We start from the raw sequence: 53,523 nt of genomic DNA, 5'->3' as shown, positions 1-53,523 counted from the left end.
TTCGAATTCGAGCGCCACGATGCCCTGGAGAAGGCTCTTGTAGTCGTTGTCGCGCGTCGTCATGCGAACGATGTCAAAGGCTCCCCGAGTGGACGGGAGTGCCTCGTGTGACAGGAACTTACCCATCGGCCAGGCGGGGTCGTCCGCATAGTCGGATTCGTAGTCCGCCGCTCCGCGCAAGATGTTCTCACGACCCACGAGTTCCATGTCCAGGCGTCGTTGGGTCTGCGCACGCAGATGGTTGAGTGTGCCGCCCAGGACGATGACCAGCCGATAACCGGCGTCGATCGCCTTGGCGATGACCGCCGTGAAGTTCGCGGTCTTACCGGACTGTACGTATCCGACGACGAGACCTTTGGCCTGGTAGGCGGCTTCATCGATCGGGTTCGCGAGTCTTTCGACGACTCGGTCCGAAGCTTGGTCGAGAGCGGCGACTGCGGTTTCGGGCCATTCCTTGCCCTCGCTCAGCGTTCGTCGGTAGGCGGGCCAGTACCACGCCCGGCCCTGCTGCGACTGAGGGGTGTACCACGGAGTGAACTCGTCGCTGATTACGACCGTTCCGTCTGCCCGGGGGACGGGAATCAGCGTGGTCAAAAGTTCTCGGGTGTCGTCCTGGAGGGCCAGCAGATCGTAGACGGCGACTCGACGCTCGACGGACCTGGGTGTCGTATCGGACCAGGCGGGACCTTCCACGTAGTCCCACTGCGTGAGTTGCTTGCGCCAGAGGTCCACCAACTGGTCCGTGGAGTGCGACAAGTCGAGCGTCCGCTGAAAGTCCGTCTCGCGAGCGAGATTCTCTGCCTCGGGGCCTTCATCCTCCGCCTGGTATTGCAGGGCGCGTTCCAAGTTCTTCGGTCGGCCGGCCTGCATACCGCCGAGTGCCGACCGGTGCAACGTGAGTCGTAGGATTTCTGCGTTGTTCATGGACAGCGTTCCTCGGTATCTCAGGGAAGTCGGAAGTGACTCAGGAAAGGCGGCGGAATGAGCGTAGGCGTCAGCCCTGTGACGTCTATGACGTATTGGACGCCGGATATTCTTTCCCGGACGAAGTTGGTGAGTTCCGACGCGTTCAGCCGCGGCAGTGCGGAGGAGTCGAGGAGTGCCGGGGCGGAGCGGACTGACCACTGCTCGTCGTCCTGGGCGTCCGTCCAGCCGGCCGAGGCCAGTTTGCGGTCGAGGTGGTCGAGTACGGCCGGTGCGCGCTCGCCGACTGCGGAGCGTACCGATCGGACGCATTGCGAGAGCGTACGTCCGGCCGTGCCGCCCCGAGTGAGCTGTATCGACATGAGCCACAGAGGGCGTCCGAGCTTGGCATCCAGTTGACCGAGCCCGTGGATCGTGTGCCGGCGGGTCTCCGTCGCCGTCGTCTTCACTTCGAGGTCGAGTTCGGGCAGACCGAAATCGTGTTCTTCACCCTTCGGCCCGGTCCAGGACCGCACGGCGGTACTCCAGTCATATGCTGCGGCGACTGAGCACATGGCACCGAGTTCACCCATCAAGCCGAGACGTTTCTGCATGTCCAGGCCGTGGGGCCGGCTCAGCAGTGAGCTCCAGCCCCGAATGGTTTCCGCGTACGCCTGTTCCAGTGTGCGCCCGTGGGCCACGATGCGATCCGCTACCGCCGTCAGCAGGTCGTGGAAGTCGCGCATCAGAGCGACCTCGGTGGTGCTGATGCGCGCCAGCCGCATTCCCCGCTCCGCTATCTGATCGATGCGGATCGTCGGCAGGTTCGACCGGGGCGGGCGGTCTCCACGATCCAGCTCCACGTGGAGGGCTATGTCCCGGCCTCCATGGCCGACGACGTACGAGACCTGTGGGTGCGTGGAGCGCGCTGAGAGAGGGAAGGTCGTTGCCTGCTTCCTGCCGAGGAAGTACTCGACCTCGGACCAGGGCACGTGGGGGCCGTCATTCATCGTCGCCGCCGCGCTGGGCCTCGGCTCTGGCTGCCGCGACCAGGATCGACTGCCACAGTTGGAGATTGTCCTTCTCTCGACTTCCGCTGTACTCCTTCTCGAAGACCTGGTGCAGCACGAGCCACATCAAGGCCTTGAGGAGCGGAACGTCGTTGAGACCCCCTCGACGCCCACCCAGGATCGCCGTTCGGTACTGTTGGTTGAGGACCATTGTCCGGTTCTCGCGGTCGATGTCGAAGAAGAGGCCGTTGTCGAGCTTCTGCCAGCGGACCGCGATCGGCTCCTCGTGAGGTATGAGGGGCAGCTCTTCGGCGATCGCCTCGCGAAGTCCCGGGTCGAAGCCGCGCCCCGGTGGAATCACTGCCCTTCGCGTGGTGCTGGTGCGTCTGCGAGCCTCCCGGTGGACGGCGTCCGCAGCCGCCAAGTAGTCGAGGAACGTGCGGCCCTCCGCGTCGGTGGCCTTCTCCAACGCCGAGGTGAACTCGGAAGAGGCCTGGACTTCCGACTTCTTCACGGTCAGACCGAAGACGTCATTCGCCACGTCCGGCAGATCGACTGACACGCGTGCGAGGGACAGGCGCTGCTCGGGCTGCCGGAAGTTGTTCCAGCCGCCCGCCTGCACCAGGCGATCGTGCCGGTAGAAGTAGAAGCCCTGTCGTTCGATGACCGAGCCGACAGCCTTGTACTCGTCGACCGTGGATCTGGGAGTCCAGATGTGTGCCTCCAACCGCACGTCTCCGACGGACGGGACGGGAGCCAGGAATGTCCGCGGGTATTCGGGATCGCCACTCACCGGGTATCCGAACGGATCGAGAGGCTCCACGCCGAAGGCCAGATAGACAGTGCTGGTGCGTACGTCTTCGACCGCGATGGTGATGTTGAAGTCGTCCTGTGACAGGAAGCGGTGCAGGTGCAGTCCCAGGTGCAGTCCCAGTTTGTTGATGGTTCGCTGCACATAGCGATCGGTCTGGCCGCCGCCACCGTGCTTGGGAAAGTCTTTTACTCCGTCCCACCGAACCACGGTGCCCTGCCACGTGATGGGCCGCCCCGCGTAGCGGTCGAGGAGGGCCTGAGCGTACGACGGGTCAACGATGTCGCACTGGAAGCCCGAGACAGCTCGTTCCATCAACCAACGCCGTCCCGTCGCGCGGGTCCGCTTGGTCGTGCTGACGACCGTGACCGCCGATGCATGACTCAAGGACGCCGACTTCAGACCGGTACCGAACATCCCCAACGCGTCGTCCGCGTAGTCGCGGCGACCACCGACGGTCATGGCGACGTCCAGGCCATCGTCGGTCATGCCCTTGCCGTCGTCCACGACCAGCAGGCTGACCAGTTGGTCGCCGTCCCGAAGAAAGTGGATCACGACATCCTTGGCGCCGGCATCGATCGAGTTGTCGACCAGGTCGGCGATGGCCACTTCGAAGGCGTACCCCTGACTGCTGAGAGCTTCCATGTAGCGTGCATCGGGGGGTAGGAACTTGCTTCCGGCCGTGGGGACGTCGAATTGCCAATCCGTCTTCATCTACTCGCCTCGGGGTCAACGGTTTGATGCGATCAATGGTGACCGTAGCGCCAGGCTCGGACATTGGGCGATGAGCCCGCGCGTCTGCATGAGCGGCGCTCAGGCGTGCTCCCTCGGGCGGGCATCCGGACCGTTCACGGCCCTCCTTGCCTCTTGTACGGCCAGAGCGATGGCGTCGGGGGCCTCGTGCTCCCAGAACCGCAAGACGGTCCACCCCTCCTTGTGCAGGTGTTCTGAGGTTTCACGGTCGCGCGCCATGTTCTTGTCCAACTTGGTCCGCCACCACGCGGCATTCGCCTTCGGGTGCGTTGCGTGCTGGGGGCAGCCGTGCCAGAAGCAGCCGTCCAGGAAGATTGCGACGCGTGCCTTGGTGAAGGCGATGTCGATCGTGCGACGCGGCATCCCGGGCACGGGCATGTTGACCCGGTACCGCAGGCCGGCGGCGTGCAGCAGACGACGTACGGCGATCTCGGGAGCAGTGTCGCGGGAGCCCTGTCGGCTCATGCGGGCGGACACGGCGGCGGAGGAGGGCACAACACCGGACACGGCATCCATTGTGCCGGCCGGAGGGTCGGCACAGACGCTCAGCGCGGAGGGAGCCCGGGAAGGGATGGCCGGACGTCACCTCCTGTGACACCCCTGGTCAGTGTTGTACGACCCACGCCGACCCTCAGCCCTTGCTGTGGCCGCGGCGCCGTTGAGCCATCGCATGCCCTCGTGCCGCCGGCATCGCTACGCACTGCGGCAGAACGCAGGAGTGTGTCTTTTGGGCCGCGGCGAGCCATATCCCGTAGAACTGGAGCGATGCCCTCTCAGCGGTGAGGGGCGTTCGGACACGATTATCGTCCCTCTCCACCCCGCAGCGACGACAACACCAGGCGCCCGTACCGAGTGGTCAGCACCCCGGCCGTCGCGGCCACCGACAGAGTCAGGGCGATGAGCAGGTGAGACAGGGAGTCGTCGTCGAGGACCTGCAGGATGCCAAGGGCCGTACCAAGGGGGAGACCGAGGATGGTCAGGACGCCCAGGGCGCCGCTGATCTGCTGGCTTTCCTGGGTTTGGACCAACCGGCTGTAGTCGGCGGCCTCGGTGAGGATCTCGGCGAAGCGGACCGGTAGCCGGTGCTGGTTCTGAAAGGCGAGCAGGAGTTCGTTCGCGGGGCCGTGGGCCGTGAGGTGTTGCCGCCAGTAGCCGCTCCGGAAGAGCGCGATGTTCCTCTCCAGACCGGCGACGCGACGGGCCAGGTGCTGGGGAGAGGCGAAAACCTCCGAGAGCTCGTCAGTGAGTTCGTCGATATGGTCGCGCTGGAGCGAACCGAGCAGCAGGGCGTCGAGGTAGATGGTGCGGGAGTGCAGCGCACCGAAGCCGTAGAAGTCGCTCTCGCCGATGTCGGGCCGGTGACCGAGGAAGGCGGCACCCTGCCGCAGTACCAAAGCGCTCCAGTCGGCGGAGATACGTACGGTGTCCCTGAGGTGCTCCGCTGTTGTCTCTGGAGCCAGGGGGAAGTCCTGTGGGTTCGAACGGGAGGCCAGTTGCCACAGCCAGCGGCCGGCGCTGGTCGGCAGGTCCCCTTCGGGCCCGTCGCGGAGCGCGGGAGTGTGGTGTGACGTCGGGGTGAGGAAGGCGATCGTGTACGGCCTGGCGATGGCGAAGGGCGCGGCGGGGTCGTGGACATCGGCGATTCCGCTCAGGAGCAGGACGGGGTCGAACGGTCCGGTGAGTCCAGTGAAGCGTTCGTCAGAGGGAGCATGACCGCGGCCGGCGATGGTCCGAAGCACCGGCAGGAGCGGTCGCTCCACGCTGAAATGCAGGACTGCCAAGGCGTGTTCCGGATCGCGAGCGGTGCCTGCGCGGAGCAGCTCCACACCGAGCAGGCTCATGCCCTCGTGCTTCACGTCCTGGGGTAGATGCCAGCGGCGGGGCCGCCCCGGCGCGCCGTAGAGAGCTCGGGCGGAGGCCGGGGCGAAGTAGGTGGACCGCGTCTGCGTGTCCGTACGGCGGCTGCCGAGTTCGAACGGAAACGGGCCCTCGGCCCAGTTGGGTGCACGGTGCAACCGGGCGGGCAGGACGACGGTCAGCTCCTGCCGAGCACCGGTGATGCCGTCGAGAGGTGGTGCGGCGTCGGCTGTCGTCACCGGTAGTACTCGGCAGGGTCGGGCTGGTCGAGACGGATGACGAACTCCGCCTGGTCGGGACTCGTGGCACTGATGTGGAACCGGACGTGCTCACCGGTACGGATGGTGCGAAAGCCCTCGGTCACGATCTGCCGGTAGTCGAAGTTGTAGTACCGCTCGTCCTCGTCGTCCCGAACGATGTAGGAGCCGAGCGCGCCACTCGCTCCGCCGCCGCTGGGCCGCCGGGTGACGATGGTCCCGTGCCGTGGCTCGCCACTGCCGGCGAAACGTCCGCCCTCGCCGCCACCACTCATGCCGTCGCCTCCCTCACTTCGGTCGCGCCGACGCTCCCGGCCGTGGCGGGGCCGTCCGCCGTGTCCACGTCCTTGACACAGCGGAAGCCGACCGCGTTGCTTCCCCCACGCTTGCGGTAGATGCCCTTGGTGCTGGTCTGTACCGCGCGCATCGGGTTGTCGTAGCTTCCACCGCAGATGACGGCCTCGGCGGCGTCGTCCACCGACGTGGAGGTCCACTCCCAGCAGTTGCCCACCATGTCCAGGACTCCGAACGGAGAGCGGTTCCCGGGGCGCTCGTCAGCGGGAGTGGCGCCGGCCCGGCGCACGGCGTCACCCGCGAAGTCGCGGTACCACGCCTGATAGGTCACGACGGGGCGGCCGACCCAGGCGTCGGCGCAGTTGACACGACTGCTGTCCGGGGCATCACCCCAGGGGAAGAGCCGTCCGTCGGTGCCGCGTGCGGCTGCTTCCCATTCGAGCGAGGTCGGCAGCCGCTTGCCCTCGAACGCGGCGAATGCGTAGGCGCTCCACCAGTTGACGCAGACCGCCGGATGGTCGTTGTAGCGCGGGTTCTCGTAGTAGTCGGGGTGCCGCAACCGGTCGGTCCAGGGGCGGTGGGAGACGTGGGGCGGCTGGTCCGGGTGGTCCCACCGCGAGGTGCCGTCCGTGTCGAGCGAGTCAAGGAAGCGCCTGTAACGGGCGACGGTTACAGCTCGGCGATCGAAGCGTACGGAGTGCTTGACGCGGTGGATCAGCAGCCGCTCGGCTGGGCCGACGAGATACGCCCCGGCGGGCAGCACGCAGTCGTCGCGCGCCGTTCCGTCACCATCGCCGTCGCTCCCGGCATCGGACAGTTCTGCGAGGAACGCGCGTACCTGCTCCGTCAGGAAGGCTCCGGCGGGGAGGTCTGCCACGGCCTCCCGATGAGCCGGGTCGGCGAGATACCGGGCAGCCAGGAGCTCCTGGTACGCGGTGTGCACGAAGGCGACGTGATCGGGCCCCGCTGGGCGCAGTAGCGGGGCGAGGACACAAGCAGCGGGGTCGATGCGGCCGTCAGCGAAGGCGTCGGCGCCCAGATCGCGATGCAGGTCGAGGAGAGAGAACAGGGTCCGGTCGGTGAGGAACGCCCGACCGAGTGTGGCGGGCAGGCGCTGTTCCAGCTCGGGACGCCCACGCTCGGTCAGCGTCTGCGTGAGGTGGGCGCTGAGGATGTCTGCGAGAGGCCGGCCCGGAAGAAGGCCGAGCCGTGCGGTGAGGTGTCGCTCGAGCGGGGTTTCCTCCGGCTCGGTCAGGCGTACGACGTGGAAGTGCGGCACGCGGGACGGGTCCACGCCGTTCGCGTACATCTGCTCCACCAGCTGCTCGGAGCGTCCGGCGCCGCTGTCCAGTAGCTGACGTACCTGGGGCGAGTCCGCGAGGAAGGAGACCCGGGAGCTGATCACGACTGCGGACTCGGCGGAGAGAACTGCCGAGAGGTCCGTGAACAGGCGCAGAAACCCGGTTGGGCTCGGCTCCACGACTCCCTCGTCGAAGGCGTCCAGGACACACAGCGCGGTCCCGGAGCGGATGAGGTAGAGGAAGAGATCGTATGCGCGGGACCGGTCCGAGGCCATGGCCGGTGCCAGAATGCGGGCCGCGTACTCGGAGAAGGGTTCGTCCTTAGGCTTGAGGCCGAGGTCGAAGTAGAAGCGGAAGCGGCGGACCTCCGGGTCGGCGGCCAGGGCGCGCAAGAGAGTGCTTTTCCCGCTGCCGGGTCGGCCGGTGACCAGGACATTGGCGCTACCGCTTGCGAGACGTGCCAGGAGTTCCGCCGCGTCACCGGACTCCGTCACCGCCGATTCGCCGGTGCGCGGATCGGTGCTCAGGGCCGTCGCGGCGACGGCGGCACGCGCCTCGGGTGGGGCCCCAGCGTTCTCGGGGGCCGTGGCGCCGGTGAGTCCTGCGAGGTGGGTGTCGAGATTGACGACGGTGTCGACGAACCCGTCGTACCGCACGATCCGGAAGTCCGTGCCCAGTAACTGGTGAAGTGCGCCGGGGGCCGCACCGCCGTCATTGTCGACGACCACGAACCGAGTGAGCTTGGGGAGTCGAGTGCGGAGCAACTCACCTCCGCGAGAGGTGAGGACGGTTCCCAGGTCGTCTGCGTCCCGGGAGAGCATCAGTTCCACGTACTCCAGCCGCATCCCTGATTCCCGGCAGAACAACAGGTACACCGTGTCCGGGCTGAGCACGAAGCGCTTGGCCTGCCGGTAGCCGAGAGTGACATGAAGCCCCGCAAGGAACTCGCAGCGCCGTGCGACCTCGGGAGCCACGTCCGGTTCCCCGCCGAGCAGGGCCGCGCTCCCGGTATCCGTGAACCAGACGAGGACGTCGACGAGCCTGCGCACGGCGAGCAGCCCGTCCTCGTCGCTGATGTCGTACCCGTCGTGCGTGGAGCGGTTACGTAGACGCCGGATGTCGTCGAGCGCGTCCAGCACAGTGCTGCTGCGGATGTACGGGCGACAGCGCTTGACCAGGTCGTTGAGTGCCTTGGTGGACGGGTCACCCTCGACGGCGTGGTGCCTCCACAACTCCTTGAGGAGCTTTTCGGTCAGCTTTCCGACCAGCGCGACCGCGTTCTCCGGGTAGCCGTCGTCGAGCGACCGTAACGGGCGCTCCAGGTCGAGTCCGAGACGGTCCGCGATCCGGGTGTGGTCGTCCAGTTCCCTCCGCAGGCGTCGCAGCCGCTCGTCGACGACGGTACTCACGCGCTCTCCTCAAGCCGGCGGCCGAGAACGAACGCGAATCGGTCCGGGAAGACCAGTACGGGTTCAGGATGGGCGGCGCGCATCTCCTCGACACCTTCCTCGATCTCGCTGCCACTGAAGGTGGAGAGCAGAGACATGTAGCGGGCCCGGACCATGCCGAGGTACCTGTCCCGGTCGATGCGGAGCTCATGCTCGACATGGCCGATGTGGGTTTCCAGGCCAGCCTGTCGCAGATGGCCTTGGATCACGGTTGGGTCCGGTTGCAGTTCCTCGAAACGGGCGAGGGCCGCTTTGAACAAGGGGTACCGGATGGTGGCCGGAAGCATGACGATCAGCAGCCGACCGCCCGGGGCCAGCCGGTCGGCGAGGCCGCGCAGCGTGCGGGCCTGGTCGGTCACATGGTGCACCGACTCCTTCAGCCAGATCGCGTCCAGCTCTTCGTACGGCAGCCTGGTGCGGCGTTCGGCGAAGTCTTCCGCAGACGCCACAACCGGAGTCAGCCCCGCTGGGGGAGGGGCGCCGAGCTCGCGGAGCATCGCTTCCGAGGGGTCGACGCACAGAATCGGATGGCTCGGGCGCAGTTGCCTGGCCACCTCCCTGGTGAACAGGCCTGTCCCTGAGCCGATGTCGGCGATCCGGTCGGCCGGGCCGAGGCGCAACGCTTCGGAAATCCGGCCGGACATCCACGGAACGTACTCCGGTCCGTAGACCCAGTGCTCGTCGTATTCGGCTGCGAGGCCGTCGTAATGCCCTCGCACATCGCGCCGTCCCACGGTCCCCCCGCCCAGCCCAAGCTATGCCGCCAACAGTCACCAGGCAGGCTATCGGGAGTGGCGATGCAGCAACAGTGTGTAACTCGACAGCTGATGGCCGACGTACGCGGGTGGCTGCCGGCCATCGAACCCGCTCGTCCGTGGCCTCGGACGGGCCGTGATCCATCAGTGAGCCTGCGCCAACGACCTGGGCGGGCATCGTGGGAGACCGCCTCGTCGGGGCCGGTGGGCTATGAGGGGCCGGTGGTCGGGAGGAGGATCTCGAAGCGGCATCCCACCGCGGTGTTGCGGACCGTGGCGTGGCCGGTGTGGGCCTCCACGATGCCGCGGACGATGGCGAGTCCCAGGCCCGCTCCGCTGTCTCCGTGCCGTTGCCCCGGGGCGGCGGAGGCATGCGTGCCGTGGCCGGCCGCCTGCTCGGCGGCCGTGCCGGAATCCGCCGCCGGGCCCGAATCCGCGGCCGTGAGGCTGGGAGGTGTGCGGGCCTGGCCGCCGCGCCAGCCCGTGTCGAAGACACGTGGCAGGTCCTGCTCCGCGATACCGCCGCACCCGTCCTCCACGCCGAGCACCACCTGGTCGTCCTCGACGCGCGTGCTCACCGCGACGGTTCCGTCGGCAGGTGTCGCCCGGATGGCGTTGACCAGGAGGTTGCCGAGTACCCGTGTGATGGCCTGGGGATCTACCCGGACCGGGAACGCGGCGACTCCGCCGTCCACCAGACGAACGCCCCGCTCGTCGGCCAGCGGCCGGGCCGTGGCGAGGGCGTCGTCCACCAGGTCGTAGATCGAGACCCGGGTCAGGGCCAGCTCCAGGGAGCGGGCCTGGATGCGGGAGAGCTCGAAGAGGTCGTCGACCATGCCGGAGAGCCGGTCGACCTCGACGCGGATGCGGGTGTGGAAGCGGCCGGGATCGGAGACGACGCCGTCCTCCAGCGCCTCCGCCATCGCTCGCAGTCCCGCGAGCGGGGTGCGCAGATCGTGAGAGATCCAGGCGATCAGCTCCCTTCGCGAGGTGTCCAGCGACCTCTCGCGGTCCTGTGCGGCCCGCAGACGGGATCCGGCCGTCTCCAGCGCCGCGGCGAGCGCGGCGAGTTCACTGGTGGGCGGGTCCGCCGGAGCCGTGAAACCGGGTTCGCCGCCGACGGTGGTCGCGGCGCGCGCCAGGTCCCGGCTGCCCGCGGCGATCCGGCGTCCGAACAGCAGCGCGGCTCCGAGGGAGAACGCCCCCGCGACCGCGACCACGATGAGGACCACCCTGAAGTCGTGTCCCGACAGGAACATCTCCAGCGCCACGGCGACCGTGCCCGCCGCCATCGCCACCACGGCGAGCGCGGCGACCGCGAACATCGACAGGACGACGGAGCGACCGCGGAGCAACGTGACGGCGGGGGCGCCGAGCAGCCCGGCGAACAGGGCGCCCAGAGCTGCCAGGGCAACGATGATCAGCATGTCGATCACGTGCGGAAATCCTCTCGGCCGGTCTCGCTCTCGTCGAGCGGGTCGAAACGGTATCCGGCACTCCACACGGTGGTGATGAGCTTCGGAACGGCAGGATCGTCCTCGACCTTCTCGCGCAGCCTTCGGACGTGCACGGTCACGGTGGACATGTCGCCGAACTCCCATCCCCATACGTGGCGCAGCAGCTCGGCACGGGAGAAGACGCGGCGGGGGTTGCGCAGGAGGAAGGCCAGTAGATCGAACTCTCGGGCGGTCAGGGGCAGTTCTCGATCACCGCGTCGCGCACGTCGTGCGCCCGGACTGACGGCGATGTCACCGGCCCGCAGGACGGCCGAGGCGGCGGAGGGCGGCGGGGCCTCGGCGCGGCGGAGCACGGAGGTCACGCGCAGTACGAGTTCCCGGGGGCTGAACGGCTTGGTCAGGTAGTCGTCCGCGCCCAGCTCCAGCCCCAGGATCCGGTCCGCTTCCTCACCGCGGGCTGTCAGCATCACCACCGGTACCGGGGGGCCACCGCCCGCACGCAGTCTGCGGCACACCTCCAGCCCGTCCAGGCCGGGCAGCATCAGGTCCAGGACGACCAGCTGCGGGCGCAGGACCGCGACCGCCTCCAGGGCCGCGAGGCCGTCGGCGGCGTGCTCGACTTCGTAGCCCGCGCGGGCCAGGTAGCCGGTGACGACCTCGGCGACGGTGGGATCGTCCTCGACGACGAGGACTCGGCGGGCCGGGGCCGGGTGGGTGCTCAAGGGATCACCCCTTGACCGGAGCGAGGCCGGCGGCGCCGAAGGAGACCGAGAACCGTTCGCACCAGATGACGGCACTCCGGAAGCGGGACAGGTCGGTACCGGCCGGGACCGGGTAGTTCTGGTTCCCCAGGTTGCCCTTGAGCTTGCCGAGCGCGACGGCCCCGTCTCCGAGCCCCGCCTCCGCCGCTTCGGGGCCCCGCGTCGAGAGGTATACCCGTACGTCCGGCCCTTCCGAGGAACTGAGGTCCTCGAACCGCAGCACCTGGCTTCCGTCCGCGAGCCGGAGCGTACGGGCGGTGCCGCTGGTGTCGTGATCGTGGCTCACGAAGGAGCCCCCGGACAGTTCTTTCGGCCGTGTGTCCTCCACCGGCGGCTCGGCGTCGCTCGTGCGGGCCGTGTCCTTCGTCGACGGTCCGCCGTTCGCCGCGGGAGCCGAGACGCCGGGCAGGGCCTCGTCCACAGTGGTGTCGGTGAACGTCTTCCAGGGCTGGAAGTAGAAGAGCCCGGCACCGGCGACGACCGCCAGGACGAGCAGGACGGGCACCACGGTACGGCGCGACGGACGAGACACCAGGAACCTCCGGAAGGGGAACGAGCGAGCGGGCCGGCCACGGCCGGGCGGCCCCATCATGCGTCCACCGAAGCCGCAGCCACCCCGCCGAAGCAGTGACGCGGCCCCTTCGTAAGACTCCGGTAACCACGCCACGGCTCGTCGACGTCGACGCCGGGGCACACGAAGCGGCAGTCCTCTCGATGCGGTTGCTCGTAGCCTCCTCATCCCGGCGGCCGAGGCCTTACGCGTCGATGACGGAGGGACTGGAGGCGCTGACGGGTGTCACCGGAGCCATTTGACTGCCGATCACCAAGCGCGCCACAGCGAACGGACAGGCCCGCCGAACCAGGAGTACGAGAGGTGACTTCCTGGAGGCGGGGACCACTGGCATGATCCAGGGTGACCGACCACTCGCGTCCACCACGTGCGGCCCATGGCCACCAACACCTCTATGACGCAGTCGGGTTGAAAGAGGCCTATCTTCTCGGGCATGGGTTATCAGGGAGAGTTTCGTCGGGCGGCGCTTGAGTCGGGCATCCCGGACGACGAGATCAGCAGGTTCGGCCGACACCTTCGTTTGGTGATCGGATTGCCCGGGTACGGCGATGGTTCTCCGGTCGGGCACATCGGTGGGTTGCCCCGGCTGCCGTTGGGCATGAAGTGGCCGTCCGCCGGGGACACGCCGTTGCCGTTGCTCCTTTCCGTCGACTGCGGGGCGTTGCCGAGGGTCGACGGCATCGACCTGCCGGCGGACGGGACGCTGCTCTTCTTCGTGGATCAGGAGATGGACCATGAGGACAGTTCCGGGAGGTACGCGCGAGTCGTGTACGTACCGGGCGGCACCGAGACTGCGATCGCGGAGGCCCCCGACTCCGCGTGTGTCCGCGAGCGGGTCGACGTCAGAGCCGAGCTCAGAGCCGAACTGCCCCTTTGGCTCGAGGAGGGCGAGGACGAGGACTGGCACGAGTTCTAAAAGATCTCGACTGGGAGGACATGTCGCCCTTCCAGCAGCAGTTGGCCCGGTACATGGAGCGTGAACTGCCGCACCTGGACGAACTTCGCGCTCTGGCCCACGGTCTCTGGTCGTCCGGCGCCTACCTCGTCATCGGCGGGTATGCCGATGACACGGTGATCAACAGCATTGCGGAGCAGACCCTCGCGGGACGCGAGAAGGCAGGCGGGATCCCGGCCATCCCGACCGCGGAATGGTATTCCCGTCTGGAGAAGGAAAAGCACCGGCTGACGAGCGAGTGGATATCGCTGGTCAGTGAAGGCGAGATCTACGAGGAGTACTACACGAGTTTTGTGATCCGTCGCGACGACTTGGCCGCCGCCCGGTGGCACAAGGCGCTGGCCGTGACCAATTTCGAGGCGCCGTGACCAGGTTCGACGCACCTTCATCGAAGCGATGGAGGGGCGGCTGGAGCAGCAGCAGGACTCGCGGACTCCCCCGCAGTCGTGCTCATCTGAGCGGTGCGTGAACTTTCTGGCGGGAAAGTTCACGCTTTCGTGACCAGGGGGACAGAGGCCGCCGCGAGGGCTCAGGCCTTCGCCCCGTGTGCGGGAGCTGATCGGCGGCCGGTGTCCATGGTGGAGACCGTTTCGACTGGTTGGGCGCGCCGGGCCGTGTCGTGGGCCGAGGGCGCGCCTGCGGCGCGAAAGGGCAGCGAGGGCTGCCCTGCCGTCCCTTGTCCGCCGCACCGAGCGGCGGCTATCCGTAAGGCAGGACCATCGTGACCGTAGGCGAAAGGTGAAAGAGGCCGCTCCATGCCCGCACAAGACATCGGCAGGAAGCCTGAGCCCCGCGGACGTCAGGTTCCGGTTCAGCGCCCGACGCAGCGCTCGCCGCTCGCACCCCATGCCGTGCGCGTCCCGTCCCCCGACGGTCTCGACCACGAGGCGATGGCCCCGCAGCAGATGCTGACCCTGCAACGCAGTGCCGGCAACGCGGCGTCGGCCCTGGTGCTGCAACGTGCGAAGAAGCTCACGCAGAAGCAGAAGAGGGACCTGGAAGCGAAGGAGAAGAAGGAGCGGGAGGCAGCGGCGCCCGCGCGCGACCCGGAGATGCAGGCCCTCCTGGGCGCCAGTCACTGGCGAGAGAAAGCGCAGAAAGCCGGAGCGGGACCCAACTCGATGAAGGGAAACAATCCGCCCGCCGGAGCCCCGAGAAGCCTCGACGAGATCCTGGTGAAAACAGGTCCCGCTCTCCTGGAGAAACTAGCCAAAACGGAGGAGACCGGGCGGCTGAAGCTCTACCGGACCATGGACAGGGACGAAGCCGACGCGATTCTCGCCTGGCGTGGCAAGAGAGAAGCGACGGAGAAGTGGGTGGGGGAGCAGCGAGGCCGTACGAAAGGGAACGGGACGCCGGACCCGGCCGTGTCGAAGGACTACCACGCCGAGACGGGGAAGGACGACGCGACCATCGGCACCATGCCCATGAGGAATCATGTCGGTGACTGGGAACAGGCCGACATTTACCACAAGATGAAGAGCTCGAAGCCAAAGACGACGCTTGAGTTCACGCTCAAGGAAGGCGCCCACGCGTACCTGTTCAGCCCGGAACACGCGGCCGTGCACGGGGACAGCGGCGTTGTCGGCGACATGCGCGGATATTTCGAGAATCAGGGCAGAGAGCTCCCGGCGTCAGCCGGCGGCGAAGGAGGGCTCGGCGGGTACATCGGCGTGAAGCAGGAGAAGAAGGGGCCCTTCAGCCTGGGCGTGGGAAAGGTCGAGGCGTCGCAGCTGCTGTTCCAGCTGTTCGTCGAAGAGGTCAGGGATCTGTACCCGCAGCCCTGACGACGCGACGGTGCCGTGCGTCACGCGGACCGTGCCACCCGGGCGCGTACGTCCGCACCCAGCCCACCTCGAGGACGACCGGACGTACGCCCCTGGTGCCGGTGAAGTTGTCGAGCCGGACACAGAGGTTGCCCAGCGGCATGTCCTGGTTGTCGCCGAGGTCGTCGTCGGGCGCCGCCGGCCGTGCGGAGGTCCTCCTCGCCGCCGATGGGGTCGGTGGGAGGGGATGATGGGTGATCCGCTCGCGGACTCCCCCGCCATTGCGCTCATCTGAGCGGTGCGTGAACTTTCTGGCGGGAAAGTTCACGCTTTTCGTGACCGGGGGGCCGGGCCGCCGCCGTGAGGGATCAGGCCTTCGCTCCGTCGGACAGGAAGGCCGTCAGGCCGTCCAGGAGCATGCCGCTGCCCTGTTCCGCCATGTCGCGTTCCTCCGCCGTGTCGCAGGTCTGGCGGAGGGTGATCACGGTGTTGCGGGGGCCCTCCTCGGTGAGTTCCATGGTCATCGTCGCGGGGTCGGGGCGGCCGGGGACGTCCATGCCGATGGTCAGGTGGCGGTTCTCGGTGACCTGCTGGTAGGTGCCGGTCAGGGGGACCTCGGTGCCGTCGGGGGTGAGCATCGTGGACTTCCAGGAGCCGCCCGGCCGTACGTCCAGCTCCACGGTGCCGGGGGCGGCGTGGGCCCACTGGGCGTACTGGTCGGGGGTGGTCCAGGCCTGCCAGATGCGGGCCGCGGAGGCGTCCAGGGTGCGGGTCAGGGTGTAGGAGAAGCCGTTCTCCGCCGCGGTGGTCTGCTCGGTGCTCATGTCGTCCTGTCTCCTCGGGTCGGTCGACTTGGCTCGATGCCCTGCGTTCCTCGTGGTTCGTAAGGCTGTCGCACCTGTAGACGGCCGCCGGGGCGGAAACTCATCGGTCCGTCGTGGCGCTTCCCTCCGGGCCGTGGCACCGCGCGTACGGCTGGTCCGAGCCGCACCAGCAGGCCGCCCCCCGCTGGGGCGGCCACGCCACCGCGCGACCCCGCGCCGCGAGCGTCGTCGCGTACTGGGGGAGAAGGGCGGGATCGGCCGGGGACGCGCTCTCCGAAGCCGCGAACGCCTCGTACGACGGGACCGTGCCCCGGACCACGCCCAGATTCGGGGTGCCGGACGAGGCCAGTTCCCGCAGGGCCGCCTCTATCGACGCCAGGTGCTCCTCGTACGAGGGGTACTCGGCGACGAGGGGCGGGTACGCCTCGAGGAGTTCCGTCAGCTCGCCGGCCGGCCAGTGGAGCATGGCCACCGGGAAGGGGCGGGAGAGAGCCTCGCGGTAGGCGCCCAGTTCGGCGCGCAGGCGGGAGATCTCCGCCTCCAGGTCCGCCGGATCGTCCGAGCCCAGGGACCAGACACGCTTCGGGTCGTGCAGCTCGTCCAGCGTGATGGGCATGGAGTGCAGGGTGTCGGCCAGGGCGTCCCAGTCGTCGTGCGGCAGACCCAGCATCCTGCGGACGCGGTGACGGCCGTAGAGAAGGGGGTGCGTCGAGTACGGGGGTTCCGCCACGTCCGTCAGGAGCAGGCGGGCGCCCTCCGTGAACGCCTCGTGCGCCGCCTCCAGCTCGTCGTGGGCCTCCAGGGCCTCCGCCACGATCACCCAGGGGGCCGGGTCGCGCGGAGACGCCGCACGGACACCGTCGATGATCGCCCTGGCCTCCGCCTCGTGGTCGTACTCCCACAGGTTCGAGGCCTTGAGAGCACGGACCAGGGACGGGTTCTCCAGACCGGAGGGGCCGGTGTCGGAAGGCGACAGCAGACGGTCGTAGAACTTGGTCGCGGCGGGGCGGTCGCCGGACAGTTCCAGATGAGCGGCGGCGCGCAGCAGCAGGGCCTCGGCGTCCTCCGGATAGAGACCGGCGGTTCGCTCCAGGCGGGCCGCCTCGGCGGCGTGGTCGACGTTTTCGGCAGGCGTGTCGGGGCGCATGGGTGACACCGTACTGCCGACAGGTGGCGAAGGTCAGGTACCCGCAGGCCAGAGGCCTTGCCCTTCCGTCGCCGTCCGTCAGCCGGAGCCGGGACCACTCAAGGGTCGACGGTGACGAAGGGAACCTTCCGGTTCGCCCGCGGGCACGCGGACACCGATGGCAGGTGGGAGCAGGGTGGCGGACGCGGTAGGCGTGTGGCGGGGCCGAGCCCAGGCGGACATGCCTGGCTACGGTCCAGTACACGCCCGGCTACGGTCCAGTACGTGAACGGGGTCTTGCGGAGTGGAACCCGACCTTGGACGATCGACCAGTCCTCCGATGGCTGCGCACTGCCGCATCCAGGTCGCACCTCATCGGGCGGGCTGCCCGAGACCGAGGAGTTGGGGATCATGAAGCTGTTGCGAGTCGGTACGGCGGGGTCGGAGCGTCCCGCGCTGCTCGACGCCGACGGGACCCTGCGAGACCTGTCGGCCCTGGTGTCGGACATCGACGGAGCGCTGCTCGCCGACGAGGCCGCGCTCGGCCGGATACGGGCCGCCGCCGGGGCCGGTGAGCTGCCCGCCCTGGACGGCACCGGGCTGCGCGTCGGACCGCCGGTGGGGCGCATCGGCAAGATCGTGTGCATCGGGCTGAACTATTACGACCACGCCCGCGAGACCGGGGCCGAGCCGCCCGCCGAGCCCGTCGTCTTCTTCAAGGCGCCGGACACGGTCGTCGGGCCGGACGACACGGTCCTCGTACCGCGCGGCTCCGCCAAGACCGACTGGGAGGTGGAGCTGGCGGTCGTGATCGGGCGTACGGCCCGCTATCTGGAGTCCGCCGAGGAAGGCCTCGCGTGCGTCGCCGGGTACGCGGTCGCGCACGACGTGTCCGAGCGGGAGTTCCAGATCGAGCGGGGCGGGACCTGGGACAAGGGCAAGAACTGCGAGACGTTCAACCCGCTCGGGCCGTGGCTGGTGACCGCCGACGAGGTACCCGACCCGCAGCGGCTGTCGCTGCGGCTGTGGGTGAACGGCGAGCTGAAGCAGGACGGGACGACCGCGGAACAGATCTTCCCGGTGGGGGAGGTCGTGCGGTACGTCAGTCGGTTCATGGTGCTGCGTCCCGGTGACGTCATCAACACCGGGACACCGGCGGGGGTGGCCATGGGGCAGCCCGAGCCCAAGCCGTATCTGCGGGCGGGGGATGTCGTCGAGCTGGAGATCGAGGGGCTCGGGCGGCAGCGGCAGGAACTCAAGGACGCGTAGGCGCTCCGCTGGGGCGGGGGACTGCGGTGCGTTTTCAGCCGCGGGTTGTTTGTGGCTGGTCGCGCAGTTCCCCGCGCCCCTTTCGGGGCGCTTTCCTCAGGTCAGGAGCGAAGCGAGGCGGTGCCAGCCCTCCCTGGGGAGGCGCGCCAAGTCGTCCTCCACCAGTTGGACAGCCACGTGGTCCGCGCCCGCGTCGTGGAAGGCGTCGACGCGGGTGCGGATCGTGTCCTCGTCGCCCCAGGCGAAGACCGCGTCGATCAGGCGGTCGCTGCCGCCGTCGGCGACGTCGGCGTCGGTGAAGCCGAGATTGAGGAAGTTCTTGGTGTAGTTCGGGAGCTTCAGATACGCGGAGAGGTAGGCGCGGGCCGTCGCGCGGGCCCGGGCCGGGTCGGAGTCGAGGACGACCTTGAACTCCGGGGCCAGCAGCGGGCCCTCGCCGAGCCGCTCGCGGGCCTGCGCTGTGTGCTCCGGGGTGACCAGGTACGGGATCGCGCCCGCCGCCCGGTCCCGGGACAGCTCCAGCATCTTCGGGCCGAGCGCGGCCAGAACCCGGCGGTCGGCCCGCATCCCCGCCCTGTCGAGGTCGTCGAGGTAGCCGACCATCGTCGAGTACGGGCGCTCGTACCCGCCCACCATCGGACCGTGGCTCACGCCGAGGCCGAGCACGAAGCGGCCGGGGTGGGCCACCTCCAGCTCGGCGAAGGCCGCGGCGGTGGCGGCGGCCTCGTGCTCCCAGATGCTCTGGATGCTGGTGCCGACCACGATGCGCGAGGTCGCCTCGATCAGCGGGGCGGCGTGCTGGGCGGACGTGTTGCCGCCCAGCCACACGGCGCCGAAGCCGAGCCGCTCCAACTCGGCGACGGCCTCGGCCCGTTCGCCGGCCTGGTCCGGGTCCCCGGAGCGCAACTGCGCGCTCCAGACGCCGTACCGTCCGACCGATTCCTTCAGAGAAGCCGTCGCGTCGTTCATCGGTTGCGATCCCTCCGGTGGGCGTCGTGATCATGCCGCGTACCTGCCTGCCAACCACAGGTACCCACGAGTGATTCCCCGATCACGCGGCCCGGGGCCAGTCGGGCTATTCGCCCAGGAACCGCTCCAGGGCCTCCACCACGAGCCGGTGGTCCTCCACCTGCGGCAGCCCGGACACCGTCACCGAGCCGATCACGCCGACGTCCGCGACGGTGACCGGAAACGAGCCGCCGTGCGCCGCATACGTGTCGGCGTCGAGCCGCGAGGACTCCTCGAACGTCGTGCCCTTGGCCCGGAAACGCGAGCCCACCAGGTACGACGCGGAGCCGTACCGCTCCACCACCCGGCGCTTGCGGGCGATCCAGGCGTCGTTGTCGGGAGTCGAGCCGGGCAGGGCCGCGTGGAAGAGCTGCCGGCCCGCGCGGTGGATGCCGATGGCGACCGGCGCCCCGCGCTCCCGGGCCAGCTCGACCAGGAGGGAGCCGAGCGCCCACGCGTCGTCGTTCGTGAACCGGCGGAAGACCAAGCGGCGCTCCTGCGCCTCCAGTTCCTCCACGGTCGGGGCGGCCGTGTCGGGAGAGGGACTCACAGGGTGACCACCATTCCGTCGCGGGCGGACCGGCGGGCCGCCTCCAGCACGTCCAGGGCGTCGGCCGCCTCCCGGGCGCCGACCGGGTTCGGGCCGGACTCCAGCAGGGCCTTGGCCACCGCCGCGTAGTAGGCGGGATAGTCGCCCGCCACGGTCGCCGCCACGTGTCCGCCGCCGGTCGGCGGGGACTGGCCGGAGCCCACGCGGCCCCACAGCGACTCGTCCTCCTCGCCCCAGCCGGGGCCCGGCCGCTTGCCCTCGCGCAGTGCCGCCTCCTGCGGGTCCAGACCGTGCTTGACGTACCCGGCCTTCGAGCCGAGCACCCGGAAGCGGGGGCCGAGCTGGGCGGCGGTGGAGGAGACGTAGAGGTGGGAGCGGACGCCGTTCGCGTGCGTGATCGCGACGAACGTGTCGTCGTCCGCCTCCGCGCCCGCGCGCCGGACGACCGACTCGGCGTACACCTGCGTGGCCGGGCCGAAGAGGACGAGCGCCTGGTCGACGACGTGGCTCCCGAGATCGTAGAGGAGACCTCCGATCTCTGCCGGGTCGCCGGACTCGCGCCAGCCGCCCTTCGGCTTCGGCCGCCAGCGCTCGAAGCGCGACTCGAAGCGCCATACGTCGCCCAGAGCGTCCTCGGCGAGCAGCTTGCGGAGAGTGAGGAAGTCGTTGTCCCAGCGGCGGTTCTGGAAGACGGAGAGCAGCAGGCCGCGCTCCTCCGCCAGTGCCGCCAGCTCCCGCGCCTCGGCCGCCGTGCCCGCGACCGGCTTGTCCACCACGACCGGCAGACCGGCCCGCAGGGCCCTCGTCGCGAGCGGTACGTGCGTCTTGTTCGGGGACGCGATGACGATCAGGTCCAGCTCGGCGGCCCGGTCGAAGAGCTCGTCCGGGCCGGTGACGGTCCGCACGTCCGGGAACTCGGCGCGAGCCTGCTGCTGCCGCTCCGGGTTCGAGGTGACCACCGTGTCCAGGGTCAGGCCCTCGGTGGCGGCGATCAGCGGAGCGTGGAAGACGGAGCCCGCGAGGCCGTAGCCGACGAGGCCGACGCGCAGCGGGCCGCCCGGGGCGTTACCAGGGGCGTTGCCGGGAGGAGTAGCAGTCATGGTCCTACTTTGGCAACGGTGTTGCCAAAGTGCAAGCGCCGGAGACAATGGGGGATGTGAACAGGACGAACAGTGGGGGCGCGGGTACGGGTACGGGTACGGGCGTGAGTATGGGGCCGGACATCGGTGCGGGTGCGGGCTCCGTGCGGGGCGGCGGTATGCGGGGTGCGGTGGGTGGCGCCAACCTGCTCGCACTGCGCAGCCACAACACCGCCCTGGTACTCGATCTGCTGCGCACCGCCGGTGTCCGGGGCATCAGCCGGCTCGAACTCGCCGAGCGGACCGGGCTCACCCCGCAGGCGGTCAGCAAGATCACCGCCCGGCTCCGGGACGAGGGCCTCGCCGCCGAGGCCGGACGCCGCGCGTCCACGGGCGGCAAGCCGCGCACGGTGCTGCGCCTGAAGCCGGGGGCGGGCCACGCGGTCGGCGTCCACCTGGACCGGGACGAGCTGCGGGCGGTACTGGTCGATCTCGACGGTGCCGTGGTGGTGGAGCGGCGCTCCCCGCTGGACCTGGGCGCGGGCGCTGAGGCCGTGGTGGAGGCGGTGGCGCGGGCGGCCCGGGAGCTGGTCGCCGGCACCCTGACCCCGCCGGGGAGCGACCTCTCCGCCGCGCCCACCCTGCTCGGCCTCGGCGTCGCGCTGCCGGGGCCGCTCGACCATGTCCGGGGGGTGCTGCACCGGGTCACCGGGTTCCCGGAGTGGGACGGGTTCCCGCTGCGGGACGCGCTGGCGGGGCGGCTCGGGGTGCCGGTCGTCGTCGACAAGGACACCAACGCGGCGGCACTCGGTCTCGCGGTCGGTTCCGCGGCCGGGTCCCCGGTCGGTCTCGCGGTCGGCGGCAAGGGCGGTGAGCGGGGCGGTGCGGGTGGCCGCGACGGTGACGGCCAGGGTGGTGGCGAGGGTGGTGGCGCGGGCGGTCGCGCGGGCGGTCGCGAGGGCGGTCGCGCGGGTGGTGAAGAGGGCGACGGCGCGGGTGGTGGTGCGGGCGGTCGCGAAGGTGGCTGTGCGGGCGGTGGCGCGGGTGGCTCTTTCGCCTACCTGCACCTCGGTACGGGGCTCGGTGCCGGCCTCGTCTTCGGCGGTGCCGTGCACCGGGGCGCCCGGACCGGTGCCGGGGAGTTCGGGCACCAGGTCGTCCAGCTGGACGGTCCGCCCTGCACCTGCGGCGCCCGCGGCTGCATAGAGGCCCTGTGCCTCGGGGCCGTCGCCCGCGGCGACCTCGCGGAGGCGGCGCGGGTGCTGGGCGCGGGCGCCGCGAACCTCGTCGGGCTGCTCGACATCGACCTGGTGCTGCTCGGCGGCCGTACCGTCGCCGCCGCGCCCGAGGCCTTCGTCCACGGCGTCGGCGCCGTCCTCGACGCCCGCGCCCGGCGCGAGGGCGGACACGACGGCGCCGTACCGGTACGGATCGCACCCGGCGGGACGCGCGCGGTCGCGGAGGGCGCCGCCCAGCTGCTGCTCGCACCGCTGTTCGGACGGGGAGACGCCTGACGGGGCCCGGCCGGCGTACCGATGCCGACCGGGCCCCAGTACGGGCCTGCGCCGACGGTCAGCGGCCCACCGCACACGCGTCCTCGTTGAGCATGAACCGTGGCGGCGACGACGCGTCGCCGGTGTGCTCGACGAGGTAGCCCAACGTGACGCTCGCGCCCGGCGCGATCGTGGCGTTGTGCCCGGCACTGCCCGCCGAGACCGTGTTGCTGCCCTGCGTCAGCTCCGTGTTCCAGTCGGAGACGACCCTCTGACCGAGGGCCAGCGGGAACTCGAGCGTCCAGCCGTTCACCGGGACGTCGCCGGTGTTGGTGACGGTGAGGTCGACCGTCGCGCCGGTGCCCCAGGACGTCACCGTGCGGTCCACCCGGCAGGTGGGCTCCTCCTGCGCGAACGACACCCGGTGCAGGCCACCTGGCAGGTCGTTCACCACGTAGAACTCCCCGTCCATCGTCGTGCCGATGTTCGTCACCTGGGTGGGCATCTCGCCGATCTCGGCCTGCTCGTAGCCGCCCCGGCCGTCGGGGCGCAGCGCCCAGACGGTGGACGAGCAGTAGTCGGTGGCGATGTAGGTGCCGCCGACCAGGTCGGCGTAGCGCTCGCCCCGGTAGACGTGGCCGCCGATGACCGAGCAGCCGCCGGTGTAGGGGGAGTAGGTGAAGACCGGCTCGGTGTACTCCTCGCCGGGCACGCAGTCCCCGTCGGTGAACTTCTCCAGCCCCTCGTAGCAGGACCAGCCGAGGTTCAGCCCGCCCCGGCCGGCGGCGATGTGGTCGACCTCCTCCCAGCGGCCCTGGCCGACGTCGCCGATCCACAGCGAGCCGTCGACGGCGTCGAAGGAGAACCGCCACGGGTTGCGCAGCCCGTACAGCCAGATCTCCTCGCGGGCGCCGGCAGTGCCGACGAAGGGGTTGTCGTCGGGGACGCAGTAGGCGAGCGGGCCGCAGGCGCGGCTCACGTCGATGCGCAGGATCTTGCCCAGCAGGGTGTCCAGCCGCTGCCCGGAGTCGAAGGGGTCGCCGGAGCCGCCGCCGTCACCGATGCTCCAGTACAGGTTGCCGTCGGGGCCGAACGCGAGCTGTCCGCCGTTGTGGTTGCTGTACTCGGCGTGCTCCTGGGAGAGCAGGACCTCCAGGCGGGAGTCGTCGAGCCGGTAGCGGGCGAGGGTGACCGCGCCGTCGGGCAGCGCCGTGTACGCCAGGTACAGCTCCCGGCTGTCGGCGAAGTCGGGCGGGAGGGCGAGGCCGAGCAGGCCGCGCTCGTTGCCCGACTCGTCCACGGCCGAGGTGATGTCGATCAGCGGGGTCCCGGCCAGACCGGTGTCCGGGTGGTAGACGCGGACGGTGCCGGACTTCTCCGTGACGAACAGCCGGTCCGTGCCGTCGTCGGGGGCGGCGAGGGCGGTGGGCCGTCTCAGTCCGGAGGCGACCTGGGTGGTGGTGGCGCTGAGCGACGGGAGGGGGGCGGGAGAGGGCGAGGCCGATTCCGCCGCGGCGGTGGGCGCGGGGACGAGGGTGACCAGTAGGAGAGCGGCGGCGAGGGTGGCCAGGGCAAACGACAGACGACGCCATAAGTGATGGACATGTATATGACAAGCTGCTGTGTCCATGTGTCCTTCTTTCCGCATGCCGGGGGAGGGGCGGGTCGGGAGAATGTATGGGAGCGCTCCCGGACTCAGGCTGCGGCTCACGGAGCGGAGCGGCAACGTGTGATTGCGCCACTTTCACGCCGCCTGGCGCGAAACAGTGCCGAGCGGGGGACGTTCGTGCTCCGTCCGGGCGTCGTGGCCCGATTGGCGGTGCCCGAAGCCGCGATCCACCGGCACGCTCATGTGTTTATGCGACTGTTCACGCCCGCGTCCCCCCGTCCGGTGGCGGCAGCCGCCCTCCTCGCCGCCTCCGCGTCCGCCGCCCTCGTGCCCGCCGTCCTCGCGCCCGCCGCCTTCGGGCACGCCGTCCCCGCGCACGCGGGCCCCGGTGAGCCGCTTCCCGCCTGTACGGCACCGGAGGACCACACCTTCCCCCTCACCACCCGCATCCACGGCGGTCCCGCCGGCTACGCGGCGGGCGGGGGTCACGGAACCTGGTACCTGGACCTCACCAACACCACCTCCCGCACCTGCGAGGGTATCCACCCGGTTGTTGTCCTCGTCGACGAGAAGCGGGCGCTGGAGCCGTCGCAGCCCCGCCTGGAGTTCTACGACGGGGCCCGCCCGTACCCCGTCGACTTCGAGGCGACCGACCGGGACGAGCTGATCGGCGCCTTCGGTGAGGGTGAGGGTGAGGGCGCCGACGGCTTCCCCGGCTTCACCGTCGGCCCCGGTGAGACCCTCAGCGTCAAGGTGCGGCTCGCGCTGACTCCGGGCACCGCCCCCAACGAGGTCACCGCCAATGCGGCCGTGGTCCAGCGTCGCGGCGGCGACGGCGAGTGGATCGGGCAGTCGAACGACTACCGCTTCCGCATCGGGGCCGGCGAGTCAGCCACCGGGACGGGCACCGACCCCGCCGCACCCAATGACCCCTCCGACCCCGCCGCGCCCTCCGCCGCCGCGACCCCGGACGACCGGGGCACCGGCATCCCGTTCGCCGACGAACTCGCCGGCACCGGGCTGGGCCGGGCGGACGCGGCCCTGGGAGCCACCTCCCTGCTCGTCGCCGCCGGCGTCGCCGCCGTACTGCTGGCCCGCAGACGCCGCTGACGCCGCCGTAGGCGCCGCTGACGCGCACCAACCGCGCGCAGGGGGTGGGGTGCTGGAACCCGGGGCACCCCGCGACCCACGCCACCCCCGTCTGCGACCATCCCTGCGTGGACTACCCGAACGACCAGGCCCCGGGCGCCCCCGTACGCTCCGGAATCCCGGAGCACGGCCGCGTGCCGAAGTACTACGCCGTCAAGGCGCGGATCGACCGTCTGGTCGGCGAACTGGGGGAGGGCAGTGCCATCCCCACCGAACGGGACCTCTCCGAGCGGTACGAGGTGGCCCGCGAGACCGTCCGGCAGGCGCTGCGCGAACTCGTGCTGGAGGGCAAGCTGCGCCGGCGGGGGCGCGGCACCGTGGTCGCGGGCCCCAAACTGGCGCAGCCGCTGTCGCTGGCCAGCTACACCGAGGGCGTCCGGCGCCAGGGGCGTACCCCCGGCCGCGCGCTCGTCACCCTCGACCGCTTCCCCTGCCCCGAGGCGCTCGCCGCCGAGACCGGCCTCACGCGCGGGGAGCCCGTCTGGCACCTGGAGCGCGTGCTGCTCGCCGACGACGAGCGGGTCGGCCTGGAGAGCACCTACGTCGCCGTGGCCCGCATCCCCGACCTGGACACCGCGTTCGACCCGGACTCGTCCTTCTACGCCCACCTCGCCGAGCAGGGCATCGCCTTCGGCGACGCCGACGAACGCATCGAGACCGTGCTCGCCACCCCGCGCGAGGCCCTGCTCATCGGCACCCCGCCGGCCCTCCCGATGCTGCTCATCCACCGGGTCTCGCGGGACACGGGGGGCCGCCCGCTGGAACGCGTACGGACGCTGTACCGGGGCGACCGCTTCTCCTTCACGACCCGTCTGCGCGGCTGAAAACCACTCATTACCGCCCCCACACCCGCATCCCTCATCCCACACCCCCATAACGAGAAGGTAACGGGTCTAGCCCAAACGTGGCGACCAGTTCACGCTCTCGTAGTCAGCCGGATTCCTCCGGTTCCCCGATGCCGAGGAGCGTTGCGGTCGTGAGAGTGATAGTCGTCGGAGCCGGCGTGGTGGGCACCATGCACGCCTGGCACGCAGTCAACCGCGGCCACGAGGTCGTACAGATCGAGCGCGAGACCGAGGCACGCGGCGCCTCACTGCGCAATTTCGGCCAGATCTGGGTCAGTGGCCGCGCGGGTGGAGAGGAACTGGAGACCGCGCTGCGGGCGCGGGAGCTGTGGGAGGAGATCGGCCGCCGGATCCCGGCCCTGGGCTTCCGTCCGAACGGCTCCCTGACCCCGGTCCGCGGCGACCTTGAACGCGCGGTCGCCGAGGCGGCCGTCGCCCGTCCGGACGCCGCCGCCCGCGGGCACAAGCTCCTCACCCCCGGTGAGGCCCGCGCCCTGAACCCGGCCCTGCGCGGTGACTTCGACGCCGCGCTGTACTGCGAGCGCGACGCGGCGGTCGAACCGCGCACCGCCCAGCTCGCCCTGCGCGCCGAACTGCGCAGGTCCCCGAAGTACACCTTCCTGCCCGGCCGCGAGGTCCGCGACGTCATCGGCGAGAACGCCGTCCGCGACGACCACGGCGACGTGCACACCGGCGACGTCGTCGTCCTGTGCACCGGCGCCTGGCTCGGCGGACTCGTCCGGGAGCTGGCCGGACCCGACCTGCCGGTGCGCCGGGTCCGCCTCCAGATGATGCAGACCGACCCCCTCGGCGAACCGCTGACCACCTCGGTCGCCGACGCCGACAGCTTCCGCTACTACCCCGCCTACGGCTCGCCCGCCCTGGACGAGATGAACGCGCGCCGGCCGCAGCCGGCCACGGCCGCCGAACACAAGATGCAGCTGCTGATGGTGCAGCGCGCCGACGGCGGCCTGACCATCGGCGACACCCACGAGTACGAGCACCCCTTCTCCTTCGACACCGTCGAGGACCCCTACGAGCACCTCACCGGTGTCGTCGAGTCCCTCCTCGGCCGTCCACTGCCGAGGATCCGGCGCCGCTGGGCCGGGGTGTACGCGCAGTGCACCGACAAGAGCCGGGTCGTACACCGGCAGCGGGTGCGCGACGGCGTGTGGCTGGTCACCGGGCCCGGCGGGCGCGGCATGACCTGCTCACCCGCGATAGCCGAGACCACCGCGAACGAACTGGGCTGGTGAAAGCACCTATGACCACTGTGACCCCGACAGACATCCGCCTCGTCGTCCTCGACATGGCCGGCACCACCGTCGCCGACGGCGGCCTCGTCGAGCGCGCCTTCGACACCGCCGCCCGCGAGCTGGGCGTCGAGCCCGGCACTCCCGACCACGCCGGCAAGCTCGACCACGTCCGCGCCACCATGGGCGAGTCCAAGATCTCCGTCTTCCGGCACCTGTTCGGCGACGAGGACCGCGCCCAGCACGCCAACGCGGCCTTCGAGAAGGCGTACGGCGAACTCGTCGACGGCGGCCTGATCGCCCCCGTGCCCGGCGCCCGCGAGGCCGTCGAGGAGCTCACGGCCGACGGCCGCACCGTCGTCCTGACCACCGGCTTCGCCCGGGTCACCCAGGACGCCATCCTCGGCGCCCTCGGCTGGCGCGACCTGGTGCCGCTCACCCTGTGCCCCGCCGACGCGGGCGGGCGCGGACGGCCGTACCCGGACATGGTGCTGGCGGCCCTCCTGCGCACCGGGGCCGCCGACGCCGTACGCCAGGTCGCCGTCGTCGGGGACACCTCGTACGACGTGCTCAGCGGCGTACGGGCCGGCGCGGGACTGGTCGCCGGGGTGCGGACCGGAGCCCACGGCGACGACGCCCTCCGCGAGGCGGGCGCGAGCCACGTCCTCGACTCCGTCGCCGACCTGCCCGCCCTCCTGCGGGGAGCCGGCTGATGGCCGCCTCCGCCTCCGCCTCCGCGCCCGCCCCCGCCACTGTCACTGCCGCCGAAACCACCGCCACCGCCGCTCGCGCCGTCACCACCAGCGGCATCCGCTTCGACAAGGTGACCGTCGCCTACGACGGCAACGTCGTGCTCGACGCCCTGGACCTCACCGTCGAACCCGGCGAGGTCATGGCGCTCCTCGGGCCGTCCGGATCCGGCAAGACCACCGCGCTGCGGGCGGTCGCCGGGTTCGTACGGCCCGCCTCGGGGCGGGTCCTGCTCGGCGACCGAGACGTCACCGACCTGCCCCCGCACCGGCGTGGCATCGGCATGGTCGTCCAGCAGTACGCCCTGTTCCCGCACATGAGGGTCGAGGACAACGTCGCCTTCGGGCTCCGGGCCCGCAAGGTCGCCCGTGCCGGGACCCGGGAGCGGGTCGCCGAGGCGCTGGACATGACCGGCATGGGCGCCTACGCCCGCCGCTACCCCCGCGAGCTGTCCGGCGGTCAGCAGCAGCGCGTCGCCATCGCCCGCGCGCTCGCCATCCGGCCCGACGTCCTGCTCCTCGACGAACCGCTGTCCGCGCTCGACGCCCAGCTGCGCTCCGGCATGCTCGCCGAACTGGCCCGCCTGCACCGCGAGCTGCCCGACGTGTCGGTCCTCTACGTCACCCACGACCAGGTGGAGGCCCTCACCCTCGCCGACCGCATCGCCGTGATGGACAGGGCCCGCCTCCAGGCGTGCGGCACCCCCCGGGAGCTGTACCGGGCGCCCGCCAACGAGTTCACGGCGTCCTTCGTGGGCAACGCGAACCTGCTGCCGGTGACCGTCGCGGCCGGGGGAGTGTCCTTCGGGGACGCGGAGATCGAGGTCGACACGGGGAGTGCCGCACGGGGCGCGTCGGCCACGCTGTGCGTACGGCCGCACCTCGTCGGACTCGGCGAGGACGACAGCCCCAACCGGCTCACCGGGACCGTGGCGGAGATCCAGTGGCGGGGCGCCACACACCGCCTGTACGTCGACGTCGCCGGCCACCGCGTCATGGCCGACCTCCGTGAACTGCGGAACCCGCCCGCCCACGGGGACGAGGTCACCCTGCACTTCGCCCCCGACGACGCGGTGCTGCTCCCGGCCGAGGTGGGCGGACATGGCTAGTACGACGGTCAGCCCCCAGGCAACGACGAAAACGAAACAGACGAAGGAATCGAAGCAGACGAAGAAGTCGAAGCAGACGAGGAAGACGAGGAAGACGAGGAAGACGGAGGGACGGATCCGTGCCGCCGTCCCGGCCTGGGTCTGGGCCCTGCCCCCCGTCGCCCTCCTCGCCCTCTTCTTCCTCTATCCACTCGCCCTCGTCGTCCAGCAGTCCTTCCAGCCCGACTCCGGCGGCGCCTCGCTCCAGCCCTACGCCGACGTCTTCGCCTCGGGCGCGTTCCGGGAGGCGCTGTGGACCACCGTGTGGCTGGCGGTGGCCGCCACCGTCGGGTGCCTGGTGCTCGGGTTCGTGCTGGCGCTGGTCATCGCCTTCGTGCCGTTCCCGGGGGCGAAGGCGGTGTCGCGGTTCATCGACGTCTTCCTGTCCTTCCCGTCCTTCCTGATCACGCTCGCCCTGCTCTTCGTCTACGGCACGGTCGGCATGGCCAACGGCGCGTGGACCGACGCCACGGGCGCCGCCCAGGGGCCGTTCCAGTTCCTGACCACGCCGTGGGGTGTGCTGCTCGCGGAGATCACGTACTTCACGCCGTTCGTGATGCGCCCGCTGCTCGCCGCCTTCTCGCAGCTGGACACCGGTCAGCTGGAGGCCGCCAGTTCGCTGGGCGCCCGCGCGCCGCGCATCATCCGGCGGATCATCCTGCCCGAGGCGCTGCCCGCCCTCGCGGCCGGCGGCAGCCTGGTCCTCGTCCTGTGCCTCAACGAGTTCGGCATCGTCCTGTTCACCGGCGCCAAGGGCGTCACGACCCTGCCGACCCTCGTCTACGGCAAGGCGATCCTGGAGTCCGACTACCCGGGCGCCTGCGTGGTCGCCGTCGTCAACGTCCTGATCTCCGTGGGCCTGTACGGCCTCTACCGGGTGGTGAGCCGCCGTGCTGGTGCATAGCCGCGGGGCGAGGTGGGCCGTGTGGACGGTCTTCCTCCTCCTCTTCCTGCCCCTGTTCGCCCTTCCCCTGCTGGTGGTCCTCGGCGCCTCCTTCGCCACCAACTGGTCCAGCGTCCTGCCCTCCGGCATGACGACCGCCAACTACCAGTCGGCCACCCGCGGCGAGGCCCTCCAGGCGCTCACCACCAGCCTGGTCACCGCCGTCACCGCCAGCCTGCTCGCCCTCGCCACCGGCACCTGGGCCGCCCTCGCCGCGGCGGCGCTGAGGAAGCGGCACCGCAAGGTGCTCGACGCCCTGTTCGTCCTGCCCCTCGCCGTGCCCTCCGTCGTCGTCGGCCTCGCGACCCTGGTCGCCTTCTCCCAGCCGCCGATGCTGCTCAACGGCACCCGCTGGATCGTGATCATCGCCCACACGGTCCTGGTCACCGCCTTCGCGCACCAGTCCGTCTCCGCCGCGATCACCCGCCTCGACCCGGCCTACGAGCAGGCCGCCGCGTCCCTCGGCGCCTCCCCGGCATACGTGCTGTGGCGGGTGAGACTGCCGCTGCTGCTGCCGTCCCTGACGGCCGCCGCCGGCCTCTGCTTCGCCCTGTCCATGGGCGAGCTGAGCGCCACGATGATGCTCTACCCGCCCGACTGGACCCCGCTGCCGGTCCTGATCTACGCGTCCACCGACCGGGGTGCCCTGTTCACCGGCTCGGCGATCGCCGTGGTCCTGATGGCGGCGACCCTGCTGGTGCTGCTCGCCGTCTCCCGGATCCGTACCAGAGCCTCGTACCGCTGACCCCCTTCCCACCCTTCCCCGCCCTCCCCTTCCTCACCCTTCCCCACCGTCCCCGTCGTCTTGCAAGGAGTTCACCTCGCCATGCCCAGGAACGCCGTCAAGCCGCTCGCCGCCCTCTGCGCCCTCGCCCTCCCCCTGACCGCCTGCGGCGGCAACTCCGCCGCCGCCGACGAGAACGTCGTCACCGTCTACAGCGCCGACGGCCTCAAGGGCGAGAACGGCGACGGCTGGTACGACCAGGTCTTCGAGGACTTCGAGAAGGAGACCGGTATCGAGGTCGAGTACGTCCAGGGCGGCTCCGGCGAGATGGTGCAGCGCACCGTCCGCGAGAAGCGCAACCCGCAGGCCGACGTGCTCGTCACCCTCCCGCCGTTCATCCAGCAGGCCGACACCAAGGGCCTGCTGCAGAAGTACGCCCCCAAGGGCGTCGACCAGGTCAGCGGCGCCGACAAGGCGGCCGACGGCACCTGGACCGCCGTCGTCAACAACTACTTCGGCTTCGTCCACAACACGAAGGAGCTGAAGCAGGCCCCCACGACCTGGGAGGACCTGCTCGACGGGAAGTACAAGAACAAGCTCCAGTACTCCACCCCGGGCGTCGCCGGCGACGGCACCGCCGTCCTCATCAAGGCCATGCACGACTTCGGCGGCGAGAAGCAGGCCATGGAGTACCTGAAGAAGCTCCAGGCCAACAACGTCGGCCCGTCCGCCTCCACCGGCAAGCTCGCCCCCAAGGTCGACAAGGGCGAACTCCTCGTCGCCAACGGCGACGTCCAGATGAACTACGCCCAGTCCAAGTCCATGCCCAACCTCGGCATCTGGTTCCCGGCCCGCGAGGGCACAAAGCCCACCACCTTCGCCCTGCCCTACGCGGCCGGCCTGGTCACCGATGCCCCGCACAGCGAGAACGGGAAGAAGCTCCTCGACCACATGCTGAGCCAGAAGGCGCAGCAGCAGGTCAGCGAGATCGGCGGCGGTTTCGCGGCCCGCCAGGACGTCAAGGCCACCGACGCCAACGCCATCGCGCTCACGAAGCTGATGGACGGCGTCGAGGTCTTCGAGCCCGACTGGGACGACATCGAGGAGAACCTCACGACGTACGTGGACGCCTGGAAGGAGGCGACCGGGAACTGACCCGCGAACCGGCCCGCGAACCGGCCCGCGAACCAGCCTGTGAACCGACCGTTCCCCGTGATCGGGCCGCCGTTTAGGCTGGGGCGCACGCAGGACCGCGTACGGCAGGAGATCCCGCACATGGCAGACCGCAGGCCCATCGAGTCGTGGCTCACCGACATGGACGGTGTCCTCATCCACGAGGGCGTGCCGATCCCCGGCGCCGACGCCTTCATCAAGAGGCTCCGCGAATCCGGCAAGCCCTTCCTGGTTCTCACCAACAACTCGATCTACACCCCGCGCGACCTGCACGCCCGGCTGCGCCGCATGGGCCTGGAGGTGCCGATCGAGTCCATCTGGACCTCGGCGCTGGCCACCGCCAAGTTCCTGGACGACCAGCGGCCCGGCGGCTCGGCGTACGTCATCGGCGAGGCCGGCCTGACCACCGCCCTGCACGACATCGGCTACATCCTCACCGACCACGAACCCGACTACGTGGTCCTGGGCGAGACCCGCACGTACTCCTTCGAAGCCATGACGAAGGCGGTACGGCTGATCAACGCGGGCGCCCGGTTCATCTGCACCAACCCCGACGAGACCGGCCCCTCGACCGAGGGGCCGCTCCCGGCGACCGGCGCGGTCGCCGCGCTGATCACCAAGGCGACCGGCAAGCAGCCGTACTTCGCGGGCAAGCCCAACCCGTTGATGATGCGCACCGGGCTCAACGCGATCGGCGCCCACTCCGAGACCAGCGCGATGATCGGCGACCGCATGGACACCGACGTGCTGGCCGGCATGGAGGCCGGGATGCAGACCTTCCTCGTACTCACCGGCCTGACCCGGCCGGAGCAGGTCGAGGACTTCCCGTACCGCCCGTCCAAGGTGGTCGACTCCATCGCCGACCTCGTCGAGCGGGTCTGAGGGCCGGCAGGCGCGAAGCCGCGTACAAGCGGGTGAGCCAGGAAAGCCCAGGTAGGCCCCGCTAGGCCCAGGCGGGCCCAGGCAAACCCGCACCCCGTCGGCGTCACCCGTTCGGAGCAGCCGGGCCCCGTGCGGGATGCGGGAGCCCGGCTCGCGGGGGACTCTCCAGGTGACTGGAGGTACACGATGGGCTCGATGAAGGTCACTCTCTGTGCCGCGGCCGCGCTCACCGCGGCGCTCGCAGCGACGGCACCGATCGGGGCGGTCGGGGAAGTCGGGGGAGTGGGAGCGGCCGGGGCGGTCACGCCGGCCGCGTACGCGGTGGACGGCACCGCGCAGCCGGCCGCCGCCGACTCCCGGGACGAGGCCCGCCCCGAGCCTCCCGGCACGGCACACACCGTGACCGGTCTGGTCCTCGCGGGCATCGCCGCCGTCGCCGTCGCGCTGCGCGGCGTCCGCAGCCGGAGCCGCGGGACGGACTGACCGACCATGACCGAACAGGATCCGCGACACGCCGTCGGCTCCCCCCGCCTGGTGACCGGCATCGCCTGGGTGGTGCTGCTCCTCGGGGTGTGGCTGTGGGGCCGCGAGGCCACCGACGTCCGCGAGAGCGTCTCCCGGCCGGCCACCGGCGACATGGCGGCCGCCGGCCGGCCGCCCGACGTGCCGCTGCCGCCCTCCCACGAGCCCCTCGGTGACGCCCTGCCGCAGCGGCTCGACATCCCCGCACTCGGCATCCGGGCCCCGGTCGTGGCTCGCGGCCTCGACGCCGAGGGCGCCATCGAACCACCGCCCTTCGACCGGCCCGGCTCCGTCGGCTGGTACGCGGCCGGCGTGATCCCGGGCGCGGCGGGGACCGCGCTGATGGTGGGCCACGTCGACACCGAGACCCGGCCCGCCGTCTTCTACGAGGTCGGCGCCCTCGAGCCGGGCGAGACGATCCGGGTGGTCCGCGCCGGCACCGAGGCCGCCGAGTTCACCGTCGACGACGTACAGGTCCACACCCGCGACGGCTTCGACGCCCGGCAGGCGTACGGGCCGCACCGTACGGGCCGCGCCGAACTACGCCTGATCACCTGCGGCGGCACCTTCGACCGCGCCACCCACAGCTACACGGCCAACGTGGTCGTCTCGGCCTACCTCACGGGTACCGGCCCCTAGGCCCCCGCGGACCCGCGGACCCGCGGACCCGCGGACCCGTGGCCCTCGTGGGTGCCACAGGCGTATGTAACGATTGACCCTTGGAACAGTGCACCCAGGGGGGTTGGATGTACGGCAGCAGGGGGGCCGGAGCTTTGTCCACGAGGCGAGCGTCCGCGGTGGCGCTGGGAGCGGCGCTGCTGCTCGCGGGCTGCTCCTCGTCCTCGGACGGCGAGGACAAGGACAAGGACAAGAACGCGGGTGCCGGGATAACCCAGCAGCCGAAGGACGCCGACCCGTTCTGGGTCAACCCCGACGGCAACGCGGCCCAGCAGCTGGCGGCCTTGGAGAAGTCCGACAAGGAGGACCAGGCCGAGCAGATCCGTAAGATCGCCCAGCAGCCGACCGGGGAGTGGATCAGACCGGAGAACCCCGAGGAGCAGGCCCGCGGTTTCACCGAGGCCGCCGACGAGGCCGGACGCACCGCGCTGCTCGTCCTCTACAACATCCCGCACCGCGACTGCGGCCAGTACTCGGGCGGTGGCGCAGCCGACGGCGACGCCTACCGTGCCTTCATCGACGGCGTGGCCAAGGGCATTGGCGACCGCTCCGCCACCGTCATCCTGGAACCGGACGCGGTGCTCCACCTGGTGGACGGCTGTACCCCGGAGCAGTTCCACGAGGAGCGCTACGACCTTCTCAAGGGCGCCATCACCAAGCTCTCGGACCTGAAGAACACCAAGGTGTACCTGGACGCGGGCAACGCCGGGTGGGGTCAGCCCGACCAGATCTTCGAGCCGCTGAAGTGGGCGGGCGTCGACCAGGCCGACGGCTTCTCGGTCAACGTCTCGAACTTCTACACCACCGAGGACTCCATCGCCTACGGCAAGCAGCTCTCCGCCAAGGTCGGCGGCAAGCACTTCGTCGTCGACACCAGCCGCAACGGCAACGGCCCCTACACCGAGGGCGACCCGGGCGAACGCTGGTGCAACCCGCCGGGCCGGGCGCTCGGCGAGACCCCGACGACCAAGACGGCCGACCCCCTGGTGGACGCCTACCTGTGGGTCAAGCGCCCCGGGGAGTCGGACGGCGAGTGCAAGGGCGGCCCGAAGGCCGGTGAATGGTGGTCCGACTACGCCCTGGAACTGGCCCAGGGCTCCAAGTAACGCCGAAGTCCCCCGCACCCGAGGGGTGCGGGGGACCGGCATGTGCGGGGTTCCACCGTGCGGGCGGTGCCCGGCCGCGAGTGTGCCGCGACGAGAGGGCGGCCGAGCGCCGCGCGGCGGCCACGGCACGGCCACGGCAGGGCTACGGCACGTGCACCCACTCCGCCTTGGAGGGCGTCCCCTCCCCGTCCGTCACGAACATCATGTACCACCCCGACTGGACGAGGTTCTTGTTCTCCGGCACGGTCACCGTCAGCTTGTCCCCGTCCGCCTTGAAGTCCAGCGCGATCGACCGCTGGTCGACGTCCGTGACGTGCGTCGAGGCGCTCGGCCGGATCAGCCGCACCTTCTTGATCGTCGAGGCCGCCCGCGAGGTGAACGTGCCGGACTCACCGCGCTCGATCGTCTCCGGACCGCTCGACAGGTCCGGCCGCGAGTCCGTGTACAGGTACGGCGGCGTGTAGATCTCGATGCGCTGCTCGAACTTGCCCGGCTTGGTGTTGGCCTTGTCGGCGTAGAGCGAGTCCGACCCGAAGAACATCAGACGCCCGTCGGGCAGCAGGATCGAACCGGAGTGGTAGTTCCTGCCGACCAGCGGGTCGGCGACCCGCTCGAACTCGTTCGTGTCCGGCTGGTACAGCCGGGCCTCGAGGATGTTGGAGTCGCTGCGGCCCCGGTAGTCCTCCGAGCCGCCGGAGACCAGCACGCTGTCGTCGGGCAGGATCGAGGCCTGCGGGTAGCGGGTGCCCGTGCCCAGTGACGGCCCGTCCACGAACTTGGGGTCGTCGGCCTTCAGGTCGATGATCCGGGTCTTCTCGCTGGACTTCTTGGACTCGCCGACCCCGCCGCCGCCGATCACCATGTACTTCTCGTCCTGGGCCGGCGGCAGCAGTACGGAGTTCGCGGTCTCCAGCATGTCCGGGTCGCTCAGGCCCGGGACCTTGTCGAACTTGTTGTTCTCCAGGTCCCAGATGCCCGGGTCGCGGCCCACGTCGGCGGGGCCGTAGCCGGCGTTCGCACCCGAGTAGAAGATCTTGCCGTTCTGCATCAGGAACAGCGCCGGGTACGTCGGGAACTGGCGGATCTTGCCGGTGTAGTCCCACTCCTTGGTCTCCGGGTCGTAGACCTCGCTCTTGCCCGGGACGATCTGGCCGATGTCGTCGAGGCCGGAGACGCTGAGGATCCTGCCGTCGCTCAGGGTGGTGAGCGTCGGGTACCAGCGGGCCTCGTTCATCGGATCGACCTTGATGTACTTCTCGGCGACCGGGTCGAACTCGAAGGCGTCCCGGATGCCCTGGAAGTCCTTCTTGTCGAGGGCGAGCTTCTCCGCGATGCCGTACGTGTTCTGCGCGTCCGCGCCCGACAGGCCCTGGACGCTGTAGTTGTCCTGGGTGCCCGTCTGGTACTTCTGGCCGCTCTTCTCCGCCTCGACGTAGATCCGGCCGATGCCCGGGTCGTTGCGCAGGAACTCGCCGGTCGCCTTGTCGAAGACCTTCTCGGCGCGGGGCACCAGGACCGGGTCCTTGGAGACGAAGGTCTTCTTGTTCTCCTTGCCGGTGAACTTGGTGCCCGCCGGCAGGGTGATCGGCTTGTCCGGGTTCTCGTTGTGGACGATCATCAGGCCGCCGGCCTTGGTGACGTCGCCCTGGAGCTTCTCGTACCGCTTGGTGCCGCCCGCGATCAGCAGGTTGCCGTTGGCGAGCTGCGTGTGGCCGGTGCAGAACAGGTCGGTGGGCGTCGGCACCTTCTTGATGGACCCCTTGACCGGGTCCCAGATCCGGGTGTCGTACTGCTTCGCGTCGAAGTTGTCCTGGTTGTTGCCCGACCCCGCGACGAGCAGCACCTTGCCGGTGCGCAGCAGCGCCGCGTGGATGGTGTTCTGCCGGTACTCCTCGGGAAACTCGATGGTCTCCCACTTGCCGTTGGCGGCCTTGTACTCCGGCTTGTTGATCTTGTACTGGTGGTATTTCTCGGTTCCGAAGCGGTAGAGCCACGGCCCGTTCATCCCGGCCAGCGCGACTACCACCGCCGTACCTATCGCAAAGCGACGGGCGCGACGGCGGCCGGCACGGTCCTTCATTCCTTACGTCCCCCAAGTCCACCAAGGGCGATCTGCATGGTCTGGTCGTTGCCTCCGTCGGAGGCGGCCCAGCTGGGTTTCTGCTGCGGTGTGTGCGGCGCGTGCGGTGTGTTCGGCGCGTACGCCTGTCCGGGTGCCGCGCCCGCGGGCGCCGACTGCGCCGACTGCTGCGACGGATCCCGTGGTGCGGGATCCGCCGCCACGGCCGGCGGTTGCTTCTTCGCCTTCCGCAGCTCGTGGCGCCAGGCGAACATCGGCGACGCGGTGATCAGCAGCGCGAACGTCGCCCAGATGATCATCGCGGGGTGCGCGTGTCCGTAGACGAAGCCCGCGGCGATCGAGCCGCCGAAGATCACGATGAAGTACCAGTGGTACCGGAAGGTCCCGAACAGGGTGTCCGGGCTGGCCGAGTCGCCCTTGGGCGTCACCACGAACTTGCTCTTGCGGCGCAGCACGGAGTCGATGAGCGCCTTCGCGTACAGCGGCGCCGACAGCGCGGACATGACCATGCCGGCCACACCGCCGGAGCCCTCCGGCTCGTGCGGCGAGACGTTGTGGCGGCGGTTCCAGACGTACAGGCCGATCTGGAGCGCGGAGGCGTTGCCGTAGAGCATCAGCCAGACGGCCGGGTCGATGTTGACACCCGAGGCGCCCAGGCCCAGGAACAGGCAGCAGCTCATCGCCGCCAGGATCCAGTTCAGGGCCGACATCGGGTAGAAGATGATCATCATCGTGTAGTTGAAGAGCTTGCTCGGCGGGAGCGAGTACCAGCCCTTCCAGTACTGCTTGAGGATCGTCTCGTACGTCCCTCGCGACCAGCGCATCTGCTGGGTGAAGAAGTCCGTCCAGGCGTTCGGGCCCTCGCCCACCGCGAGCACGTCCGGGGTGTAGACCGAGCGCCACTTGCGGCCGGTGGCCGGGTTCTTGTGGCGGTGGATCTCGAAGCCGGTCGCCATGTCCTCGGTGATCGAGTCGTACAGACCGCCGATCTGCTTCAGGGCGCTGATGCGCACCGCGTTGGAGGTGCCCACGAACATCGGCGAGCCGTACCGGTTGCCCGCGCGCTGGATCAGCGCGTGGAAGAGGAACTGCTGCGACTCGGCGGCCTTGGTGATCGGGTTGTCGTAGTTGCCGTAGACCTGCGGGCCGATGACGAAGCCGACGTCCGGGTCGCGGAAGAAGCCGAGCATCCGCTCCAGGTAGTTGGGCAGCGGCACGTGGTCGGTGTCGACCGAGGCGAAGAAGTCGTAGTCGCCGCCGTGCGCGTCGAGCCAGGCGTTGTAGTTGCCGTGCTTCGTCTTCGCGCGGTGCGGGCCCTTGGGCATGTTCCACTTCGCGACGCCCTTGCGGGAGAAGTGGTGCACGCCGAGGCGCTCGCAGACCGCCTTCACCTCGGGGTCGTCGCCCTCGTCGAGGAGCCAGACGTGCATCAGACCGCGGTGGCGGATCTTCACGGCCGCCTCCAGGGTCTTCGTCACCATCTCCAGCGGCTCCTTGCCGGGCACGAAGGAGGTGAGGAAGGCGACCCGGGTGCCGGTCTCGGGCACCACCGGGACCGGGTCGCGGGCGACCAGGGTGGCGTGCGCGTTCGACAGCACGTTCAGGCAGCGGAACAGCTCGATCAGGCCGATCGCCACGAGCATCACGATGTCGAGCGCGGGCAGCCAGTCGAAGGCCACGTAGTCGCGCTCGGTCCAGTGCGTGGGCTGCAGCAGCCAGACCAGCAGCACCACCGACAGCAGCGGGGCCGCGGCCAGCATCAGGGCGACCCGGATGCGGTGCGGTTCCTGCGAGATCAGTGAGCGGTACTGCACCTTGTACGGCTTGTGCGGGTCGGGCTGGGTGAGGGGGCCCGCGAGCCGGCTGTAGTGCTCGTAGTCGTACTTCGGCAGCGCCTTCCTTATCCGGCGGAAGGAGCCCGTGTTCCAGGTCCGATGCGCAGGCACTCTGAGCTGCGTGGTCTGGGACGGGTCGTGGTCCTGCCCGGCGCCCGGCGGCGTCGACGTCATGAGTCTTCCCCCCACACGCGCATCACGCGTGTTTCGTCGCTTCCATCGTCCGCTCGGGTCCCCCTCGACCGTCACGGACGTACCGGTGGTGGGTTGCTGTCACCACGGCTTCCACACCTTATCTAGACATGGAACAGCGACTCCCGGTTGCATGATGCCCCCCTCGGCATACGGTCCCCCAACCGGACCAGCGTTCTACGGTGTTCGCCATGATCGCAAGACGTCCGGAGGCCGGGTACGCCGAAGGCCCCCCGTGTGCTACGAGGGGCCCTGGGCCGTCTGTGCGCCGCCAGGGACTCGAACCCCGGACCCGCTGATTAAGAGTCAGCTGCTCTAACCAACTGAGCTAGCGGCGCCTGCTGACCTGCACAACTCTACCGGATGCCGGACCGTGCTCCGCACCGCTCCCGGGGCCGGGAGCCCTCAGGGGTGGGTCCCCGGCGGTCCCCGGGGGCGGCCCGCCGCCGCGTACATCATTCGGACCGTCAACATGCGCGCAAAGAAGACAGTTGAGAAACTGACCGACATGTACCGAAGTGCTCCGCCGCGGACATTTTGACCGGGAGTGTGAGGGGAATCGCATGGAGGCTCCCGTATTCGAGGAGATCGACCCCGCGAGCGACTGCGACTGCCCTGGTTGCCGTCACTGGCGCCGCGTCCTGCCGCATTCGGCGGCCGGGCGCGCACCCGCCCATCCGGCGGCGGCCCACCGCGCGCTGATCGTGGCCACCGCCACTGCCACGGCTGCCGCCGCCGCTTCCGTGCTCGGGGCGGGCCAGGCGGCGGCGGTCCCGGCCGTCGCCGCCCACGCGGCGCACCGGCCGGGCGGCGTGGCGGCTGACGTGCCGGACACCCCGCAGGGGCCCCGGGCCCCGCTGCACGGCCCGGCCGGCCGGCCGGCGGGGCCGCCGGCCGGTGCGGAACTGGCCGCGATCACCCGGACGGAGATCATCAGCCGGGCCCAGACCTGGGTCACCGCGAAAGTGCCCTACAGCGTGACCGCCTACTGGTCCGACGGCTACCGACAGGACTGCTCGGGCTATGTGTCGATGGCCTGGAAGCTGCCCACGAACGAATGGACGGGCAGCCTCGGCACGTTCGCCGACCGGATCACGAAGGAGCAGCTCCTGCCCGGCGACATCCTGCTGTTCCACAATGCGGCCGACCCGCAGAAAGGCTCCCACGTGGTGATCTTCGGCGGCTGGACGGACGACACGCACACCTCCTACACGGCCTACGAGCAGACCCCGCCGCACACCCGCAAGCAGTCCACGCCCTACGCCTACTGGAGCGACTCCGCCAAGTACCTGCCCTACCGGTACAAGGGCGTCACGGCGAGCGCGGCGCACGGTCCCGCCGCGGCCCCCGCCTCGCACGGGGTGGCCGGATACCCCGGCCGGGCGATGTTCCGGCCGGGCGCGGACAACGAGTACGTCACCCGGCTCGGCAGGCGGCTGGTGGAGAAGGGGTTCGGCGCGTCCTACACGACGGGACCGGGTCCGCGCTGGGGCGAGGCGGACCGGCGGGGCGTCGAGGCCTTCCAACGCGCCCAGGGCTGGCGGGGCGGCGCGGCGGACGGCCACCCGGGTCCGGAGACCTGGCGACGCCTCTTTTCCTGACCGACCGTCCGCCCCGCGGCGATCCCGTGGTGATCCCGCGACGATCCCGCGTTCCCCGTTCATGACGCGTCTGGCGCGGAGGCTGGAGCACGCATGAGTACGACCTCTTCCACGAACCCCGACCTCATCGGCCCGCCGGCCATCCCCCACACGGGCTCCGGCTCCGGTCCCCCGTCCGGCCACGTGCCCGGCTCCGGCTCCGGCCACGCGTCCGGTCCCGGGGCCGGTCCCGCACCCGAGCCAGAGGCGGTGGCGGTGGCGGTGGCGGAGGGCGGCCACCGGTCCGTCCGGCTCATCCACAACGAGGCCACCACCGAGATCCCCGTCCACCTGCTGTTCCGCGACGACCTCGATCCGGCGCCGGCGTCGGGTCCGCCGCGGCCCGCGGCCGCCGGCCGCCGGCCGGGCACGGGGGAGCGGGCCCGGCCCCGTCGTCCCGTCGCCGCGCGCTCGCGTCCGGCGCCGAGCGTCAGCCCGGAGCTGAGGGAGCGCCCGGCGCGGGTGCTGCCCGGCGCCGCGGGCGTGGCCGCCGGGGTCTGCGGGGCGGCCGGCTGCGCGGTCACCTCCTGGTGGGCCGGGGCCGTACCGCCGCTCGCGGCCGAGGCGCTGGGGCTGCCGGCGTACGCGGGGGCCGGGCTCGGGCCCGCCCAGTGGGCGGCGTACGCGGCCGCCGGGGCGCTGGGGATGTTCGGGTTCGGCGGGCTGGCCCGGGGCCGGACGGGGCGGGCCTGGGTGCTCGGTCTGTTCGGCCGCTACCGGGGCACCGTCAGGCGCACCGGCCTGATGTGGGTCAACCCGCTGCTGCTGCGCCGCCGGGTCGACGTCCGGCTGCGGCACTGGCGCAGCGAGCCGATGCCCGCGGCCGACGGCAACGGGGTCGCGCTCAGGGCGGTGACGCTGGTGGTGTGGCGGGTCCGGGACACCGCGCGGGCCACGCTGGGGGTCGAGGACCACGAGACGTATCTGCGTGAGTGCGTCGAGGCGGCGCTGGCCCGGGTCCCGGTGGAGCCGCTCGGCACGGTCCGCAGCTCCGCGGACGTGGCCGGAGAGACGCTGACCCGGCTGGTGGCGGCGGACGCGGCGCCGGTCGGCCTGGAGGTGTTCTCGGTGCGGCCGGTCCGGGTGGAGTACACCCCGGAGGTCGCCGTCGAGATGCACCGGCGCCGGATCGCCGCGCTGGACGCCGCGCAGCGGGTGAGCGTGCTCACGTCGGTCGTGGACTCGGTGGAGGACACGGTGACCCGGCTGACCATGCGCGGACTGGTCGAACTCGACGACTACGAGCGCAAGGTGCTGGTGAAGGAGCTGACGGTGGCCTTCTGCGCGGGGCGGGGGAACAGGGAGCGCCGACCGGGTTCGTGAAGGGGCATGGACATGTGAATTGGATTGGTATGGACATGTGAATTGGTATGGACATGTTCAACCCGTGCCAATAATCTGAGACTTGGTCTAGACCTGCACGGCTCACTGAACCTCCCCCACGTCACAGGAGCAGCAGTATGCGTACCAGGACCAAGTTGTATGCCGCCGCGGTGGGTATGGCGACCACCGGAGCCCTCGTGCTCTCGTCCGGCGGTGCCAGCGGCCACGGCTACACCGACCTGCCGGTCAGCCGGCAGAAGGTCTGCCAGAACGGCACCGTCAGCGGCTGCGGCGCCATCCAGTGGGAGCCGCACAGTGTCGAGGGCCCCAAGGGCTTCCCGGCGGCCGGGCCGGCCGACGGGCGGATATGTTCCGCGAACAACACCCGGTTCGCCCAGCTCGACAGCCCCAAGAGGCCGAACGGCCAGGCGTGGCCGACCACCCGGGTGAACGGCGGACAGAACTACACCTTCCGCTGGCAGTTCACCGCCCGGCACGCCACGACGGACTTCAGGTACTACGTCACCAAGCCGGGCTGGAACCAGAACCACGAGCTGTCCCGGTCCGACCTCAACCTCACGCCGTTCTTCACGGTGCCCTACGGCGGCAAGCAGCCGCCGGCCACGCTCTCCCACAGCGGCACGCTGCCGTCCGGGCTGAGCGGGCACCACGTGATCCTCGCGGTGTGGACGGTCGCCGACACGGGCAACGCGTTCTACGCGTGCTCGGACGTGACCTTCTGACCTGGCCGGCCGCCGGGCAACGAGCGAAGGGCCCCCTCGCCTGGGCGAGGGGGCCCTTCTTCGGTGCGCCGTCAGGGACTCGAACCCCGGACCCGCTGATTAAGAGTCAGCTGCTCTAACCAACTGAGCTAACGGCGCATGACTCCCGCCGTCCGCTTCCCGCGGCCGGCGACGACGAAAATACTACCCGGTCCCGAGGAGTGCTGCCGACCACGCGGTCCCCGCTCAGCGCAGGTAGGCGAGAACCGCCAGCACCCGGCGGTTGTCGTCGTTGGAGGGGGGCAGGTCGAGCTTGGCGAACAGGTTCGAGGTGTGCTTGATGACCGCGCGCTCGGTGATCACCAGGCGCTGGGCGATCGCGGCGTTGGAGCGGCCCTCGGCCATCAGCGCGAGCGCCTCCCGCTCCCGCGGGGTCAGCCGGGACATCGCACCGCCCCGGTCGGTCTCCTTGGCGAACAGCCGGGCGACGACGTCGGGGTCCATCGCGGTGCCGCCCGCCGCGACCCGGCGTACCGAGTCCACGAACTGGTCGGGGTCGAAGACCCGGTCCTTGAGGAGGTGTCCGATGCCGCCGCTGCCGTCGGCGAGGAGCTCACGGGCGTAGAGCTGCTCCACGTACTGCGACAGGACGAGCACCGGCAGGCCCGGCACCTGGCGTCGGGCCTGGAGGGCCGGGCCGGCCTGTGCTCGAGCAGTGCCCGCAGCAGGCCGGGGCCCGTTGTCCACGGCGCGTCCTCGCCCGCTTCCTGCGCCCTGCGGAACACGTACAGGCCGACGGCGGGCCTGATCGGCTTCGACGCGCTGCGGCAGGTCCGCCCGGATCTGCGGATCGTGAACGCGGCACGCGGTGGCATCGTCGACGAGCAGGAGTTGTACGCGGCCCTGAAGGAGGGGCGCGTGCGTGAACAACGCTGCGGGTCAATACGGCCAGGGAGTGTCGTTCGGATCAGGTCGGCTTCAGAAAACGGCGCCCCGCGACCCCGGCAAGATCCGAACGACACCCCTAGATCGCCAGTGACAGCAGTACCGGTGCCGCGCTCCGGTTCAGCTCGTCCGCGGCCCGGCGCAGCCGGTGGGCGTGCTCGACCGGCAGGGACAGGGCCAGGCAGCCCACGGCGGAACCGGCCGTGATCGGGACGGCCGCGCAGACCGTGCCCACCGCGTACTCCTGGAGGTCGAGGACCGGCACGGTGGGCGGCTGGGACTCCAGCCGGGAGAGCAGCAGCCGGTCGCTCGTGATGGTGCGCGAGGTCAGGCGGGCCATCTTGTGCCGGGCGAGGTGGTCGCGGCGGCCCGCGTGGTCCAGCTGGGTCAGCAGGCTCTTGCCGACCGCGGTGGCGTGTGCCGAGAAGCGGAAGTCCACCCACTCGTTCACCCTGGGCGTGGCCGGCCCGTCGGCGTACTGGGTGACGCTGACCTCGCCGTCGACGTACCGGCTGATGTAGACGGCGGCGCCCACCGAGTCGCGCAGCCGGTCCAGGGTGTGCTGGAGCTTGTCGCGCGCCGCCTCCTCGCGGCCCTGGGCCGAGTCCAGGAGGGCCAGGACCTCCCCTGCGACGTACGCGCCGTCGGCGGTCTGCTCGACGTAGCCCTCGCGACGCAGCATGCCCAGGAGCGGGGTCAGGCGCTCCAGGTCGAGGCCGGTCTGCCGGGCGAGTTCGGTGTCGGTGACTCCGGTGGTCTGCCGCGTCACCGTCTCCAGGACGCGCAGGGCGTCCTGGGCCGAGTGGTGCGGCGCGGTCGGCTTGTGCTGCAGCGCCACGGTGGTCTCCCCCTGCGCTTTCGCTGGTAGGCCCTGCCCCTGTCCCTGCCTGTGCCCCCGATCCGGACAGCGGATCCCCTTCACGATAGCCGCCAAGCGGCCCGCCGCGAGGGGGTGTTGGCGAGATTCCGGCGCCCCCAACTGCTGCGCCGGCCGCTGGCATATGCCACTGGCGTGCCCCAGCGCCCCGACCTGGGGTGCTGGGGCGACAACGCCACGTAGCGGAAGCGGCACAGTGCCGGAGCGGCACAGGGTCGACAGAGCCTCACGGCGTCACAGCACCGCGCTGAGGAACTCCCGGGTCCGGTCGTGCTCCGGCTCGCTGAAGATCTTCTCCGGCGGACCGGTCTCGATGACCCGGCCCGAGTCGAACATCAGGACCTGGTCCGAGATGTCCCGGGCGAAGTTCATCTCGTGGGTCACGCAGAGCATGGTGATGTCCGTGGTGCGGGCGATGTCGCGCAGCAGGTCGAGGACGCCCGCGACCAGCTCCGGGTCGAGCGCGGAGGTCACCTCGTCGAGGAGGAGCACCTTCGGCCGCATCGCCAGCGCCCGGGCGATCGCCACGCGCTGCTGCTGGCCGCCGGAGAGCTGGGCCGGGCGGGCGTCGCACTTGTCGGCCAGGCCCACCATGTCGAGCAGGCCCTTGGCCCGCTCCACCGCCTCGTCCTTGGACATGCCGAGCACGGTGACCGGCGCCTCGGTGATGTTGCGCAGGACGCTCATGTTCGGGAACAGGTTGAACTGCTGGAACACCATCCCGATCTGCTTGCGGACCTCGCGCCGCTCCTTCTCGGTCGCCGGGAAGAGCTTCTGCCCGTCCACGGTGATCGTGCCCTCGTCGGGCTTGAGGAGCGTCATCAGCAGCCGCAGGATCGTCGTCTTGCCCGACCCGGACGGGCCGATCAGGGTGACGTGCTTGCCGGCGTCGACGGAGAAGTCGAGATGGTCGAGGACGGTGTTCTCACCGAACCGCTTGGTGACCTGCTCCAGGCGTATCAGCTCGCCGGAGCTGCGCTCGGGGCTCTTCTCGGGATTGGGGAGAGTGTCAGTGGGCAAGGCGTCGCTCCAGGGCTCGCAGGGCAAGGGAGGCCAGGTAGGAGATGACGATGAAGGCCACGCCGATCACCGTCAGAGGCTCGGTGAACTGGAAGTTCTGCTGCGAGAACAGCCGCGCCTCGCCGAGCATCTCCAGCACCGTGATCGCCATCAGCAGCGGCGTGTCCTTCAGCATGGAGATCACGTAGTTGCCGAGGGCGGGGATCACACGGCGGATCGCCTGCGGCAGGATCACCGCCGACCAGGTCCGTCCCAGTGGCAGGTTCAGCGCCGTCGCGGCCTCCCACTGGCCGACCGGCACCGCCTCGATGCCGGCCCGGTAGACCTGCATCGTGTACGTCGAGTAGTGCAGTCCGATGGCGAGCACACCGGTGGTGAGCGCCGAGGCGGTCACACCCCATTCGGGCAGCACGTAGAAGAGGAAGAACAGCTGCACCAGCAGCGGGGTGTTCCGGACGAACTCGGTGACCACACCGACCGGCCAGGTGACCCAGCGGGAGGGCACCCGCATCAGCAGCGCCCACACCAGTCCGAGAACGAAGGACACCAGCGACCCCAGGACCAGGATCTGCAGGGTGACCAGCAGTCCTTCCCAGAAATGCGGCATGAAGTCGGAGACCGCGCTCCAGTCCCAGTTCATCGGACACCCCCGATCCCGGCGGCCGGCTCAGGAGCGACGGCCTTGCGCTTCGGTGCCGTCTTCCCGACGCCCGCCTTCAGCTTCTTCTCCAGACCGCGCATCACCCGCGTGAGCAGGAACGCGATCACGAAGTAGATCAGCAGGATGTACGTGTAGATCTCCGCGCTCTCCTGCAGCGCGAGGCGCACCAGGTTGCCGCTGAACGCCAGATCGCCCATGCCCATGATCGACACCAGTGCGGTGCCCTTGAGCAGCTCGATCAGCAGGTTGGAGAACGGCGGGATCATCTCCGGCACCGCCTGCGGCAGCATGATCAGCCGCATCCGCTGCCAGGGCGTGAAGCTGAGGGCGATGCCGCCTTCCTTCTGTGCCGGGTCGACCGCGCCGAGCGCGCCGCGCACGATCTCGGAGCCGTACGCCCCGTAGGTCAGGCCCAGCGCCAGCGTGCCCGCCCACATCGGCACCAACTGCCAGCCGAAGGCCGGCGGCAGCACGAAGAACACCCAGAAGATCATCACCAGTGCCGAGGTCCCGCGGAACACCTCGGTGTAGACGCCCGCCAGGAAGCGGACGACCCACAGCTGGTGGGTGCGCGCGACGCCGACCACGAAGGAGACGGCCGCCGCGAGCAGCGAGCTGAAGACGAGCAGCTGGATCGTGACCCAGACGCCCTGGAGTACGAGTTCCCACAGTCCCGAGGTCATCCGCCGCAGAGCTCCTTCGCGGTCAGATCGGTCATCTCGTTCTTGGTGAAACCGAAGGGCTTGAGGATGCGGAGCAGCTCACCGCTCTTCTTGAGCTTCTGCAGCTCGACGTTGAAGGCGTCCCGCAGGTTCGTCTCGGTCGGACGGAAGGCGAAACCGCCGCCGTCGACCTTCGGCTTGCCGTCGATGATCGGCGAGAAGGGCTCGGTCGCCTCGGCCTTGCCGGACTTCTTCACCACCTCGCGGACGGTCAGTGCCGTACCCGCGAAGACGTCCACGCGCCCGGACTCGACGGCGTTGAGGCCGGCCACCTGGTCGGGGACGATCAGGATGTCGTCCTCCTTGATCCCGTGCTCCACCGCGTAGGCGATCTCGGCGTAGCCGGTGCCGGTCGCGAACTTGGCCTTCTTCTTGAAGACGTCCTCGTAGTTGTGCAGCCCGAGGGGGTTGCCCTTGCGCACGATGTACGCGTCGAGCATCTGGTAGTCCGGGTCGGAGAAGATGACCTGCTGGCAGCGGTCCGGGTTGATGTACATACCGGCCGCCACGATGTCGAACTGCTGCGACGCCAGTCCCGGGATGAGGGAGCCGAACTCCGTCGGCACCGGCTGCACCCGGTCCACTCCGAGCCGCTTGAAGATGACCTTCGCCAGTTCCGGGGCCTCGCCGGTCAGCTCACCGTCCTTGTTGATGTAGCCGAAGGGGATCTCGCCCGCGATGCCGAGCCGGGCCACGCCCTGTGCCTTGAGCCGGTCGAGAAGGTCGCCGCCTTCCACGCCGGACCCGGCGGCCACCCGTGAGCAGCCGGCGGCCCCCAGCGCACCGAGCGCCGCGACCCCCGCGAGCAGCGACCGGCGCGTGGGCCCGGCAGTCCTGGGCCTTTGGTCGGATATACCCCATGGAGGGGTTCTGTGTGGTGGAGCCATGGGCGCGCAGCTACCCGATGCCGGGCAGGTTATGCCGATCTTTTTCAGTCCGATACCTCGGCCCGGCGCCCTTGACCGCGGCGGCGTTGGGCACTGCCATGGAGGGCATGGCAGATCGCTTCATCGAAGTCTCGCTGGTCAAGCGCGGAATCACGTGCACGGCCCAACTGCTGGAGGATCGGGCTCCGGTCACCTGCGCGGCGGTCTGGGACGCGCTCCCACTCGGCGGCGACGTGTACCACGCCAAATACGCCCGCAACGAGATCTATGCCCTTTTCCCGCCCTTCGCGGCATCCGAACCACCGCTGGAGAACCCGACCGTGACGCCCATTCCGGGCAACCTGTGCTATTTCGCCTTCGCGGGCGCCGAGTTGGGCACCAAGGCGTACGGCTACGACCGAGAGGTCCGCGCGGGCACCACCCTCGTCGACCTCGCCCTGTTCTACGAACGCAACAACCTGCTGCTCAACGGCGACGTCGGCTGGGTCCCCGGCACCGTCTGGGGCCAGGTCGTCGAAGGCCTGGGCGAGATGGCCGAGGCGTGCAACGACCTGTGGCGCACGGGAGCGGCGGGGGAGACGCTCAGCTTCCGGCGGACGTAGGGCGGCACGCCACGACAGCCCGTCACGTCACCGCCGCCGCCGCTGCCCGCCGCGCCGTCGCTGCGGGCGCCGTATGCCGCCCCGGCTGCGGGCAGTCGTGCCGCTGGGGCGGCACGGGTGGGCGATGGGGGTCCCCCCGCTCGAGCGAAGCCGGGAGTGGGGGAGGCGCCCCCGCAGCGCCGGGCCGCGCGACCCACCCGACGCCCGCCCACCCGACGCCCACTACCCGGCCGACGTCCCCGCCCCCGCCCCGTACAGCGCATGCGCCGCCCGCAGCACCAGATCGTCCCGATGCCGGGCCGCGACAAGCTGGAGACCGATGGGCAACCCGTCCCCGTCGGCCCCCACCGGCACGGTCGCCGCCGGCTGCTGGGTCAGGTTGAACGGGTACGTGAAGGGCGTCCACCCGGTCCAGCGACGATGCCCCGAACCCTTCGGCACCTCGGCGCCCGCCTCGAACGCCGTGATCGGCAGCGTCGGTGTGACGAGCAGGTCGTACGCCTCGTGGAAACGGCCCATCCGCCGGCCCAGCTCCATCCGCACGTCCACCGCGGCCAGGTACTCCAGCGCCGAGTACCGCGCCCCCGCGCCGACGATGTCCCGCAACCCCGGGTCGAGCAGCTCCCGCTGACCCGCCCTCAGGTGCTGGACCACGCGCGCCGCCCCGCTGAACCACAGCGCGTGGAAGGCGTCCACCGGGTCCGCGAAGTCGGGATCGGCCTCCGTGACGTACGCGCCCAGCTCCGCCAGCCGCTCCACCGCCCGCCGAACCGCCTCGGCCACCACCGGGCGCACCGCCACCTGCCCGCCCAGCGACGGCGAGTACGCCACCCGCAGCCCCCGCACGCCGCCGGACAGGGCCTCGGTGTACGACCCGGGCGCCGGGCCCAGCGCCGACCAGTCCCGGGCGTCCGGGGTGCCGATGACGTCCAGCATCAGCGCCGCGTCCGCCGCGTCCCGCGTCATCGGGCCGACGTGCGCGAGCGTGCCGAACGCGCTCGCCGGGTAGAGGGGGACCCGGCCGTACGTCGGTTTCAGGCCGAAGATCCCGCAGAAGGACGCCGGGATGCGCACGCTGCCGCCGCCGTCGGTGCCCAGCGCCAGCGGCCCCGCCCCGCGCGCGACGGCCGCCGCCGCGCCCCCGCTGGAGCCGCCCGCGGTACGGCCGGGGTCGTGCGGGTTGCGGGTGATGCCGGACAGCGGCGAGTCGGTCACGCCCTTCCAGCCGAACTCGGGTGTCGTCGTCTTGCCGACGAACACGGCGCCGTGCTCCCGCAGCCGGGCGACGGACGGCGCGTCCTCGTCCCAGGGGCCGTCCGGCGAGACGGCCCGGGAACCGCGCAGCGTCGGACGACCTCGTGTCAGCAGGATGTCCTTCACCGTGACCGGCACTCCGTCCAGCCGCCCGCACGGCTCCCCGCGCCGCCACCGCTCCTCGGCACGCCGTGCCTGGTCGAGCGCCTCCTCGGCGGTCAGCCGGACGAACGCGTTCAGCTCCGGTTGGATCCGCTCGGCCCGTTCGAGGGCCGCCCGGGTCGCCTCCACAGGGCTGAAAGAACCCTTGCGGTAACCGTCGACGAGCTGTACTGCGGTCAGCTCGGTGAGGTCGGTCATGCAGCACCCTCCCGCGTTTCTGGGACGTCGTCGCCTCGGACGCCGTCAGTGGGACGTCGTCAGCGGGACGTCGATACTGGGACGCCGACACTGGGACGTCGTTCCCCGGGATGCCGTATCCCGGGAGGTCAGTGTCCGGGCACGTATCCGCGCTTCTTGTCGACCACGTTCGTGAGCGGTTCGCCCGCCGCCCAGCTCTCGTACAACTGCACGAACTGCTCGCCCAGCTCGTCCCGCCAGCCGATCGTGTCCCCGCTCATGTGCGGGGAGATGATCAGCTCCGGGACCCGCCACAGCGCGCTGTCGGGCGCCAGGGGCTCGTGGTTCAGCACGTCCAGGGCGGCACCCGCGATCCAGCGCCGCGTCAGCGCCTCGGCGAGATCGTCCTCGACGACCAGCTGACCCCGTCCCACGTTGACGAAGCGGGCGGAGGGCTGCATCACCCCGAACCGCCGGGCGTCGAACATGCCGCGCGTGTCGTCGGTGAGGGGCGCCGCCGCGACCACCCAGTCGGCGCGGGCCAGCAGCCGGTCCAGCTCGGCGGGGCCGTGGACGCCCGTGCGGGGGGTGCGGCCGACCAGCGCGGTGGTGATGCCGAGCGCCTTCAGCGTCCCCGCGATCGCCCGACCGATCGGCCCCGAACCCACCACGCAGGCGCGGGTCTTGGCCACCCGCATCGACTCGCGGTGCCGCCAGGTCCGCTCGCCCTGCAGCCGCAGCGTCGTGGGCAGGTCCTTGGCCATCGCCAGGACGAGCGCGGCGACGTACTCGGCGATCGGCTGGTCGAAGACGCCGCGTGCGTTGGTCACCACCGTGTCCGACCCGGCCAGCTCCGGGCACATCAGATGGTCCACGCCCGCGCTCGCCGTGTGCACCCAGCGCGGGCGCGGACCGTCGCCGGGCCACGCCTCCCGTACGGCGTGCGAGGAGAAGTCCCACACGAGCAGGACGTCGGCGTGCGGCAGCCGCTCGGCGAGGGTCGTCCCGTCGGCGTGCTCGATCCGCGCCCGGCCGGTCAGCCGGCCCAGGCGGGGGAGCGGCTCGGCGTCCAGGACGAGGAGCGTGGGCGCGGGTGTACGCGTGGGCGTGGGCGGGGGCGTGGGCGTGCTCATGGGCAGGTCTGTCTCCGGTCGGCGAAAGCGGGTGCGGTTCAGGAGTTGACGGGGGAGTCGACCGGCTGTTGACCTGGGAGTGACGCGGGCGGATTGACCACGCTCGCACCGGAACCTACCTTCGTCAACACGGCCGTGCGTAACGGTGCGTTGTCCTCCCCTTTCTCAGTGTGAGGCCGGTGCGTGCCATGGACATCTCCTTTCTCGGCGGACCAGCTCCGCAACGCGGGGTCGGCGTGGTCGCCCCGTTCGACTTCGCACTCGACCGCGAGCTGTGGCGGTGGGTGCCCGACGACGTGTCGCTGCACATGACGCGAACCCCTTTCGTGCCGGTCGAGGTCAGTCTGGACCTCGCCCGGCTGGTCAGCGAGCATCAGACGCTCGGCGAGGCGGTACGCACCCTGAACGCCATCGCGCCCGAGGTCGTCGCCTACGCCTGCACCTCGGGCAGCTTCGTCGGCGGCATCGCCGGTGAACGCGCGATGTGCGAGGCGATGACCTGGGCGGGCGCGGTCCCGTCCGTGACCACCTCCGGCGCGCTGCTGGACGCGCTGGCCGAGCTGGGCGTACGCCGGGTCGCGCTGGTGACGCCGTACACCGTGTCCGTGACTCGAGCGCTGGAGGCCTACGTCGCCGAGGCCGGCGTCGCCATCACCGGCTGCGCCTTCATGGGGCTGACCCGGCACATCTGGCAGGTCCCGTACCGCGACGTGGCCGACATGGCACGCCAGGCGGTCCCGCGCCAGGGCACGGCGGACGCCCTGTTCATCTCCTGCACCAACCTCCCCACCTACGACGTCATCCCGCAGCTGGAGGCCGAGCTGCGGATCCCGGTGATCTCGGCCAACCAAGTGACGATGTGGGCGGCACTGCGCCGACTGGGTACCCCTGCGGTGGGGCCGTATCAGGCGCTGACCGATCCGTCCGCGCGTATCGGCCCCACGGTGCCGGGGCCGATCGGTCCCGGCATGGCGGGCCCGGTCGGTCCCGCGGTGGCGGGTTCGGTCGGTCCCGCGGTGGCGGACATGCCGGGCGTCGGTGACGGCCCGGACACGGAACAACAGCAGGAAGGTTGGACATGACAGCACTGGGGTTCCTGTACCCGGGCCACTCCGGCGAGGACGACTATCCACGCATCGAGCAGCTCCTGGGCAGCGACATCCGGGTGGACCTGGTGCACACGGACATCGGCGAGGACGCGCACCGGGTCGACGCGCTGCGCGAGATGGGCTCGGCGCACCGGCTCGCGGCGGGCGTGGCGGAGCTGCGGCTGGTCGGCGCCGACGCAGTGGTGTGGGCCTGCACCAGCGGAAGCTTCGTGCACGGCTGGGAGGGCGCACAGGAACAGGTGCGCGCCCTCGCCCAGGCGGCGGGTCTGCCGGCCTCCTCCACCTCCTTCGCCTTCGTGCGGGCGGTGAAGGAGATCGGGGCACGGCGGGTCGCCATCGGGGCGACCTACCCGGACGACGTGGCGCGGCTCTTCGCGGACTTCCTCGCCGCCGCCGGCATCGATACGGCCGACGTCGTCAGCTCCGGCGTCATCACGGCGGCGGAGGTCGGCACCTGGACCGAGTCGGAGGTGCTGGCCCTGGCCCGCGCCGCCGACCGCCCGGACGCGGACGCGGTCCTGCTCCCGGACACGGCCCTGCACACGGCGGCCCACATCCCGGTCCTGGAGAAGGAGCTGGGCAAGCCGGTCCTCACCGCGAACCAGGTCACCGTCTGGGAAGGCCTGCGCCTGGCCGACCGCAGGGTCAACGCGCCGGAACTGGGCGCGCTGTTCACGCGGGAGCCGGTGGTGCAGGCCTGAGAGAGGGATGACGTCGTTCCCGGAACGTCCGCACAACCGGGGACGAGGACGGACGGTGAACCCGTCGAGGCGAAGGTCGTCGTCCTGCGGCAGGGCACCACGCTCGCCGGTTCTCGTCCTTCAACATCGCGGCGGTCGGCCGGGGCGAGTCCTTCGAGCAGCCGACCGCCGTCGTCGACGCGCAGGCGGCCGAGCTCGGCCGACACGGAAGAACCCCGGTCCCGCTGGAGCGGGGCCGGGGTTCTCGTCGAGCGCTGGGCAGGCCTTGCACCTGCATTTCCCCACGGGAAGTGGGGCGTCTTTCCTTGGACCACCAACGCACTGCCGTCTCCCGGGGGTTGACCCCCTTGATCAGGCAGGATGATCGTACCGCAGCTCGGTCCGGGGTGCACGTCGGGCCTGTGCCGTCGGCGGGCCTGCCTCCGTCGACGGGTGGCGTCTGTTCATCCACG

49 protein-coding genes, 2 tRNA genes and 2 pseudogenes are annotated in these 53,523 nt (G+C 70.5%); 24 read left to right on the top strand and 29 right to left on the bottom strand.

What is annotated here, in order from left to right:
* The 11 genes and pseudogenes from ABEA26_RS11620 to ABEA26_RS11570 form a co-directional block, all read right to left on the bottom strand.
* A pseudogene (locus ABEA26_RS11620) lies at positions 1-924 on the bottom strand (Z1 domain-containing protein); the annotation flags it as partial.
* Positions 925-944: 20 nt separating this feature from the next.
* Positions 945-1,913, bottom strand: a complete 969-nt coding sequence (locus ABEA26_RS11615; RefSeq protein WP_345591676.1) for a PD-(D/E)XK motif protein — start codon at positions 1,911-1,913, stop codon at positions 945-947.
* Entirely contained in the window at positions 1,906-3,438 is a 1,533-nt protein-coding gene (locus tag ABEA26_RS11610; protein WP_345591675.1) for an ATP-binding protein, read from the bottom strand. The genes ABEA26_RS11615 and ABEA26_RS11610 overlap by 8 nt, the downstream gene beginning before the upstream one ends.
* A gap of 99 nt (positions 3,439-3,537) precedes the next feature.
* The gene (locus ABEA26_RS11605; RefSeq protein WP_345591674.1) at positions 3,538-3,993 is read right to left on the bottom strand and encodes a very short patch repair endonuclease; all 456 of its coding nucleotides are present in this window, start codon (positions 3,991-3,993) and stop codon (positions 3,538-3,540) included.
* A 284-nt stretch (positions 3,994-4,277) separates the two neighbouring features.
* Positions 4,278-5,573 carry a hypothetical protein gene (locus ABEA26_RS11600; RefSeq protein WP_345591672.1) on the bottom strand — a complete coding sequence of 432 codons (1,296 nt, stop codon included), beginning with the start codon at positions 5,571-5,573 and terminating at the stop codon, positions 4,278-4,280.
* Positions 5,570-5,866 (bottom strand): hypothetical protein, encoded by a 297-nt coding sequence (locus ABEA26_RS11595; protein WP_345591670.1) that lies wholly within the window; start codon positions 5,864-5,866, stop codon positions 5,570-5,572. The genes ABEA26_RS11600 and ABEA26_RS11595 overlap by 4 nt, the downstream gene beginning before the upstream one ends.
* A complete protein-coding gene (locus tag ABEA26_RS11590; protein ID WP_345591668.1) occupies positions 5,863-8,595 on the bottom strand; it encodes an SUMF1/EgtB/PvdO family nonheme iron enzyme in 2,733 nt (910 codons plus the stop codon). Before ABEA26_RS11590 ends, ABEA26_RS11595 begins: the two co-directional genes overlap by 4 nt.
* Positions 8,592-9,368 carry a class I SAM-dependent methyltransferase gene (locus ABEA26_RS11585; RefSeq protein WP_345591667.1) on the bottom strand — a complete coding sequence of 259 codons (777 nt, stop codon included), beginning with the start codon at positions 9,366-9,368 and terminating at the stop codon, positions 8,592-8,594. Before ABEA26_RS11585 ends, ABEA26_RS11590 begins: the two co-directional genes overlap by 4 nt.
* 230 nt (positions 9,369-9,598) lie before the next feature.
* Entirely contained in the window at positions 9,599-10,825 is a 1,227-nt protein-coding gene (locus ABEA26_RS11580) for a sensor histidine kinase (protein ID WP_345591665.1), read from the bottom strand.
* Positions 10,822-11,568, bottom strand: coding sequence for a response regulator transcription factor (locus ABEA26_RS11575; RefSeq protein ID WP_345591663.1), 747 nt, complete (start codon positions 11,566-11,568; stop codon positions 10,822-10,824). The genes ABEA26_RS11580 and ABEA26_RS11575 overlap by 4 nt, the downstream gene beginning before the upstream one ends.
* A gap of 4 nt (positions 11,569-11,572) precedes the next feature.
* A complete protein-coding gene (locus tag ABEA26_RS11570) occupies positions 11,573-12,139 on the bottom strand; it encodes a DM13 domain-containing protein (protein ID WP_345591662.1) in 567 nt (188 codons plus the stop codon).
* A gap of 637 nt (positions 12,140-12,776) precedes the next feature.
* Between ABEA26_RS11570 and ABEA26_RS11565 the strand changes: the two genes are divergently transcribed.
* The 3 genes from ABEA26_RS11565 (at position 12,777) to ABEA26_RS11555 (ending at position 14,920) form a co-directional block, all read left to right on the top strand.
* A complete protein-coding gene (locus tag ABEA26_RS11565; protein ID WP_345591660.1) occupies positions 12,777-13,094 on the top strand; it encodes a DUF1963 domain-containing protein in 318 nt (105 codons plus the stop codon).
* A 20-nt stretch (positions 13,095-13,114) separates the two neighbouring features.
* Positions 13,115-13,501, top strand: a complete 387-nt coding sequence (locus tag ABEA26_RS11560) for a hypothetical protein (protein WP_345591658.1) — start codon at positions 13,115-13,117, stop codon at positions 13,499-13,501.
* A 387-nt stretch (positions 13,502-13,888) separates the two neighbouring features.
* The gene (locus tag ABEA26_RS11555; protein ID WP_345591657.1) at positions 13,889-14,920 is read left to right on the top strand and encodes a hypothetical protein; all 1,032 of its coding nucleotides are present in this window, start codon (positions 13,889-13,891) and stop codon (positions 14,918-14,920) included.
* Positions 14,921-15,267: 347 nt separating this feature from the next.
* On the opposite strand, the gene ABEA26_RS11550 is transcribed toward ABEA26_RS11555, so the two are convergent.
* A complete protein-coding gene (locus ABEA26_RS11550; RefSeq protein WP_345591654.1) occupies positions 15,268-15,723 on the bottom strand; it encodes an SRPBCC family protein in 456 nt (151 codons plus the stop codon).
* 100 nt (positions 15,724-15,823) lie between these two features.
* The gene (locus tag ABEA26_RS11545; protein ID WP_345591652.1) at positions 15,824-16,870 is read right to left on the bottom strand and encodes an SEC-C domain-containing protein; all 1,047 of its coding nucleotides are present in this window, start codon (positions 16,868-16,870) and stop codon (positions 15,824-15,826) included.
* A 390-nt stretch (positions 16,871-17,260) separates the two neighbouring features.
* Between ABEA26_RS11545 and ABEA26_RS11540 the strand changes: the two genes are divergently transcribed.
* Positions 17,261-18,118 (top strand): fumarylacetoacetate hydrolase family protein, encoded by an 858-nt coding sequence (locus ABEA26_RS11540; protein WP_345591649.1) that lies wholly within the window; start codon positions 17,261-17,263, stop codon positions 18,116-18,118.
* Positions 18,119-18,214: 96 nt separating this feature from the next.
* Here the strand turns inward: ABEA26_RS11540 and ABEA26_RS11535 are convergent, their stop codons facing one another.
* The 3 genes from ABEA26_RS11535 to ABEA26_RS11525 form a co-directional block, all read right to left on the bottom strand.
* Positions 18,215-19,087: an LLM class F420-dependent oxidoreductase gene (locus ABEA26_RS11535; RefSeq protein WP_345591647.1), complete on the bottom strand. Its 873-nt coding sequence runs from the start codon at positions 19,085-19,087 to the stop codon at positions 18,215-18,217.
* A gap of 106 nt (positions 19,088-19,193) precedes the next feature.
* On the bottom strand, positions 19,194-19,676 hold the full coding sequence (locus ABEA26_RS11530) for a heme-degrading domain-containing protein (RefSeq protein WP_345591644.1): 483 nt from the start codon (positions 19,674-19,676) through the stop codon (positions 19,194-19,196).
* Entirely contained in the window at positions 19,673-20,776 is a 1,104-nt protein-coding gene (locus ABEA26_RS11525) for a Gfo/Idh/MocA family oxidoreductase (protein ID WP_345591642.1), read from the bottom strand. Before ABEA26_RS11525 ends, ABEA26_RS11530 begins: the two co-directional genes overlap by 4 nt.
* A gap of 110 nt (positions 20,777-20,886) precedes the next feature.
* On the opposite strand from ABEA26_RS11525, the gene ABEA26_RS11520 reads away from it, so the two are divergent.
* On the top strand, positions 20,887-22,269 hold the full coding sequence (locus tag ABEA26_RS11520; RefSeq protein WP_425587818.1) for an ROK family transcriptional regulator: 1,383 nt from the start codon (positions 20,887-20,889) through the stop codon (positions 22,267-22,269).
* Between the two features lie 58 nt (positions 22,270-22,327).
* Here ABEA26_RS11520 and ABEA26_RS11515 read toward each other — a convergent pair whose 3' ends face one another.
* The gene (locus ABEA26_RS11515; RefSeq protein WP_345591640.1) at positions 22,328-23,878 is read right to left on the bottom strand and encodes a PQQ-dependent sugar dehydrogenase; all 1,551 of its coding nucleotides are present in this window, start codon (positions 23,876-23,878) and stop codon (positions 22,328-22,330) included.
* A gap of 228 nt (positions 23,879-24,106) precedes the next feature.
* Between ABEA26_RS11515 and ABEA26_RS11510 the strand changes: the two genes are divergently transcribed.
* The 12 genes from ABEA26_RS11510 (at position 24,107) to ABEA26_RS11455 (ending at position 35,029) form a co-directional block, all read left to right on the top strand.
* Positions 24,107-24,967: a hypothetical protein gene (locus ABEA26_RS11510; RefSeq protein ID WP_345591638.1), complete on the top strand. Its 861-nt coding sequence runs from the start codon at positions 24,107-24,109 to the stop codon at positions 24,965-24,967.
* Between the two features lie 107 nt (positions 24,968-25,074).
* Entirely contained in the window at positions 25,075-25,830 is a 756-nt protein-coding gene (locus ABEA26_RS11505) for a GntR family transcriptional regulator (RefSeq protein ID WP_345591636.1), read from the top strand.
* A gap of 152 nt (positions 25,831-25,982) precedes the next feature.
* Entirely contained in the window at positions 25,983-27,107 is a 1,125-nt protein-coding gene (locus ABEA26_RS11500) for a TIGR03364 family FAD-dependent oxidoreductase (RefSeq protein ID WP_345591634.1), read from the top strand.
* 8 nt (positions 27,108-27,115) lie between these two features.
* On the top strand, positions 27,116-27,817 hold the full coding sequence (locus ABEA26_RS11495; RefSeq protein ID WP_345591633.1) for a phosphonatase-like hydrolase: 702 nt from the start codon (positions 27,116-27,118) through the stop codon (positions 27,815-27,817).
* Entirely contained in the window at positions 27,817-28,962 is a 1,146-nt protein-coding gene (locus ABEA26_RS11490) for an ABC transporter ATP-binding protein (RefSeq protein WP_345591631.1), read from the top strand. The genes ABEA26_RS11495 and ABEA26_RS11490 overlap by 1 nt, the downstream gene beginning before the upstream one ends.
* Positions 28,955-29,905 carry a 2-aminoethylphosphonate ABC transporter permease subunit gene (locus ABEA26_RS11485; RefSeq protein ID WP_345591629.1) on the top strand — a complete coding sequence of 317 codons (951 nt, stop codon included), beginning with the start codon at positions 28,955-28,957 and terminating at the stop codon, positions 29,903-29,905. Before ABEA26_RS11490 ends, ABEA26_RS11485 begins: the two co-directional genes overlap by 8 nt.
* Positions 29,892-30,689, top strand: coding sequence for an ABC transporter permease (locus tag ABEA26_RS11480; RefSeq protein WP_345591627.1), 798 nt, complete (start codon positions 29,892-29,894; stop codon positions 30,687-30,689). The genes ABEA26_RS11485 and ABEA26_RS11480 overlap by 14 nt, the downstream gene beginning before the upstream one ends.
* Positions 30,690-30,770: 81 nt before the next feature.
* Positions 30,771-31,823 (top strand): 2-aminoethylphosphonate ABC transporter substrate-binding protein, encoded by a 1,053-nt coding sequence (locus ABEA26_RS11475; protein WP_345591625.1) that lies wholly within the window; start codon positions 30,771-30,773, stop codon positions 31,821-31,823.
* A gap of 120 nt (positions 31,824-31,943) precedes the next feature.
* Positions 31,944-32,723, top strand: a complete 780-nt coding sequence (locus tag ABEA26_RS11470; RefSeq protein WP_345591623.1) for an HAD-IIA family hydrolase — start codon at positions 31,944-31,946, stop codon at positions 32,721-32,723.
* Between the two features lie 195 nt (positions 32,724-32,918).
* Positions 32,919-33,206: a hypothetical protein gene (locus tag ABEA26_RS11465; protein WP_345591679.1), complete on the top strand. Its 288-nt coding sequence runs from the start codon at positions 32,919-32,921 to the stop codon at positions 33,204-33,206.
* 6 nt (positions 33,207-33,212) lie between these two features.
* The gene (locus ABEA26_RS11460; RefSeq protein ID WP_345591621.1) at positions 33,213-33,884 is read left to right on the top strand and encodes a class F sortase; all 672 of its coding nucleotides are present in this window, start codon (positions 33,213-33,215) and stop codon (positions 33,882-33,884) included.
* 107 nt (positions 33,885-33,991) lie between these two features.
* On the top strand, positions 33,992-35,029 hold the full coding sequence (locus tag ABEA26_RS11455) for a glycoside hydrolase family 6 protein (protein WP_345591619.1): 1,038 nt from the start codon (positions 33,992-33,994) through the stop codon (positions 35,027-35,029).
* A gap of 142 nt (positions 35,030-35,171) precedes the next feature.
* Here the strand turns inward: ABEA26_RS11455 and glxA are convergent, their stop codons facing one another.
* From glxA to ABEA26_RS11440, 3 genes are all read right to left on the bottom strand, one after another.
* Positions 35,172-37,109, bottom strand: a complete 1,938-nt coding sequence (gene glxA, locus ABEA26_RS11450) for a radical copper oxidase GlxA (RefSeq protein WP_345591617.1) — start codon at positions 37,107-37,109, stop codon at positions 35,172-35,174.
* Positions 37,106-39,118, bottom strand: a complete 2,013-nt coding sequence (locus tag ABEA26_RS11445; protein ID WP_345591615.1) for a glycosyltransferase family 2 protein — start codon at positions 39,116-39,118, stop codon at positions 37,106-37,108. The genes glxA and ABEA26_RS11445 overlap by 4 nt, the downstream gene beginning before the upstream one ends.
* Before the next feature lie 282 nt (positions 39,119-39,400).
* Positions 39,401-39,474: transfer RNA gene (locus ABEA26_RS11440), tRNA-Lys, on the bottom strand.
* A gap of 225 nt (positions 39,475-39,699) precedes the next feature.
* On the opposite strand from ABEA26_RS11440, the gene ABEA26_RS11435 reads away from it, so the two are divergent.
* From ABEA26_RS11435 to ABEA26_RS11425, 3 genes are all read left to right on the top strand, one after another.
* Positions 39,700-40,737, top strand: a complete 1,038-nt coding sequence (locus tag ABEA26_RS11435) for a peptidoglycan-binding protein (RefSeq protein ID WP_345591613.1) — start codon at positions 39,700-39,702, stop codon at positions 40,735-40,737.
* 93 nt (positions 40,738-40,830) lie between these two features.
* On the top strand, positions 40,831-42,099 hold the full coding sequence (locus tag ABEA26_RS11430) for an SPFH domain-containing protein (RefSeq protein WP_345591612.1): 1,269 nt from the start codon (positions 40,831-40,833) through the stop codon (positions 42,097-42,099).
* Positions 42,100-42,236: 137 nt separating this feature from the next.
* The gene (locus ABEA26_RS11425; protein WP_345591611.1) at positions 42,237-42,842 is read left to right on the top strand and encodes a lytic polysaccharide monooxygenase auxiliary activity family 9 protein; all 606 of its coding nucleotides are present in this window, start codon (positions 42,237-42,239) and stop codon (positions 42,840-42,842) included.
* 64 nt (positions 42,843-42,906) lie between these two features.
* Here the strand turns inward: ABEA26_RS11425 and ABEA26_RS11420 are convergent.
* Positions 42,907-42,980, bottom strand: a tRNA-Lys gene (locus ABEA26_RS11420).
* Positions 42,981-43,067: 87 nt separating this feature from the next.
* Entirely contained in the window at positions 43,068-43,568 is a 501-nt protein-coding gene (locus ABEA26_RS11415; RefSeq protein ID WP_345591609.1) for a LuxR C-terminal-related transcriptional regulator, read from the bottom strand.
* 48 nt (positions 43,569-43,616) lie between these two features.
* On the opposite strand from ABEA26_RS11415, the pseudogene ABEA26_RS11410 reads away from it, so the two are divergent.
* Positions 43,617-43,742 (top strand): annotated as a pseudogene (locus ABEA26_RS11410) (NAD(P)-dependent oxidoreductase); the annotation flags it as partial.
* A 103-nt stretch (positions 43,743-43,845) separates the two neighbouring features.
* On the opposite strand, the gene ABEA26_RS11405 reads toward ABEA26_RS11410, so the two are convergent.
* The 5 genes from ABEA26_RS11405 to ehuB all read right to left on the bottom strand — a co-directional run bounded on the left by ABEA26_RS11405 (position 43,846) and on the right by ehuB (position 47,933).
* Positions 43,846-44,604, bottom strand: a complete 759-nt coding sequence (locus ABEA26_RS11405; protein WP_345591607.1) for an IclR family transcriptional regulator — start codon at positions 44,602-44,604, stop codon at positions 43,846-43,848.
* A 273-nt stretch (positions 44,605-44,877) separates the two neighbouring features.
* Positions 44,878-45,663 (bottom strand): ectoine/hydroxyectoine ABC transporter ATP-binding protein EhuA, encoded by a 786-nt coding sequence (gene ehuA / locus ABEA26_RS11400; RefSeq protein WP_210960644.1) that lies wholly within the window; start codon positions 45,661-45,663, stop codon positions 44,878-44,880.
* Complete coding sequence (ehuD, locus tag ABEA26_RS11395; protein ID WP_345591601.1) at positions 45,653-46,303, bottom strand: ectoine/hydroxyectoine ABC transporter permease subunit EhuD; 651 nt, start codon at positions 46,301-46,303, stop codon at positions 45,653-45,655. The genes ehuA and ehuD overlap by 11 nt, the downstream gene beginning before the upstream one ends.
* The gene (gene ehuC / locus ABEA26_RS11390) at positions 46,300-47,007 is read right to left on the bottom strand and encodes an ectoine/hydroxyectoine ABC transporter permease subunit EhuC (RefSeq protein ID WP_345591599.1); all 708 of its coding nucleotides are present in this window, start codon (positions 47,005-47,007) and stop codon (positions 46,300-46,302) included. The genes ehuD and ehuC overlap by 4 nt, the downstream gene beginning before the upstream one ends.
* A complete protein-coding gene (gene ehuB, locus ABEA26_RS11385) occupies positions 47,004-47,933 on the bottom strand; it encodes an ectoine/hydroxyectoine ABC transporter substrate-binding protein EhuB (RefSeq protein WP_345591598.1) in 930 nt (309 codons plus the stop codon). The genes ehuC and ehuB overlap by 4 nt, the downstream gene beginning before the upstream one ends.
* A 107-nt stretch (positions 47,934-48,040) precedes the next feature.
* Between ehuB and ABEA26_RS11380 the strand changes: the two genes are divergently transcribed.
* Entirely contained in the window at positions 48,041-48,535 is a 495-nt protein-coding gene (locus tag ABEA26_RS11380) for a DUF3830 family protein (RefSeq protein ID WP_345591596.1), read from the top strand.
* A 222-nt stretch (positions 48,536-48,757) separates the two neighbouring features.
* Here the strand turns inward: ABEA26_RS11380 and ABEA26_RS11375 are convergent, their stop codons facing one another.
* Positions 48,758-50,149 carry an amidase gene (locus ABEA26_RS11375; RefSeq protein ID WP_345591594.1) on the bottom strand — a complete coding sequence of 464 codons (1,392 nt, stop codon included), beginning with the start codon at positions 50,147-50,149 and terminating at the stop codon, positions 48,758-48,760.
* A gap of 128 nt (positions 50,150-50,277) precedes the next feature.
* Entirely contained in the window at positions 50,278-51,261 is a 984-nt protein-coding gene (locus ABEA26_RS11370) for a D-2-hydroxyacid dehydrogenase (RefSeq protein WP_345591592.1), read from the bottom strand.
* Positions 51,262-51,449: 188 nt separating this feature from the next.
* On the opposite strand from ABEA26_RS11370, the gene ABEA26_RS11365 reads away from it, so the two are divergent.
* Together ABEA26_RS11365 and ABEA26_RS11360 are read left to right on the top strand one after the other, a co-directional pair.
* Positions 51,450-52,343, top strand: a complete 894-nt coding sequence (locus tag ABEA26_RS11365; RefSeq protein WP_345591591.1) for a maleate cis-trans isomerase family protein — start codon at positions 51,450-51,452, stop codon at positions 52,341-52,343.
* Complete coding sequence (locus ABEA26_RS11360) at positions 52,340-53,071, top strand: maleate cis-trans isomerase family protein (protein WP_345591590.1); 732 nt, start codon at positions 52,340-52,342, stop codon at positions 53,069-53,071. The genes ABEA26_RS11365 and ABEA26_RS11360 overlap by 4 nt, the downstream gene beginning before the upstream one ends.
* The last annotated feature ends 452 nt before the right edge of the window (positions 53,072-53,523 follow it).

This window comes from Streptomyces marokkonensis (assembly GCF_039539045.1).
Classification (GTDB): domain Bacteria; phylum Actinomycetota; class Actinomycetes; order Streptomycetales; family Streptomycetaceae; genus Streptomyces; species Streptomyces marokkonensis.
Note: the sequence above shows the minus strand (reverse complement) of the source record. Positions and strands in the feature narration are given on the sequence as shown.

What these genes read in the sequence shown, in the direction of transcription:
- ABEA26_RS11540 (WP_345591649.1), top strand. Translation starts at nt 17,261, where the DNA reads ATGAAGCTGTTGCGAGTCGGTACGGCGGGGTCGGAGCGTCCCGCGCTG.
- ABEA26_RS11525 (WP_345591642.1), bottom strand. Translation starts at nt 20,776, where the DNA reads ATGACTGCTACTCCTCCCGGCAACGCCCCTGGTAACGCCCCGGGCGGC.
- ABEA26_RS11565 (WP_345591660.1), top strand. Translation starts at nt 12,777, where the DNA reads ATGAAGTGGCCGTCCGCCGGGGACACGCCGTTGCCGTTGCTCCTTTCC.
- ABEA26_RS11460 (WP_345591621.1), top strand. Translation starts at nt 33,213, where the DNA reads ATGACCGAACAGGATCCGCGACACGCCGTCGGCTCCCCCCGCCTGGTG.
- ABEA26_RS11520 (WP_425587818.1), top strand. Translation starts at nt 20,887, where the DNA reads ATGGGGCCGGACATCGGTGCGGGTGCGGGCTCCGTGCGGGGCGGCGGT.
- ABEA26_RS11485 (WP_345591629.1), top strand. Translation starts at nt 28,955, where the DNA reads ATGGCTAGTACGACGGTCAGCCCCCAGGCAACGACGAAAACGAAACAG.
- ehuD (WP_345591601.1), bottom strand. Translation starts at nt 46,303, where the DNA reads ATGAACTGGGACTGGAGCGCGGTCTCCGACTTCATGCCGCATTTCTGG.
- ABEA26_RS11550 (WP_345591654.1), bottom strand. Translation starts at nt 15,723, where the DNA reads ATGAGCACCGAGCAGACCACCGCGGCGGAGAACGGCTTCTCCTACACC.
- ABEA26_RS11365 (WP_345591591.1), top strand. Translation starts at nt 51,450, where the DNA reads ATGGACATCTCCTTTCTCGGCGGACCAGCTCCGCAACGCGGGGTCGGC.
- ABEA26_RS11475 (WP_345591625.1), top strand. Translation starts at nt 30,771, where the DNA reads ATGCCCAGGAACGCCGTCAAGCCGCTCGCCGCCCTCTGCGCCCTCGCC.
- ABEA26_RS11545 (WP_345591652.1), bottom strand. Translation starts at nt 16,870, where the DNA reads ATGCGCCCCGACACGCCTGCCGAAAACGTCGACCACGCCGCCGAGGCG.
- ABEA26_RS11490 (WP_345591631.1), top strand. Translation starts at nt 27,817, where the DNA reads ATGGCCGCCTCCGCCTCCGCCTCCGCGCCCGCCCCCGCCACTGTCACT.
- ABEA26_RS11375 (WP_345591594.1), bottom strand. Translation starts at nt 50,149, where the DNA reads ATGACCGACCTCACCGAGCTGACCGCAGTACAGCTCGTCGACGGTTAC.
- ABEA26_RS11435 (WP_345591613.1), top strand. Translation starts at nt 39,700, where the DNA reads ATGGAGGCTCCCGTATTCGAGGAGATCGACCCCGCGAGCGACTGCGAC.
- ABEA26_RS11510 (WP_345591638.1), top strand. Translation starts at nt 24,107, where the DNA reads ATGCGACTGTTCACGCCCGCGTCCCCCCGTCCGGTGGCGGCAGCCGCC.
- glxA (WP_345591617.1), bottom strand. Translation starts at nt 37,109, where the DNA reads ATGAAGGACCGTGCCGGCCGCCGTCGCGCCCGTCGCTTTGCGATAGGT.
- ABEA26_RS11610 (WP_345591675.1), bottom strand. Translation starts at nt 3,438, where the DNA reads ATGAAGACGGATTGGCAATTCGACGTCCCCACGGCCGGAAGCAAGTTC.
- ABEA26_RS11555 (WP_345591657.1), top strand. Translation starts at nt 13,889, where the DNA reads ATGCCCGCACAAGACATCGGCAGGAAGCCTGAGCCCCGCGGACGTCAG.
- ABEA26_RS11615 (WP_345591676.1), bottom strand. Translation starts at nt 1,913, where the DNA reads ATGAATGACGGCCCCCACGTGCCCTGGTCCGAGGTCGAGTACTTCCTC.
- ABEA26_RS11360 (WP_345591590.1), top strand. Translation starts at nt 52,340, where the DNA reads ATGACAGCACTGGGGTTCCTGTACCCGGGCCACTCCGGCGAGGACGAC.
- ABEA26_RS11495 (WP_345591633.1), top strand. Translation starts at nt 27,116, where the DNA reads ATGACCACTGTGACCCCGACAGACATCCGCCTCGTCGTCCTCGACATG.
- ABEA26_RS11425 (WP_345591611.1), top strand. Translation starts at nt 42,237, where the DNA reads ATGCGTACCAGGACCAAGTTGTATGCCGCCGCGGTGGGTATGGCGACC.
- ABEA26_RS11370 (WP_345591592.1), bottom strand. Translation starts at nt 51,261, where the DNA reads ATGAGCACGCCCACGCCCCCGCCCACGCCCACGCGTACACCCGCGCCC.
- ABEA26_RS11380 (WP_345591596.1), top strand. Translation starts at nt 48,041, where the DNA reads ATGGCAGATCGCTTCATCGAAGTCTCGCTGGTCAAGCGCGGAATCACG.
- ehuB (WP_345591598.1), bottom strand. Translation starts at nt 47,933, where the DNA reads ATGGCTCCACCACACAGAACCCCTCCATGGGGTATATCCGACCAAAGG.
- ABEA26_RS11515 (WP_345591640.1), bottom strand. Translation starts at nt 23,878, where the DNA reads ATGGACACAGCAGCTTGTCATATACATGTCCATCACTTATGGCGTCGT.
- ABEA26_RS11455 (WP_345591619.1), top strand. Translation starts at nt 33,992, where the DNA reads ATGTACGGCAGCAGGGGGGCCGGAGCTTTGTCCACGAGGCGAGCGTCC.
- ABEA26_RS11535 (WP_345591647.1), bottom strand. Translation starts at nt 19,087, where the DNA reads ATGAACGACGCGACGGCTTCTCTGAAGGAATCGGTCGGACGGTACGGC.
- ABEA26_RS11605 (WP_345591674.1), bottom strand. Translation starts at nt 3,993, where the DNA reads ATGGATGCCGTGTCCGGTGTTGTGCCCTCCTCCGCCGCCGTGTCCGCC.
- ABEA26_RS11560 (WP_345591658.1), top strand. Translation starts at nt 13,115, where the DNA reads ATGTCGCCCTTCCAGCAGCAGTTGGCCCGGTACATGGAGCGTGAACTG.
- ehuC (WP_345591599.1), bottom strand. Translation starts at nt 47,007, where the DNA reads ATGACCTCGGGACTGTGGGAACTCGTACTCCAGGGCGTCTGGGTCACG.
- ABEA26_RS11465 (WP_345591679.1), top strand. Translation starts at nt 32,919, where the DNA reads ATGAAGGTCACTCTCTGTGCCGCGGCCGCGCTCACCGCGGCGCTCGCA.
- ABEA26_RS11470 (WP_345591623.1), top strand. Translation starts at nt 31,944, where the DNA reads ATGGCAGACCGCAGGCCCATCGAGTCGTGGCTCACCGACATGGACGGT.
- ABEA26_RS11430 (WP_345591612.1), top strand. Translation starts at nt 40,831, where the DNA reads ATGAGTACGACCTCTTCCACGAACCCCGACCTCATCGGCCCGCCGGCC.
- ABEA26_RS11445 (WP_345591615.1), bottom strand. Translation starts at nt 39,118, where the DNA reads ATGACGTCGACGCCGCCGGGCGCCGGGCAGGACCACGACCCGTCCCAG.
- ABEA26_RS11595 (WP_345591670.1), bottom strand. Translation starts at nt 5,866, where the DNA reads ATGAGTGGTGGCGGCGAGGGCGGACGTTTCGCCGGCAGTGGCGAGCCA.